The organism is bacterium, assembly GCA_023150945.1.
In the GTDB taxonomy this organism is placed as follows: domain Bacteria; phylum Zhuqueibacterota; class Zhuqueibacteria; order Zhuqueibacterales; family Zhuqueibacteraceae; genus Coneutiohabitans.
The window spans coordinates 115,343-173,013 of sequence record JAKLJX010000009.1 but is presented as its reverse complement, the minus strand read 5'-3'; the positions used below and the strand labels follow the sequence as shown (position 1 = coordinate 173,013).

Sequence of the window (57,671 nt, the reverse complement as noted above, 5' to 3'; positions counted from 1 at the left end):
ACTGGTCTTCAGAAAACGGCTCGACCGCGAGCGCGCAGGTTCAGATCTTCAATGATACCTTCCGCGCGCTGAAGCAGCGCGCTGCCATGGACAGTCTGGGCAACCTGGATTGCTGCGGCTATTTGATGGCTGCGACGTGGTGGTGTGCGTTCGATTGGTATCGCATGACCGAAGGTTACCAGAGCATGGGCGTGCTGCGCATGGATCGCGTCACCGAAAAGCAGGTGGCCCCGGTGTTGCGCGCCGCCTACTTGCCCTATTTCAAAACCGGCGGCTTTGCCACCGCGGTGGCGGAGAGAGGCACCGCGGGAGGCCTGCTGCCGCAGCAATTGCAGTTGGAGCAGAACTACCCGAACCCCTTCAATCCGAGCACGAGAATCCGATTTACGCTGGCCCACAAGCGACATGCCAGGCTCCGAGTGCTGGATGTGCTGGGCCGGGAAGTGGCTGTGGTGCTGGATGAAGTGAAGAACGCCGGCGCCCACGAAGTGATCTTTTCCGCAGGCCCGGCCGGCCCGAATTTGCCCAGCGGCGTCTATTTTTGTGAATTGGCTGCCGGCGGTGAGGTGGCGGTGAGGAAGATGATCTTAATGCGGTAGCAACGCTGGGATTGTGAAAGTGTATGCGCAGCAAGTGTCATGTTGAGACGAGGCTGCGAAGATTCGGTGGCAGCGCCGGGTACTTCGCGCGAGCGAATGCGGCAAGGCTGGGAATCAATCGTGTTTGTGATGGCAGCAAATAACCAAGAGGGACAGCGACATGGCTGGGATCAAGACAAAGCTCGGGTTGTTTCTCGCAGGCGCTGGGCTGCTGCTTTGCGCCAGCGGCATGGTCCAGGCACAAACCACCGGCAAAATTGCCGGCAAGGTGCTGGATCAGGAAACCGGCAGTGGTCTGCCCGGCGCGAGCGTGCAGTTGGAAGGCACGACGCGCGGCGCCGCCACCGATGCCAACGGTGATTTTTTCATTCTCAATGTGTCGCCCGGCACCTATGTGGTGCGGGTGCAAATGATGGGTTACGAGCCGGTGCGCGTTACCGAAGTGCGCGTGTCCGTCAATCGCACCGCCACCATCGACGTGAAGCTCACGCCCACGGTGTTGACTTCCGGCGAAGAAGTGGTGGTGACTGCCGAGCGGCTGGCCGTGAAGAAAGACCAGACCAGCTCGATTCGCAACGTGTCCTCCGATCAAATCGAAAACCTGCCGGTGGAAAGCGTGGCCGCGGTGATCAGCTTGCAGCCGGGCGTGGTGGCCGGCCATTTTCGCGGCGGCCGCATCACCGAGGTTTCCTACTTGATCGACGGCTTGCAGGTCGATGAAAGCTTTGGCGGCGAGGGCAAAACCGTGGATCTGGAGCCGGAAGCGATTCAGGATTTGGAAGTCATCACCGGCACCTTCAATGCCGAATACGGCCGCGCGATGAGCGGCGTCGTCAATGCGGTGACCAAAGAGGGCAGTGAGAGCTATCACGGCGCGATTTCCGCCGACCTGGGCAACTACTATACGCCCCACAAAGACATCTTCATCGGCCTGCGCGATGATGAATTCGATCGCAATCAGGACTACAAATTCCAGCTCAGCGGACCGGTGCCCCTGCTGAGCCGGAAACTGACTTTCTTCTCGAACTATCGCTACCAAAATTACGGCAACCATCTCAACGGCCTCCGCCGTTTCCAGGTTTCGGATTTCAGCAATTTCCAGGCGGACAGCCGCTCGGATTGGATCTCCGAGCACACCGGCGACAGTTCCTATGTTTCGATGAACGGCGCGAAGAACATTTCGTTCACCGGCAAGCTGACCTCGAATCTGTTTCGTTCGTTCAAAACGTCGCTGCTGTACACCTACAATGACGACGAGTGGCACAATTACGATCATGGCTTCAAGTACAATCCCGACGGCATGGCCACCGCCTACCGCCGCACCCACATGTACTCGCTGCAGTTCAACCATCTCTTTTCCCGCAGCGCTTTCTATGAGGTGAAGCTGCAGTACGTGGACTACTACAACGGCTGGTACGTCTACCAGAGTCCATTTGACTCGCGCTACGTCAACGACCGGTTCTTTTACAATGATGGCCCGGGCTTCTATACCGGCGGCCAGCAAAAGGGCCACGTCGACCGGACGATGAAGGACTTCAACGCGAAGTTTGACCTGGCCTGGCAGGCGCACAAGAATCACAGCCTAAAAGGCGGCGTGTTGTACACGCATCATGATCTCGACAACCGTGATGTGCAAATCCGCAACCTTTACGCCGGCACCGATCAGGAGTTCAATCTCTACCAGCCCGTGGTCTTTCCGGATTCCAGCATCTACTCCGACATCTACCGGGTGAAGCCGCGCGAGTTTTCAGCTTATCTGCAGGATAAGATGGAATTCGACGAAATGGTGATCAACCTCGGCCTGCGCTACGACTACTTCGATCCCAACACCGGTTATCCCTCGCAGCGCCGCAACCCCGCCAACCAACTGCGCTTCCCCGATAATCCGGAAAAGATGTCGATGTATCCCAAGGCCAAGGCGCAAACGCAAATCAGCCCGCGCTTGGGTTTGTCTTATCAGTTGAGTGACGTGGCGCTGCTGCACTTCAGCTACGGCCATTTCTTCCAAATGCCGCCGATGTACGCCTTGTATGAAAATCACTCCTTCCAGGTGGCGCCCACCGATTATGAAACCACGATGGGCAACGCTGAAGTCAAGGCGGAGAAAACGGTGCAATACGAAATCGGCCTGTGGCAGCAGCTCGCCACCGGCATGGGCGTGGACGTGGCGCTGTTCTATCGCGATATTTACGACCTGCTGAGCGCGCGCATCATCAGCACCTTCAACCAGATCGAGTACGGCCTGTATTCGAACAAGGACTACGGCAATGCCCGCGGCCTGGAAGTGAAGTATGACTTCGTCTCCGGCAAGGTCTTCACCAATGTCAATTACACGCTGCAATTCACCCGCGGCAACGCCGACAATCCGCGTTTCACCTTCGATCGCGCGGGTGACAGCCGCGATCCGATCCCGACGCTCATCCCGATGAGCTGGGATCAGCGCCACACCCTCAATGCCAGCGTGGGCTATAACGCCGCGAAGTATGGCGCGACCATCACCGGCTACTACAATTCCGGCACGCCCTACTCGCTGGCGCCGCTGGCGGACAACCGGCTCGCGCTCATCAATCTCTATCCCAACAATGCCAAGCAACCGGCCCAGTACAATGTCGATCTCACCGGCTACTACAATGTGCAACTGACCGGCGGCTTCAGCGTGCGGTTCACGCTGTCCGTGTTCAATCTGTTGGACCGGCTCAATGAAGTGAGTGTCAACCCCCAGACCGGCCGCGCCTACACCGCGATCATCATGCCCTCGGATTTGGCCAGCCACCGCAGTGATTTCAACGAATATATTGATCGCGTGCAAAACCCCTCGATGTACTCGGCGCCGCGCTACGTGAAGCTCGGAATGGGACTCTCATTCTAACGTCAGAAGGCAAGGCAAGATATGAAAAGAACAACTGGATCATGGCTGGTGCTGCTGCTGCTGCCGGTGCTTTGGGCCGCTTCCTTGTGGGCGCAGGGCCGGCCTTATGAAGGCCCGGAAGACCCGCCCGGCGACATTGCTGCGGAGCGCGAAGGCTTCATGACCGGGAATCGCGTTTTCCTCTACTTCCGCAACACCACCGAGCTTTCCGACTGGCCCCGGCCGGATGTCTCGCGCTGGCCCAACAATGCCAACGGCGTCAAGATGCTCGACGGCGTGGCCCTGCTCATCGGTGCGCGCGTGTACATCAAAAACGATACCATTCCCGTCACCGATCCCATTGAAATCAGCATCCGGCGCGACTTGGACACGCTCTACTTCCTGCAAACCAGCTATCGCGAGGAGATGGACCGCGATCCCACCGGCACCATCGAGTGGGGCCTCTATCCCGTGTTCGGATACTTCAACGAGCTGAATGAATATCCCGCGATGAGCAACCGCGCCGATTCCTGGCCGCGCAACGGCTGGCCCGCCACCGGCTACAGCAAAAAATGGCCGGGCGAGTGGAATGGCCGTTTCGGCCGCGGCGTGATCTATGCGGATTTGGAGACCTACTTCGTGGCCAATGACGCGCAAGACCAGGAATACCTGGGCCCGGAGGATCGCGTCAAATACTATCCCCGGCCGGGGAGAATCATCGGTGACAATTATCCGGCCGTCACCATTCAAAAAGGCAAACCCTGGGGCGGCCTGGGTCTGCGCGTGGAACAACGCGGCTTTCAGTGGAACAATCCGCAATCGCGCGATGCCATCTTCTGGGAATACACCATCGCCAATGTTTCCGACTACGATCTGCCCGAAGTCGCGTTCGGCTACTGGGTGGATAATGCCATCGGCGGCGAACGCGATGACGAACTCGGCTATTTCGACAAGCTGATCGACATGGCCTATTCGTGGGACGTGGACGGCACCGGCCGCGGCGGCTTGATAACCGGTACCATGGGTTTCGCCTACCTCGAAAGTCCGGGCCTGGCCTATGACAACGTCGATAACGACGATGACGGCCTCACCGATGAAAAGCGGGACAACGTTGCCCTGCAAATCATCGGGCCGACCGACGGCATCACCGACTTGAACAAGTTCCTCACCACCTACAAGCTGAAATTGGAAGACCTGAAGCCGCATTGGGATGCCGATGAAGATCAAGACTGGCAAGATGGCGAAGACCGCAACGGCGACGGCATCTATCAACTCAGCGAGTTCTCCGGCGACGACGTTGGACTCGACGGCGTCGGCCCCAACGAGCTGAACTACGCCGGCCCGGATGAGGGCGAGTGCAATCACAAGCCCGATTTCGTGGAGGGCGTGGGTTGCGAGCCGAATTTCGCGGTCACCGACGTCACCGAATCCGACATGGTCGGCCTCACCGCGTTCCGCCTGTTTCCGGTGCCCAGCCATTCCTCGGAGTTTCGCTGGTTCCGCGGCGATCGTTCGATGTGGGAATTGATCGGCCAGGATTCGCTGGTGAGCTATTTCGGCAGTATCTCCAATTTGATCGAAGTCTTTGCTTCCGGCCCCTTTCCGCTCTACAAGGGCCGCACCGAGCGCATCTCGATGTCCGAGCTGCATTCCTATGATCCGCTCAACGGCTTGAATTCCGACACGCACACTGCGCCGGCTTTGTTCGAGCAGAAGCGCATCGTGCAGGTGATCTACGAAAAGGATTACCGTTTCGCGCAGCCGCCGCTCTCGCCGACGCTGACGGCCACGCCCGGCGACGGCTACGTGATCCTGACCTGGGACAACGCCGCCGACACCAAAACGCGTGACCCCTTCCTGGCCAACGTCAATGACTTCGAGGGCTACAAGCTGTTTCGCGCCACCGACAAGAAATTCTCGGACTCGGAAGTCATCACCGACGGCTTCGGCACGCCCATTCTCAAGAAGCCCATTTTTCAATGCGATTTGATCAACGGCAAGCTGGGCTTCACCAACTTCGGGCTGGTCAACGGCATCGGCTACAACCTCGGTTTTGACACCGGCATCACGCACTTCTTCATCGACCGCACGGTGCAAAACGGCCGAACCTACTACTACGCGCTGGTGGCTTATGATTACGGTGCGCCCAACATCGGCCCCGGCATTGCCCCCTCGGAAAACACCACGATCATCGAGCTGGACGAGAGTGAAGAGGTGCGGGCTTTTGGCAAGAACGTGCAGATCGTGACGCCGCGGCCGCCGGCCGCCGGCTATGTGCCGCCCGCCATTGCTGACTTCGCGGATTACACCGCCTTCGGCTCTTCGCCCATTATTCCGGAAATCCTCGCGACCGGGGATTTGAAAATCGGCCACACCTACAAAGTCAAGTTCGGCGTGGACACACTGCAAACCGTGACCGATTATCCCAATGCCTACACCTACACCAACAACGGCATCTTCATCTATGATGTGACTGCCAACAACGCGCTGGTCTATCAGGAGACGCCGCAGCAATTCGCCTTTGAAAACCTGGTGTATGATGACTCCAGCGCCTACTGGCATTTCAACACGCTCGGCGCTTTGACCACCGACGTTTTCGATGGCATGCGGCTGACGCTGCAGCAGCCGGTGGAAATCGCCAGTTTCGACCCGCTCAACTCGGGCTGGCTCAAGGGCACTTCCAGCGTTCGTATTGTGCCCACCTCCATCGAGTCCAGTCTGTTGGCGTGGGACTATGAGATCGTTTTCACCAGCAACCCGGAGGCCTACCGGACGCGCGCGGCCTCGCGCACCATGCGCGACGAGAATCACGTGCGCATCGACCGCAACGCGTTGCTGCTCGACCAACCGTTCAGCTTCTACGTGCTCAACAAGTCCTTCAAAGATGCCGCCGGCAATTACGAGCTGATGGACTTGGTGGTGCAGGATCGCAACAGCAACGGCCAGTTCGACATTCTGCTCGACCGCATTCTGGCCGGTCCCGTCACTGCGACCGGCCGCTGGGTGGGCACGGCGTTCATCATGGATTTCCCCTCTTTGACCGACGTTTCACAATTGCCGCGGCCCGACGATGTGTACCGGGTCACGTTCAAACGGCCGTTCGCCACCACGGATTCCCTGCTGTTCCGGGTCAAGGAAGCGGAAACGCTGGATCGCGCCGCGGTGCGCAGCACGATGGACGACATTCGCGTCGTACCCAATCCTTACGTCATGACCAATGAAATGGAGCCGGCGGTGGCAAACGAGTATTTGAATCAGCGCCGGCGCCTGCTTTTTACTCATCTGCCGGCGCAATGCACGATCAAGATCTTCACCATCAGCGGCATTCTGGTGAATGAGATCCGCGTGCAGAATTCGGCGGACAACGGCGCGGTGCATTGGGATTTGAAATCGCGCGAAGGGCTGGACATTGCCGCGGGCATGTACCTCTACCACGTCAAGGCGGATGCCACCGGCGATGAGAAGATCGGCAAATTCGCGGTAATCAAGTGACCACGGCATGAGTCATTCACCAACTTTCGACCCTGCAAGAGGCTTCTCATGGGAGATAGAAAACGATTGAATTCCTGCTTACTCGCGGCCATGCTCATGCTCGGCTTGGCGGCGGAGGCGGCGTTGGCCCAGCGGCCTTATCGTGTCGGCACGACCGCCGCCAGTTTTCTCGAGCTTGGTTACGCCAGTGCCGGCAATGCCATGGGTGATGCGGCCGTGAGTGTCGCACGAGACCTTTCGGCGATCTATTGGAATCCGGCCGGCCTCGGCTTCATGGAGCAGAGTGAAGCCCAGTTCTTGCGGCAGCCGTGGATCGCGGACATTGCCAGCACCTTTGCCGGCGTGGGCCTGGTACTGCCCGAGTTTGGCACGCTCTCCGTCGGCTTCTTTCACGTGAATTACGGCGATGAGGAAGTCACCAATTTGCGTCAGCAGGAGGGCACCGGCGAGCTGTACACCGCCAACGACTTCGCGCTGGCGCTGGCGTATTCGCGCCGGCTGACCCACTGGTTCTCATTCGGCGCCAGCGCCAAATACATCTCCTCGCAAATCTGGCATAGCAACGCCAGTGCCATGGCCGTGGATATGGGCGTGATGCTCAACACGCATTTCTTCTCGGTCACCGGCGAGCGCGAGAACGGCTTGAGCATCGGCATGAGCATTTCGAATTACGGCTCGCGCATGCGCTACGGCGGCACGGATCTGCTCAACCCCATCGACATTTTACCCGACGAAGACGGCAATTACCGTGACACGCCCGGCCAGTTTCGCGTGGAGCAATGGGAACTGCCCTTGATCTTCCGGCTGGGCATGTCGCTGCAGCCGGTGGTCGGTGAACGGGCGCGGGTGACGCTTGCCGCCGACGCGCTGCATCCCAACAACAACAGCGAGTCCGTCAACCTCGGCGCGGAATATCAGTATCGTCTGCCCTCCACCGGCACGTTTTACCTGCGCGGCGGCTACAAGGCCCTGTTCATGGACGAATCCATCTTCGGTCTGACGCTGGGCGGCGGCGTGGAACTGCGCATGATGCACAACCTCGCGGTCAAAGTTGATTACGCCTTTCGCGAGGCCGACATCCTGGGCAACACCCACTCATATTCCTTCGGCGTGAAGTTTTGATACACTTGCAGCTTCTGACTTTTCGCGTTGAGCACGCCATGGCCCTCAGAACTTTCGTGCGTTTCGCCGCCTGCGTCTGCCTGGCCGCCGGGCTTTTCTCCTGCGGCAAGCAGACTGCCAATCCTGATTCCGAAAAGCCCGCGCCCTGGGAGGTCGCGGGCTGGCAGCTTGTTTGGCAGGATGAATTCGACGGCGCAAGCATCGACTTGTCGAAATGGGAACATGAAGTCAATGCCCAGGGCGGCGGCAACAACGAGCTGCAATACTACACCGCCCGGCCGGAGAATTCTTTCGTGCGGGACGGCACGCTCGTCATTCGTGCGCTGCAGGAAAACTACACCGGCCCGGAGGGCACGCGGCAATACACTTCCGCGCGCATGCGTACGCGCAACAAGGGCGACTGGAAATACGGCCGCTTCGATATTCGCGCCAAGCTGCCACGCGGCCAGGGCATGTGGCCGGCCATTTGGATGCTTCCCACCGACTGGGTCTATGGCGGCTGGGCCGCCAGCGGTGAGATCGACATCATGGAGTTGCTCGGCCAGGACACCAAAACCGTCTATGGCACGCTGCACTATGGCGGCGCCTGGCCGGCCAATGTCCACACCGGAACTTCTTTCAAGCTGGCGCAGGGTGATTTCTCTGCGGAGTTTCACACCTTTCGCCTGGAATGGGAGCCGAATGAATTCCGCTGGTATGTCGATGACAAGCTCTATCAAACGCAAACCAAATGGCACACCCAGGGCCAGGCCTACCCCGCGCCCTTCGACCAGCGCTTTCACCTGCTCTTGAATGTGGCGGTGGGCGGCAACTGGCCCGGCAATCCCGATACCACTACGATTTTCCCGCAAACCATGATGGTGGATTATGTGCGGGTGTATCGCCGACTGGACTGATGAGGCCTTGACGAATGAGATTTCCCGCACTGCTGTGCAGTCTCGCCTTGCTGCTTATGGTCGCCGGTTGTTCAAAAGATTCCAGCAATCCCACTGCCCCAGAGAAAGAGCCGTTTCCCGATGCCTTCACCCTGAACACGCGTTTGGGCCGGGGCATGAATCTCGGCAATGCCCTGGAGGCGCCGAATGAAGGCGAATGGGGCGTGACGCTGCGCAGCGAGTATTTCGATTGGATCAAAAGCGCGGGCTTCAATTCCATTCGGCTGCCGGTGCGCTGGTCGGCGCATACCGCCAGTGCCGCGCCCTACACCATCGAGGCCAGCTTTCTGCGGCGGGTGGACTGGGCGGTGAGCCAGGCGCTCGCCAACGACCTGCCGGTGGTGCTCAATATTCATCACTTCGAAGAGCTGATGCAGAATCCGGCGGCGGAGAAGGCGCGCTTTCTGGCGATTTGGGAACAACTGGCAACGCATTATCGCGATCACTCGCCGGCGCTGGTTTTTGAAGTGCTCAATGAGCCTATGGCCAATCTCTCCGCGGCCTTGTGGAATGAATATCTGCAAGAGGCGATCGGCGTCATCCGCAAAACCAATCCCACCCGCACGCTCATGGTGGGGCCGGCCAACTGGTACAGCATAAGCTCGCTCAACAGTCTGTTGTTGCCGGAGCAAGACGAGTACCTCATCGTTTCCGTGCATTACTACAATCCGTTTGCCTTCACCCACCAGGGCGCGGAATGGGTGTCCGGCAGTGACGCCTGGCTCGGCACGCAATGGCTGGGCACGGCCGCCGAGCAACAACCGATTGCCCGCGATTTCGCGCAAGCAGCGGCCTGGGCCTCTGCCAACAAGCGGCCGTTGAACCTCGGCGAATTTGGCGCTTACAGCAAGGCCGATATGTCCTCGCGCGCGCGCTGGACGGCATTCGTCGCGCGCCTGGCGGAAACCAACGGCATAAGCTGGCATTACTGGGAATTCATCGCCGGATTCGGCGCGTACGACGCTGCCAATAACCAGTGGCACGAGCCCCTGCTCAGAGCCCTCATTCCCAAACCCGAGCCGCTGCCGTGACGTCTTCCGGTTGAGTGGTTACCCTCGCCTGCGCCGCTGCTATCATCACCAAGGGCACGAGAGTCCAAAAGTCATTTCATCAAGCTTTTGTTGGTGCATTTGAGTCTTCGTGGTGTTCCAAACCTGACAGCGTGTTGCTGCGCGCAGGGCTTTGGATTTCAGCTTGTGCGAAATTTGGCGCAGACCATTGGCATGCAGACCGCCGGCAGACAGCATGTCGAAGCGGCATCTACGAGCTGAGGGCTGGCGCCTGCGGTGTGACACTTTCTGTGGAAGCTCTGATATGCGCACAAAATTTTTCCTGCTCATCCTTCTGCTCGCCTTCGGCACGGTGGAGTGCCAAGCCCAGTTCGTGCAGGCGCGCGGCAAGGAAATCGTCGATCCCGCCGGCCAGCCGCTGCTGCTGCGCGGCCTGGGCTTGGGCGGCTGGCTCGTGCCTGAAGGTTACATGCTGCACGTGCCCGGCTACGGCTCGCCCACTTCGATCCGCACGCTTATCGAGCAATTGCTGGGGCCGGCTGATACCGCCGAATTCTACCGCCGCTATCAGGCCAACTATGTCAACGAGCAGGATATCCGCCTGATTGCAAGCTGGGGCTGCAACAGCATCCGTTTGCCCTTCACTTATCAACTGCTTTCGCCCAAAGATCAGCCGGACGTCTTTTTGGAAGAAGGCTTTCAGGTGCTCGATTCGCTCATCACCTGGTGCAAGCGCGCCGGCCTCTACGTGATTCTCGACCTGCACTGCGCGCCGGGCGGCCAGAATTCCCTCAACATCAGCGACAGCGACGGCACCGCCAGGTTGTGGACCGAACCGGCGAATCAGGATCGCACCGTGGCCATTTGGCGGCAAATCGCGGCGCGCTATGCCAACGAGCCGTGGGTCGCCGGCTATGATTTGCTCAACGAGCCGGTGATGCCCTCGGGCTTCACCAACCTCGATTTGCGCAATCTCTACCGCCGCATTGCGGTGGCGATCCGCGAAGTGGATGCCAACCATCTGCTCTTTATCGAGGGCGGCAATTTTGCGACGGATTTCACCGACCTCGCGCCGCCGCTGTTCTACGGCAGCAACGTGGCCTACAGCTTTCACAAATACTGGAATGAAACCACGCGGCCGACCATTCAATCCTATCTGAATTTGCGCGACAACTGGAATGTGCCGTTGTGGATGGGTGAAGCGGGTGAGAATTCCAATCCGTGGTTTTATGAGACCATCAAGCTGCTGGAGGAGAACAACGTCGGCTGGTGCTGGTGGACGCACAAGAAAATTCAAACCACCACCAGTCCGCTCTCCGCTCCGTTTGCTCCGGGTTATCAAACCGTGCTCGATTACTGGAACGGCAGGGCGGGAAAGCCCAGCCTGGATTTGGCGCGCGCGGCGCTGTTCGGCATGGCCGCGAATTTGGCGCTGGAGAATTGCGTGCCCCGGCCGGATGTTTTGCGGGCGCTTTTTGATCGCGAGTTCAACAGCCGCCTCAAGCCCTACGCCTCCCACCGCCTGCCCGGCAAGATTTCCTGCGCCGAGTTTGATTTTGGCAACGCCGGCCTGGCTTATCAGGATCAAGACTTCAAAAAGACGCGCTGGGATGTTGATCAACCCTGGAACAGCGGCAGGGAATTCCGCAACGACGGCGTCGATCTCGAAGCCAGCAAAGACGCCCAGGGCGCGACCTACGGCATTGGCTGGATTGCCGACGGGGAGTGGGTGAAGTACTCCGTCACGGTGCAGCAAGCCGGCATTTACGAGGTGAATCTTCGTATCGCCGGCCCGAACGGCGGCGGCCTGCTCAAGCTGCTGCGTAACGGCCAGGAGCTTGTTCCCGCCACCGCGGTGCCGCGCACGTCCGGCTGGTACGATTGGGCGACACTGCGCGTGCCGAATGTCTCGCTGCCGGCGGGGGAGCAGGTGTTGACGCTGTTCTTTGTGCGGGCCGGTTTCAATATCAATCAAATGGAATTTGTGTTGAAAACGCCTGCAGCGGTGCAAGAGGCGCCGGGCGGCGCCCTCATTGAGGATTTGCACTTGCTGCAAAACTATCCCAATCCGTTGCGATTTGCCGGCAATCAAGCCGGCGTTGCCGCCGGCGGAACAGCAACCACCATCGCGTTCTCGCTGCCCGCGGATGCGCAAGTGAGTCTGAACATCTACAATCTCAGCGGCCAGGAGGTGAGCACGCTCAGCCGCGGGTTGTTGCGCGCCGGCCGGCACACGGTGGTGTGGAATGGCCGTGATCGCAGCGGCAACGCCGTGCCCGCCGGCCTCTATGTCTATGCTTTGCAGGCGGAGACACACAGCCTGTCACGCAAATTGCTCGTGCTGCCTTAGGCCACGGGGAGACCTTTGGAAATCAGCTTCACATCGGATTCGAGGCAACCCGCCATGTTGCGACGATCGTTCCTTGCCCTGCTGTTCCTCAGTCTGTTGCTGCCGCATTGTGGGAAGAAAGAGACGAAAGCGCCGCCGGCTGAAACGTTGATCGCCCGCATCGGCGAGAGGACGATTTCGCTCAATGAATTCATTCGCCGGATGGAATACACGCCGCGGCCGCCGTATTGCCGCGGCGATGACTATCTGCACCGGAAAATCGCGCTCAATTCCCTGATTGCCGAAAAACTCCTGGCGCTGGAAGCCGGCGAGCAGAATGCGCTGACCCGCACGGAGGAATTTCAACTCTATCTGCAGGGCCGCAAAGAACAGGCGATGCGGCAGTGGCAATACTATGAAGAAGCGTACCAACCGGTCCAACTCGACACTGCGGAAGTGAAGGCGGCTTACGAGGCCGCCGGCAGAAAATACCGCATCGCTCACTTCACTCTCAAGGACAGCAGCCTCGCCAGGCAAGTTCGCCAACAGGTGCAGGAGCAGGGCAGGGCATTTGAAGAAGTGCATCTCGGAACCGGCGCTTTGGAAAGCATACCGCAACGCGAGGTGGAATGGAACTCGCCGGAACACCCGGCGATACATGCGGCGCTCTATGCCAAAACGCGCGCGCAAAGCGAGGTGATCGGCCCGATCGCCGCAGGCGACGGCGCTTATGTGCTCATGAAAGTGCTCGGCTGGACCGAAACGCTGCCGCTCACCGATACCCAGCAGCAGCGCCAATGGCAGCAAGTGTCGGAGCGGCTCAAGGAGCAAAAGGCCGAGGCGCGTTATGATCAATTGATCGCGCGGGTCATGCGCGGCAAGCGGCTGGATTTCGCGCCGCAGACATTTCGGCGATTGGTCGGCATTGTCGCGCCGTACTATTTGAAATCCAACGCGGCAAAAAGCGCGGCGTTGCAGCAACAACTGTGGGGCGCGCCGGAGAACAGCGAGCTGCTGCAGCAAATGAGCGCCAAGCTCGATGCCCTGCTCGCTGAGCCGCTCTTTCAAATCGACGGCCAGCTCTGGACCGTGCGCGACTTCGAGCGGGAAGTCAAGCTGCACCCGCTCGTGTTTCGCAAAACCTCGTTTGCGGCCGGCGAGTTCGCCGAACAGTTGCGCCTGGCCATCGTGGACATGGTGCGCGACCGCTATCTCACCCAGGAAGCCTACAAAAAAGGCTACGATCGCGTTCCCGAAGTGCAGCGCTACACCGGCATGTGGGAGGACAATCTCCTGTTCTTGTATCAACAGAATGAATATCTCAAGGCGCACGGCAGGCAGGAGGCGTTCAAGCAGGATTTCATGAAAGTCATCGCGACCGATCTCAATCCCTACGTTGATCAGTTGCAGCGCAAGTACCACGCCCTCATCGAGATCAACACGGACGCCCTCGAAAAGACGCCGGCGACCCGCATTGACATGGTGGTGACGCAAAGAGGCGTGCCCTTCCCGGTGGTGGTGCCGAGTTTTCCGCTCATCACCACCGATCATCAATTGGACTATGGCCGCAAGATGCATTGAAGCGACCGGCGCTCAGGCCGGCAGCAGGGCAAGAAATTCGCTTGCATTGCGCCGCAAATTTGTTCACCTTCCGTCGGTTTTTGTGCGTCGCTGGAAGTAAAACTCCGCACAGGTCGTGCATCATCGCTCACTCTCGCTGTTGCTGCCTGAATCATGCGTCCGCTGCACGAGTCGAGTCTCATCCTTGTCGCTGCCCTCTGCCTGGCATTTCGCTTTGCCTTCGCCCAAAATCCACCGGCCGGCACGCGCGCGCCGGCCCCTGCCCCTGCAGATTCCACTGTTCTCACCGTCGCCGTTTTGGATTTCCAGAACAACAGCGGCTTGTTCAATCTCGACCTATTGGAAAAGAATGTACCGGAGATGTTGCAGACCGAGCTCTCGCGTCCCGGCTCCGGCCTCCTGGTGGTGGAACGCCAAAAACTGGAAATGATCCTGCAAGAACAGGCTTTGGGCCAAACCGGCGTCATTGATCAACCAACCGCGCAGGCAGTGGGACAACTGGCGGGCGCACAATATCTGTTGACCGGCGAGATCAGTATGGCCGGTGCGCGCTTGCGCATTGATTGCCACATTCTCAAAGTTGCTACCGGCCAGGTGCGCGGAGAGAAGGTCGTGGGCAGCGATCGTCGTGCCAGCGCGGAGATGGTGCGTTTGCTCGCCTCCAACATTTTGCACAATTTGACCGGCGCAGGACAATACCGCGAGAGCGTGCGGCTGAAGCGTTATCCCGCCGCGTGGTTGGCGCTGGCTGCCGGCCTGACTGCGGCTGCCACGGGCGTCACTCACGGCATTTCGCGCGCGGCTTATCAGAAATACCAGGCTGCCACGACGCTGGCTGATTTGGAAAAGCATTACAACCGCGCCGGCGATTATCGCAAAGCCCGCAACGCCACAGCAGTGGTCACGGGCGCGCTGGCGCTGGCGAGTGTGCATTTCTGGTTGAAGAACCATGCGGACCACAACCGCATTTTCGCGGCGGCGCCAGCGGCAGAGGAGCAGCACACACCCCGGCTTGCTTTGCTGGCCGGCAACGCCACCATCCGTCTCGCCGTTGCCTTTCACTTTTAGAGAGAAGAGGAAGATCATCGTGCAAAGCTCGCGCTTCCGGCCGTGGGGACTTCTCTTCCTGCTCGTTGCTTGCGGCGAACTCGAGCGTGACAATCCGCTTGACCCGCGCAATCCCGCCAGCGAACGGCCGCGCGTGTTGGTGCTCGAAGCCTTTGTCAATGATGCCACACCCTTCAGTCCCTTTGCCCTGACTGCGCTGGACAGCCTGCGGCCGGCATTCTCGCCAGCTCAGGTCATCCTGGTGGAACATCATCTGCCCAGCGCAACGTTCAGCGACGCTTACGCGCTGCCGGAGAGTGCGGACCGCTATCGCACGCTCGCCGCCGCGGATTATGCCGTGCCCGATGTCTTCTTGAACGGCGCAGCGATGCGCTTGCAGGGCGCCTCCAGCGCGGCCACGGCCGCGCAGCGTTATCGCACGGCGCTGCAGAATCAGCTTGGCAAAGTCGCCCTTTTTACCATCGAAGCGGAGCAAACGATCGCTGCCGCGGGCATCGCGATTGACGTCGCGGTTGCCCGCCTCGGCAACAGTTCCTTCGGGCCCTTTGCGCTCAGCGCCTTGGTCTGGGAAGATTTGGCTGCCGCCGGGCATCATCAGGTCGTTCGCAAAGTCTTCTCTCCCCAAACCATCAGCGGCATTGCGGCGGGCGAGATCAAAACGGTGCGGTTCACCGCTGCGCTGCCGGGCGTGCGTGACGCGGGCCGCGTACAGGCCGCCGTGTTCATCGAATACGGCTCCCCTTCGAACAAGGAAATTTTGCAGGCGGCGCTGGCCGAGTGAGATGATATGAAGACGAGAATCCTCTCTCTGCTGAAAGCCGGAGCACTGGTTTGGCTGGCGCTCGGCGCTTTCCCGGGATGTGAAGAGCTGGGCAAGCTGATCGACAGCAATCAACCGCCCGTGATCGATCGGATTGTGGCCCTGCGCCCATCGCTTGCTCCGGCGGACACCACGACGATCAAAGTCGAAGCGCATGATCCGGAAGGCGGCCCGCTTGCCATAAGCTGGAGCGCTGCGGCCGGCATTCTCTCTGCCACCTCCGGCGGCAACACACGCTGGACCGCACCAGCCGCGGCGGGATCCTATCGCATCGCCGTGAAGGTCCGCGATGACAAAGAGGAAGAAGCGGAAGCCTCGGTGACGGTGACGGTGGTTGCGGTCGAGCGGCCGTTGGTCAAAATCGTCAGCCCGTTGCCCGAGGCTTTCATTCCCGGACTCGGCACGGTGGTGATCGAGGCGCAGGCCAGCCATCCCAACGGCATCGAACGCGTGGAGTTTCGCGTGGGCAACACACTGTTGGGCGTGGACAATTCGCCGCCCTATCAGCAGCTTTGGCGGGTGGAAGGCCTCTCCGGGCCGGCTGAGATATCTGCCAGCGCCTTCCGTGCGCTCACGCCGGGAGCACCGGGCGTAGATTCGGTGCAAGTGAGCATCGAAGGCGCCACGCGGCTGTAGCAGGAGGGAAGCGGTGGCAGAACAGCATCTTTTTCGCGGGAGTTGTCAGCAGGCAATGTGGCACGCAATGATTGAAGGCAGCATCATGGCAATGATTGAGGCATCGCGTCTCGCGCTGTGTTTGCAGGAGAACGAAAATGAGATATCGGGTCCATCGGCTTGAGGTTCGAGAAGAGAAGGCTCGAGAAGAATTGGAAGAGTTTTTGAATCGCCTGACCGGAGAGGTTCAGGCCATCGTGCCATATGTCAGCCCGATCTTTCGACTCATGGGCGCAACGGCGAAAACGAAATTTCTCCTCATCGTGGAAAAAGTCAGATAGGCTCGCCCAGCACAATCCAGTTTTGTGGTGTTTGGGCTTGCCGGCGGCCTGGGCCCGCCGCCGCTTCGCCCTCCTCTCCTGCTTGATTGGCCGCCGGCCTGCATGATTTCGTCCGGCGCGCACGGCGGCAGGGAATGCGAGCAAACTCACCTGTTTCTGCCAGCCCTCATCAGGCTGCGCCTCACCCACGGGCAATAGATCTCAGAACACCAGTACCGGCTCATCCACCGGAAAGAACGGCAAGCCGCGTTTGCGTGAGATCGGCGGCAGCGCGAACGTCTGCGCGCGCTTGTATCCGACCTCGGCGCCGCGCATGGCCGTCAGGCCGCTGTAGTATTGAAGATAGTCGAAACTGGCGACTTCGCCGCGGAAGAGGGCATGCTCGCGCAGGGCCGCCATCCATTGATCGTATACCTCGCTGATGTCGATCCACAAATCGGGCTGATAGTCGTATGGGTCTTCCCAATTCTCCGCGTAATACAGCGCGGTGATGCAATGCGGCGGCAGCGCACGCACGATTCCCGGCAGCGCCGCCCAAAACACGCCTTCCATCGCATTGACGTGGCAATTGCGGTGATCGCGATGAAAGCTGCCGTGCCAATGCGTAATGACGATATCGGGTTTGAGCTGGCGGACTGCATCGCAGATTTTTAATTTCACCTCATTATTGACCGGCAGCTCGCCATCGGCATAATCGAAAACCATTACCTCCGCGCCCATTTTCTCTGCCGAGCGCCGGGTCTCGGCAAGGCGTTGTTGTTTGTATTCCAGGTGATTCATTTTGGGATTGCCTTTTTCTCCCGGCGTCAAATGCAGAAACGTGGCGCGGTGGCCGGCGCGCGTGTATTTGCACACCACGCCGCCCGCCGTAACCTCGGCATCACCAATATGCGCGCCAATGACGAGGAGATGCAGTTTTTTTTCTGTTGTCATCCGTGATCTCCTAAAATCAAAAATTCTTTGTCGCCAGCGAATAGATCAAGGCCAAGGCATGAAGTATCCGTAGGCCTTAATCCGTCCGTTGGGATTTTTTTTTCGACACAACCTACGATTATAGCGGAAACTCAGAAGTCCTTTTTCAGGATCGCAAATTTCCTCGTTTCACTGAGTCCGAAGCGCCGGTAAAAGCGCGCGGCGCCTTCGTCGGCCCAATTGAACCAGACCGTGCGACCATCGGCTTGCCGGATTCGCACCACTGCTTCGCAAAACAATTTGGCGCCAATCTTCATCCCACGGATATCTTCCCGCACACCGAACGGGCCGAAGTGCTCGCCTTCCCACTGGCAATAGCCGACAACCTCCTGGTTCAGCACTGCGATGAGAATCTCTGCGAGGCGGCCGGTGCCGAGTTTGTATCGCGCCGCGGCATTCCAATCGCCTTTGAAATGTTCGGAGAGGAATGCCAAAAATGGCGGCACTCTTTCGGGCGTCAATTCCTCAATCACAACCTCTTGTCCGGCGGAATAAGCTTCCCGCCGATATTTCTCCTCATCGAAGTCAACGATCGATCCGGACATCGACACCGGTTCGTGATCGGCAACGTAGCCGTGCCGCTTGAAGAACGCCAGCGCCGGCGCATAAGCCTGCTGATCCACCCCGGGAAAAACATAGCCCGGCGCCGAGCCGGTATTGCCGCACACCCAAACCCGGCGGCGTTTGTTCTGCTGGAGAAAGCGCTCTGCCTTGTGCAGAAGCGCCGTGCCGATGCCCCGGCGTTGATGATCGGCGTCCACAAAAAGCACGGAAATCCAGCCGTCATGCTCTTCGAAGCCGAGTCTGTCGTTGGGAACGCGGCGGATAATGGCGCGAATGAAACCGATGATCTGATCATCTTTGACCGCCACGTAACAGCCTTCGCCGCTGACCGGATCATAATTCACCTCAACCAAGAAGGTGTTGAGGAAACGCCCAAGATTGATGGGATCACGCGGCAGGCATTTGTTCCACAGGGCAACGATGCTGCGAAGGTCGTGACCCTGCATGGTGCGGATGGAAAATGAGGGGCTCATGATTCATATCTCCGTTCAAGACCTCTCGCGAAATTGGCGTTTGTAGTCGCCTCTTCAGGGGCCGGAAGTTTGGCCGCGCAGCAGCGCCTGAAGGCACCACTACAAACCGAGCAATTCATCAATGCGCTTGCAGCGGTAGCCTTTCTTGTGCAGCGCGGCCAGCAATTCGTCCAGGCGCAGATAGAATTTGTCGAGACGCCGGGGGTCCGTGCCAATGTGAATCAACAAGATGAAGCCGTTCAAGCCCGCAGAGTCTTTCTTCTCGTATGCCCAAATACTCTCCATAATTTTTTCACTGGAGAGGTAGCGCGCTGCCATCTCCGGATACGTGTAATCCGCATTTGAGCGCGTACCGGGAGTGAAGTTCACCAAAGTCACTCCCCATTCATTTGCCCATGTGCTGACTTTTTCGTTGTACCATTCATAAGGTGGAAGAAAATATCTGGCGCGCGCTTTGGTGATGCCGAATTTCTCCATCTCGCGATAGTTTGCCGCGAGATCGGCTTCGAACTCTGCTCGAGTGACCAGCAGGCTGTCACGATTTTCCCAGGGGCAATAAAGCAGATGCGCATCCGAATGTGCGCCGAGATAGTGCCCGTCCGCCACCAAATCCTTGACGAGTTGCTGGAAAGCAGGATTGCGGTAGAAATTGCCGGTCAAAAAGAAAGAGCCTTTGACGTGATGCCGCGCCAATGTTTGGCGAATATGTTCGCCGCCGTCGGCAAAACTGTCGCCGGTGAAAACAAGCGCCAACTCTTTTTGCGTGCGATCACCGCGAATGATGCCGCCGCGGTCGTACGTGAAAGCCTTTTCTTGCCCAACAAGGCAGGAACTGATGAGCAGAACAATGCAGCACCAGGTTGGAACTGCATGCGGACGAATGCGCATTGATTTCACCTCTCCCGTAACACTTCGCTGCGCGAAGTTACCAAGTCATCACCGGAGCCGCAGAGACGCCGAGCACGCGGAGAAAGGCCTTTTTGGATTTACATCTCTGCGATCTCGGCGTCTTATGTTTCTTCAATTCCACCTTTTCTCAAAAGCCGCAAAAGCAGCAAGGTGACCGTCAGGATCACAAAAAAGAGAATGAACGCCATCGCCGAGGCGCGGCCCATGCGCAGATATTCGAAGGCGGTTTGATAGATGTGCAGCGCCACAACAATTGTGCTCTCCAGCGGCGCCGAGCCGGCGGAGCCGCCCGCGATGGTCGCCCCACGCGTCATCACAAAAACCAAATCGAACACCTGCCACGCGGAAATCATGCCGGTGATCGACAGGAACGCGATGGTGGGCTTGAGCAACGGCAGGGTGACGTGGCGAAATTGCTGCCAGTGATTCGCGCCATCGATGCGGGCCTGGTCGAAATACATCGCCGGGATGTTCTTCAAACCGGCTTCGAACACGATGATCATGCCGCCCAGGTTGGCCCAAATGGCGACGAGCATGATCGCGGGCAGAGCTTGTTCCGCGCTACTCAGCCACGATTGCGCCGGCAAATGCAGTAGTCGCAGTCCGCTGTTGATCAGGCCGTAGGCCGGCTCATAGAGATATTTCCAGACGATGCCGATGGCCACCGGCGTGATGACCATGGGAACAAAGAAGAGGAAACGCCAGAGCGGCGCCGATTTCATGCGGTTGATCGCCAGCGCCACCAGCAGAGCGAGCAGCATGCCGAGCGCCACCGTTCCCAGCGCAAAGATCACGGTGTTGCGCAACGCTGCGCGAAAGAGATCATCGAGCGTGAGCAGGTAGGTGAAATGGCTCAGGCCCACGGCCAGCGCGGAACCCGGCGGGGTCAACATATTCCAGCGATGAAAGGCGAGATACGCGGAAAAGCCGATGGGAAAAATCAGAACCATGGCGTAGAAGATCAGCGCCGGCGAGAGAAAAGAGTAAGCCGTGAGCGTCTGTCGAGTTTTTCGGTTCATCGTTGGGTCTGCTTGCTTCCGTGCGGGGCGCTGCTGCAATTACGCTTTTTTGATTTCAGTAACGGGCCACAAGAGGCCGCGGCGATAGAGAATGCTATTCTTTCAACCCCGTCAAGGTAATGCCTTGGACGTAATAGCGCTGCAACAACAGAAAGAGAATCACGGCCGGAACAGTGCCCAGCACGATGCCCGCAAAGATCAAATGCAAATTGATCGAAGGATTGAAGGCGACTTGCAGCATTTGCAAGCCGACCGGCACCGTGGTCAACTCGGGCGCGGAAGTGGTGATGACCAGCGGCCAAAGAAAACTATTCCACTGGCCGACAAAAGTGAAAATAGCCAGCGTGGCCAGAGCCGGTTTGGCATGCGGCAACGCGACTTGCCAGTAGATGCGAAATTCCGAACAGCCGTCGATGCGTGCCGCGGACAGGAGATCGTCAGGCACGCTCATGAAAAATTGCCGCAGCAGAAAAATTCCCCAGGCGCTCACGACAAAAGGAAAAATGAGCGACAGGTGTGAATGCAAAAATCCCGAGCCGCCCAAACCCGCGAAGTCATTGCCGCCGGCGAACGGCACACGCAGCATGAGGTAGTACATCGGAATGATGAAGAGAATCGAGGGAATCATCATCGTTGCCAGGATGCCCTTGAAGATCAGGTCTCTGCCGGGAAACTTGAATTTGCCCAGGGCATAGCCGGCTAGCGAGCTGGTGAGCAGGACGATGAGGCTGACGCTGCCGGCAACCAGCAGGCTGTTGACATAGTAGCTCAGCATCGGAATCTCCGCAAACACGCGCAGGTAGTTGTGCCATTGCGGAACGCCGGGCAGCCACACCGGCGGCCGCGCGATGATTTCCGGCGTCGTCTTCAGCGAGGAGACGAACAGCCACAGCATCGGCGTCAAGATCAACAAGGCGCCGAGGCTGAGAGCGACGTGTTTCATGAATCTTCCGAAGCCAGTCATAACGCTTTCGTTCTTGAGTTTGGTGCGAAGTGGAATTGCTTCTCACCGCATTTCAGTTATCCTACTGCAACAAGATCATTTTCTTCTGGTCGACAAACTCTCCTGCCCGCATGCGGTAGAAATAGACGCCGGAGGCCACCGGCGCGCCGGCCTCGTTGCGCGCGTCCCAGGCAATTCGATGTCGCCCCGGTTGCTGTTGCGCCTCGACGAGATTGCGTACGCGTTTGCCCATGGCATCGAAGATCGCGAGTTGAACCTGGGCAGTTTGAGGAATATGGTATTCAATCGTTGTTGCGGGATTGAAGGGATTGGGGTAATTCTGCAACAGTTCAAAATCTGCAGGTACATCGCCAGCAGCAAGCTCATCCACAGAGGAGATTTCTTGAAAGAGCGCAACCTTGATCGCATCGGCGCGCAACACATCTCCGGCCGTGCTTGCGCCGGTGTCGCTGACTTTCACTTCGATCACCGCACCAGCCGGCAATTGATAGCGGCCCAGCAAAATCCAATCACCGCTGCCCTCATTCTGATCGAGGTAGACCGAGTCCATTGGCGCGTTGGGAGTTTTGATCTCATAAAGTGCGTAATTGGAGGCGTTGACAGTAGTCGGGACGATTTCAAAGACATCATAGAATCCCGATTTCTTGACCGTCGTGGTGAAACGCGCGCTGGCAAACGGCCTTTGCGAGAGAAAAGCATAGCGGCTGGTCTGGCCGTATGCTTGCGCAACGCTGTAGCGCCAATCACCGGTTTCATGGTATTGCGCAGCCTCTTCGTTGTCCACGATGACAAAATAGGGCTGAACCTCGGCGGCGACCGGAATCGTCAATTGCGGCCGCACGGGATCGTCGCTGGTGAGCAACAGCGTGTCGAGGTTACCGCCCAAATCAGAGGAATGAAAGCGCATGGCAAAGGACTGGCTCGCCATTGCGGGAATCACCGCCGGAAATTCCGCAAAGACAAATGATCTCTGTTGAATGGAAGAGATGCCATGCACGGTAAGATCGCCAACGCCGCGATTGGTGGCGGTGATTTCGAATGCGACCGTGTCTTCTGCGCTGACCGGGCCCAGATCCACGAAATTCGGCGTCACGTGCACATCACGATCTCGAACCAGCGCCGAAATCTTCACCACATCGGCAGCGATCGTCCGAGCAGATTGGGCGTCGCCGACGGCTTTCATTTCAATTTCCAGTACGCCGGCGCCATTCAGAAAAATGGTGCGGAGATAGAGCCATTGGCCCGAAGGCAGCGGCTCGGAGAATCGTACGATGCCGATTTCCTGCGCTTGCTGGCGAACGGTGAATTCGATATTGGCAGCAGGATTTTGCACCGGCGGGACTTGCACGAAGAGATTGTATCGGCACGGCTGCGCCAGCGCGGCGCTCCACTTTACGGCCGCCGAATCACGCGGCGCCACGGTAGCGACGCGGCTGTCAATTCCCCACGCTGCGATGCTGGTGGTTGTCCAATTGCCGCGCAGCTCCGCAAAACCGTCGTCGCGATTATCAACGTAAATGTCATCCGGCAAGAAGTTGATGAAGCGCGTCGTTTGATTGCCCATGGTGTCGCACAGCGCGACGCCGGCTTTTGCCAAAGTGCTGCGCGCAAACGACGCGGTGGTTCGCCATGTGTTTGTCCCCACTGCTTCACAGGGAACGACGAGATATCTCTCATAGGTGTCCTTCACTGCGACGAAGGGCGTGCGTTGAAAAATAGGTTCATCGCTAGCAATGGTGAATCCCACCTGATCGCCGTCTGCTTCCTCGTGAAAGGCCACCTGCGGAGCAACAGCGTCCTGGGATTTGCGCCAGCGTTGCATGGCTTCAATCGCGGTGCAATAGCGGAATTTGACATCGGGATAGCGCTGCGCTGCCTGATGCGCCAGGCTGTTGATGATCTCGAGGTTTTGCAAAAAATCCGTTTCCGGCAGATGCGCCCACAAACAAACGACTTGATCTATACCACGCCCGGCCTTCGCAAATATCGAATCGAGCAGGCCGTGATTTTGCACGGCCGTGAAGTAATCGGAACGCACATTCCAGCCCGGGCCGTTGCCGGGAAGCTGGTAATTTTCAGGCGAGGGGCGAAAAGGCACAAACTCCGCAGACGCTTGCGACCAGTCGAACGTATTGTCGAGCGGCTCAGTGGTATCTCTGCGCACGTTGGGATAATCATTGTGCAAACTGTACGGCAGCAACTCGTCGAGCCGGTGCTGCCAGTCATTGTCCATGTAATGCCAGCCGCTGCGAAAGGAAACCGGAAAGACATTTTCTTCGAGCAGGTATTGCGCCAGCGTGAAGTCGAAATCGTCGCGGCATTCGTTGAAGCCCAACGCTTGATTCCACCAATACGTGCCGTCGCCATCATAATCGGTCCAGGCGAAGGTATGATAATGCAGCGACAGTTCATCGCCGTTTTGCAGGACATTTTCACCGTGATACTTTTTCATCAAGTACAGCGTCATGGTGTTGGGCACCGGCACGTTGGTGTTGGTGGCATGGCGAAAGATGTTGCCGGCCATCATCCACCAGGTGAGTTTCATCGGCTGGCCGTAGGAATCCACAAATCGGGCGCGCAACGCGGGATTCATCACTTGATAAGCATTGCGGGCGGGATCAGTGAAAAGACTGAGATTGTAGGTGCAATGATAGCGGTTGGTATTCATGCCCTCCCAAATCGCGGTGTCTGAGCCGAGCACGAGATAGACTTCGCCGGATTGAGATGAACTGTGAACGGGGAACAGGAAGAACAGCGGCAGGCAAGCACGCAAGACAGCATGATAACTTCGCATCGTCTTTCTCTCATCTGTGATGATCAAACGGCCAGTGCGCCGTTACTGTGATTTGTTCTTGTGGCTCATTTGACTTGTCGTCCCGCCGTCATCCCGCAGGGACCTGTTGAATACCTGGGGACGATCTTCTGTTCTTTGCAGGACGATTCAACCTCAGTCATTTCCGCGCGTGACAAACTCCCGCAGGATGTAATCGATCTTTTTCGCGGCGTAGTTCAGCGCCTCCGGCGCGCCACGTTTGCCGTGCCAGGCATCGACAATCGCATTCATCAGAATCATTTTGATCTCCTGGCCCTGATCGAGGTTCGGCTCGGTGATCGAGTTCTCCAATTCTTTCACAAATGCCGAAGTATACAAATCGTTCAGCTCGTCTTGATGATTCGCAATGTCGATCTTGCGGCCGGGCAGCGCCTTCAGCGTTGTGCAGAAGAAATCTCCCAGGCGCGTGGTTTGTTTGCCGGCTTGCAGTTCCGCGGTCAGCCACATCAAAAGATCCCACGCTTCCTTTTTGTGCCGGCTGCGACTGTCAACGCACAGGAACCAGGTGTAGAGCAGGGTGGCCGGCGCGCTGCCCAAGCGGGGAATCGGCGCGGTGCCGACGGTTTCCTCATACGCGCGGCCCAGCAGCAACTCGAGTTCGCTTTCGTACCACGTGGCCATGATCATCATCGCCACGCGCTGATTGGGAAATTCCCACACGCTGCCGCGCGTATCCGTGCCTTTTTCGTGGAACAGGCGCAATTCCGCCTGCAATGCTGCAACGCCCTGCGGCCCGTTGAAAGCGCATTGTTTGCCATCGGCGGTGAGAAAACGGCCACCGTTGCTGTAAAGCAGCGCGAGAAAGGGATGCACCACCGCCGAATCCCATCCCACCAAAAACGCATAGCCGTAGCGCAAAATGTTGCCTTCGCTGTCAAACGTGGTCGCGCGCTTGGCAATGTCGATCAACTCCTCCCAGGTTGCCGGCGGCCTGGCTGCGCCGTGTTCATCCACCGCGCCGATTTCTTTGAGAATTTTTTTGTTGTAAACCAGACAGTAGTTGTCCAACTCGCCGGGAATGCCCCAAATTTCGCCGTTGATGGTGACGCCTTTGATCGCGGCCGCGATGTAGTTTTGCGTGACGTCATTGACAACTTCCGCCGGCGGCGGATCGAGCACGCCGGAATTGACCAACTGCACGCCCCAGAGTGAATAGACGTTGTAGATATCCGGCGCTTCGCCGGAGAGATGTGAGATTTGCACTTTTTTGAAGTAATCTTCAAACGGAACATTCTGATGCTCGATCTCGAGCTCGGGATGAAGCTGCAGGTATTCCGCCAGATAGCGGTTGATCGCCGCGCGCTGGTAGTCGGTCCAATGCGTGGCCAGGAGGAGTTTGGTTTTTTCGGAGGTGGCGGCCGAGTTTCGGCAGCCCGCGCTTGACGCCGCCAGGCCAAATGCGATTCCGAACAGGAAGGCGAGGTCGGCGCGGCGGAAGAGTGCGATGATTTTTGAGTGGCTGGTTCCTGGCATGTCGTCTCCACATGGCGTGCGTGCAACGCAGCGAGGCAAATCCTGCGGGAATGGTGCTGCTATTGCGGCCGGAAAATCCGCTGCAGAATCAAGGCGGTGCTGCCCATGGCCACGCTGTAAATGCCGAAGGGCGAGAATTGCACCGGCACGTTGCGATTGCAGTCGGCGATGACCAGGCGCGCAATGCGATGTTGGATGATCTTGCTGATGAATTTTTCCGCGCCGCAGATATCGCCGCCGATGACGACAGTGTGCGGGTCGAACAGATCGATCAATTGCACCAGCCGCGTGCCGATTTCTTTGGCAATCTCGCGCAGCACATAAATCGCGGCCTCCTCGCCCTGCGCCGCCGCGGTGACCACTTCGGCCACCGGAATGCTGGCCAGCTCCAGCGCTTGCAGGCGCTGCAGGATGCCGGCCTTGCGGCCGAATTTGTCTTCTGCCTGGGTGAGCAGGCGCCGGCGTTTGACCGCGGGCAGAAAAGCAGCCATCTCGCCGGCGCAGCCGTGCGCGCCGTCGAACAGCTCGTGGTTGATGATGAGGCCGGCGCCAATGCCGCGGGCATCTTGATTGATGGTGACGTAGAGAATGTGCGGCACCAAGTGCTCGGTGCGGCTCAGCCACTTGATGCCCAGTGCGCCGGCGTTGGCATCATTGCCGATCTCGATGGGAAAGCGAAAATGCCGCTGCACCAAATCGCGCAGCGGCAGCGCCTTGACGCCGAAAGCATAGGAATAGTGAATCACGCCGCGCTGGCTGTCGATCAAGCCGGGAATGCTCACCCCCACGCCCAGCACGTGTTCCGGCGCAATTCTTTGCTCCGCCAACACCTGCGTGATAATGCGGCACAATTCTGCTTCCAGGTGATTGTCATGCCGGCGAAGATGAACGGGGTAGATCTGCTGAAAACGGACTGTGGTGCTGAAGTCCAGCAGCACCAAGCGAATCTCTTTGGGAATGAACTCAATGCCGATGACCTGGCCGTAAGCGGGGGCGAGGTCCCACAACAGCGGCGGCTTGCCGCCCTGCACCGTCGAGTCACCGTAGCCGATTTCCTGAATCACACCTTGCGCCTTGAGCGCGCGCAGGGTGTAGGAGATGGTGGACATTTGCAGCTTGGTGGCGCGTTGGATTTCACTGGCGGAAATGCCGGGATGCATGCGCACCAAATTCAACACATGCTGTTGATTCAGGTCTTTGACGAGACTTGTGCTGCCGCTCTTGAACAATGACCCTCTCCATTCTTGGCAGTGCTTCCCTGGCAGTGCAATGGGAGGCCGGGAGAGCCGCGTGTACGGTGTCGCCTCGCGGCCTGGGAGTGTGCTGCTGTAATGTCAGTCACGCAGAATCGCGTGAAGTGCTCGGCGCTGTGCCCACCTCCTCGCAGGATCCCTGCCCGGAGGACAGCCGTGGGAGACATGTTGTGCAAGGCAACAAGGCCACAGGGCGTTCAAAGTTAGAATAAAATTCTGAAAGTTTGTGGCAGAATAACCTGACGGCAAAGAGATTCAAAATAGCTCTGCCGATGAATCATCCTGCCAAAGTTTTTGCGGCGATGCCCGGCGACTTCGGTGCATTTCGGTGGCAAGACTCCATCGCCGATGGTCACCACAGTCGCCGAATTTCACCGAACAGTTATTTGCAGGCTTCACAGAAGCTGTGATTTGCAGCTTGTCTGCAAATCAGAGTTGAACGTGAGGTCGAATTCTGTTGCACAGACAACCAGCGCCAAGGGGCGAAATGTAGCAGCGAAGGGCAACGCCCTGGAAAAGCCGTAATCAGGAGAAATCACCAAGCCCCACCCCAGGGCGCCAGAAAACCACGCCAGGAATACCGCCTCTCCAGGGCTAAATGCGACAAATCCCATCGGTTCCCAGGGCGCTGCCCGTGGGCTATTCCATGCAACCCCGTCGGGGTCAAGCTGGCCTCTTGTCACGATGAGAGTATGCAAACCATAAGGCGCTCAAAGTCAACGCATAATTCTGAAAAATTCTTGACTATAAAGCAGCCGCTTACACCGCGGAGCCGCGGAAGGCGCAGCGTTTCAAAATCAAGAGAGTCCTCCTCGGCGGTGAGCTTTTGAGGTGAATGGCATGGTAGTGTACTCAAATCTTCACAAGATCCCTTCAGGATGACAACTGGATGACACCTGGATGACACCTGGATGAGAGTGGTGGTGGATACCTCGTGCCAGGCAACAGTGTACGAATCGGGTTTGTTGCTGCGCGCGGACCTCGGATTTCAGCTTGTCTGAAACGTGGCCTGGTGCCTCAGCGTGCGCGATCGTTGGCAAAATGTGCCATGAAAAACGAGGCATTGGCGGTGCCGTCCATGATCGGCTCGTTGGTGGAGTAGTCCCAACGATCATCATGATAAACCACCAGGTCGGATTGAAACGCGGCATAGGGATCTTCACGCGACAGGCGAATGCCTTTCAGGCTCTTGAAGATGCTGGCATACACCGGCCCGTCATTCAAACCGCCGGTGAGTTCCCGGCCGGTTTTGTCGGCGATCACGCTGTGGGGAAATTGCGGTGTGTTTCCGCCTTCTTGGGGAATGCCGACGAACGCGCTGATGCCCCAGGGATTGCGGCCGAGCAGCCAGTCGCGATTTTCCAGAATGAATTGCTGATACTGCCGGTCACCGGTCATTTTCTCATAAGCCAGGCCATGCGCAATGAAATCCGTCACCAGATTGAATGAGCACCAAATGAACGGCACACCCATGCGATAGGGATTTTCCTGGGCGCGCCGCAAAACGCCCTCGAGGCCGTGGCGATAAAAACCCGCAAGCGTATCTTGCAAGGCTTTGTCCACCAGCGGGTACAAGGCATAATGCCCGAGATTGACGTAGGGATAATATTCGTAGTGATTGGCGGTATCCGCGCCCATCCACGAGGTGGTGTTGATCAAGCGCGCGAAACTCTTCGCGTCTTCGAGATAGGAAGCCACGCGCGTCACTTTGAACATTTCCGCGGCGCCCCATTCCATGTCATCCGCCCAGGTGTTTTCGTAGTAGCGATAGGGCGCGCGGCAGGGCACACCCTCGCAGGAACCGGGCTGGCGTTTGCCCATCGTATAAACTTCCCTCCCGGCTTTGAGGCATTGTCCCGCAAATGCGGCATCGTTCAAGTCGTTTTGCCAAATGTCGGCAGCCATGGCCATGGCAGCGGCATAACGGCCGGCAAGATTGGCAATGCCGGTGGAGGTGTTTTGATATTGCCCCAATCCCTGCGGTTTGCCGGTGGCATAGTAAGTCACGCGATAGCTGCCCGGCCCCCAGCCGTAATCCGAAGTGTCCTCATACGGCAGGTCCCAACCCATGTGATCGCGATCGTCCGCGACTTGATGAAAGAGCTGATCGGGCGCCGGGTGCATTTTCAACATCCAATCCAAACCCCATTTGGCCTCGTCGAGGATGTCGGGAATGCCGTTGGCTCGTGCGTGGCCGAGGGCATCATATTCGTCTTTGAATTTGCTTTTGTTCTCGCGATAGGAAAAGAGCAGGCGGCACACGGCGTTGCCGGAGGTGAGCAGATAGCGCAGGTAGTCGCCGGCATCGTGCCAACCGCCGCTCACGTCAATGAACGTGCTGTCGGGCATCGGGCCGTACATGGTGCGGCCGTCTTTCTGGTGGCATACTTCGTCGAGAAAGGGATTGTAGCCGCAGCGCTGCTGGCGCATGTAGGCGAGCAACAGCTCATGGTGCTGGTTGTAGGCCTCGGGGCCGAGATGGAAGGGCAGTGATTCAAAGGCAGTGCCGCTGAGCCGCACTTTGTACCGGCCGGCTTTCCGCAAGGCGGTGAAATCCAGGCGGTAGTGAAAGGCGAAATTGCCGTACGCGCCGGCGTTCTCGCCGACCGTTTGCGGCCCCCACACGCGCTTGCCGGTGGCTGCATCGATGATCTCGAAGCGGCTGCGCGCCAGCGATTGCTGCGCAAATGCAATCGCGATCTTGTCATCTTCCGGCAGGTAGCCGATTTGATTGGCGCGGAGATAAACGGTTTTCTCTGCGGCCACTGCGCTGAACGCAGCGGCGGCAAGCAGCGCGATACTGGGCAGGAATAACACCAGCAGTTTGTTGTTTTTCATCCTCGCTCGCTTTCATCAATAGGTGACACCGAAGGAAAACAAATGCACGCCGCCGAAGATGCCGAAATCTTGATAGGCATAATCCAGGCGGAAATCGGTGTTGCTCATGCTGGTGTTCACGCCCAGGCCGGCGGTCAATCCTCTCTCATCATAATTGTCGGCATAGCCCGCACGCAGGCGAAACATCCTGCGGGTTTGGTATTCCGCACCGACTTTGATCTTCTCTTTGAAATCGCGCGGATGCCGCGATTCGAACCCGATCACCAGGGAGTTGTTCTTGTCCTCCGGCCGGAAGACTGACCAGGGATCGACCGTCAGGCTGAAGCTGACGGCAAAGGGCAGCGGGAATTTTTCCTCTTCGTAGCGCACCTCGCGCGAGATGTTTTGGATGACCGCGCCGAAGCGCACGCCATGATAGAGAAAGTCGTAAATCGCGCCGATATCCAGCGCCGCCTCGCCTTGCGCGTAGGAACGTTGTGCGATCGCGAGACCGGGATCGTTGACATCCTTGCCGGCGGTGGCGATCCAGGCGTCGCCCAAATCCTGGCGGGCATATTTGAGATGAACACCATAGGAGAAGCGGTCGCTGACCTTTTGCGAAAAGGTGAGGCCGAGCGCCCAGGCATTGGGGGAAAAGGTGCCGGTGTCCTCGAAGCCCTGGTCGTTGTTGGCGCGCCGGGTGCCGTAGAAATCGCCGTAATCCATGGTGATCAGATCAAGCGCAAAGAAGCCGACGCCGTTCCAATGGTAGGCGCCCACCGCCGAGGTGTGATTGATGTCGGCAATGCCGTTGGTGTGATTGACGTTGAAATCCAGCCGGCCCGCGAACCAGCTCAACGCGCCGGGATTCCAGAACACGGCGTTGGCGTTGCGAAACATGGCCACGCCCAGGCCGCCGCGGCCCACCGCCTCCGCGGAGACGGGATTCTCCAAAAAGCGGAATCCGACCTGGCCCTTCTTGACGATTTGACTCGAAGCCGGCACAGCGCCGAGCCCGAGCAACAGGGTGGCGAGTAAAACTGTTTTGCCGAGTCTCATGGCTTGCTCCTATCCAAGGGAGGGTGGGCTGTGCACCCACGGCAACCTCGCGGGTAAAAGACAAGAAAGTCTTCGTTTGCTCGAATTTTCGCGCAGCGGACCAGCAAGTCCGCGCTGCCGTTTTATCGCACCAGCACGAATTTCACGAATTGATCAGGCAGAGACTTGCCGTTTACATCTTCGGCATTGGTCACCGCGAGAATGTAGATGCCGCTGCTGACGTTTTGGTTGGCATCGGTACGCTGATTCCAGATTTCCTGGTCCGTGCCGATGTGATCGATCGTAGCGATGCTGTCGCCGCCCTCGGTGAACACCGTGAGCTTGCACTTGTAGGGCAGCCGGGCGAAGACGATGCGATCGGGATTGCCCGGAAAGCCCAGCCCGCCGGCCCTGATGGTCGCGGGATTGGGCACCACGCGCACTTTGTCGGATTCCGCCAGCCCGGCTTTGAAGGGAATTGCCGGCAGCTCGGAACGATTGGCGTAGCGTGAGCTTTCCAGCTTTTGGCCGGGAAACAGGCCGTCTTGGTTTTGCGTGCCGTTGTCCAGCGCGGTCACGGCGTAGTAGTAGCTCACGCCGCGCGTAACGCCGGCATCGACAAAGCTGGTTTCGCCGCGGTTGGTGGTTTGGCGGATCAACTGCCAGCGTTCGCCGCTGGCTTTGTCGAGCGGATCATTGACGAACGCTGCGCCTTTCTTGCGATACACCCGCCAGGCATACCAATCATCCTGGCCGGTGTCCGGATCTTTGAAGTAAGCAGGATCAGGATAGGACCACGACACGATGACGCGGTCGGCATCACTGGTCACGGTCACGTCCGGGGGCGGCGGCGGATCGGGAATGTCCAAGCCACGATTCCAGGCCCAATAGGCGCGATCGAGCGTTTTGAACAGCGAATCGCGGCCGGTGAGAATCCATTGGTTTTTTTGTTGGTCGGTAATCCGCTTCTGAAACCAGGCTTTGCCGATGCTGTCGGCGGCTTCCCAGGAGAGGGAGCCCACGCCGAGGGCATAGACAACAGTAAAGGAATCCGTGCGCGCCGTGGCGGCGTCTTTGGTGAGCTCGTAAGGGCCGACGGTGATGAAGCGCATCGGGCCTTTGCGCGGGGTGGTGGACCAGCCTTGGGTGATGATGTCGCGCGGAAAGCGGCCGCGGCTGTCGCGGCCGAGATAAGTGTCGCGCAAGCCGAAGTCACGGCGGCCCCAGAGATCCGCCACGATTTCCGCATGCGGCATGGCATAGGGCTGGCTGGCGTCATCGCTCAAGTCGCTGGCGGATTTGGAGGCGTAGAGCAACGTGAAGCCGGGAATCTGCGGGGACATGAGATGGCCGTTGGTGCGGTTGGGATCGCCGCTGTCGTCCACACTGCCGTTGGGATAGGCCGAGGCGCCGGTGAACTTCGAATCCCAATAATAGGCCACAAACAGCGAGTCGCGCGGCTGTCCGTTCACCAGCTCGGAGGGGCGCGCAAACCAACTGTCGAGATCATCCTCGCCTTCGAAGGAGAAACTGCGCAGCACTTCATACTCGCCGGCCTTGGAGGGGCCGAAGCTGAAAGAGACCGGCCACCACAAGCGGACGGTTTGATCGGGAAAGAAATCTTTCGAGGTGGGATTCTCGATGGGCCGCCGCGTCTCGCCGGTGAATTTGTAAGTGCCCTTCCAGATGATGTAATCCTGATGATTGGGATTGCTGAAGGCATAAAGCTCGACGTGGCAGCGCATGCCCCAATAGGGCAGAATGTCCTCCCACACCGCGGCGATGTCGCTCTTCAGTTTTGGGTCAGTCTGCCAGCGGTACTCGCGGTATTGCGGCACGCCATCGACGGTGACGTAAGGCGGCCGGTAGCGCCGGATTTCCTGCGAGAAGTCATTGATGCCCGTACTCACGAAGGGCGTGGGGATGATTTTGCGCGTTCCCAGATGATCGATCACGCCGTAATCATCCAGGCACACGGGGTTGAAGATTTGATAGAGCATCTGCGCATGCCACGCGTCCGCGGGCGCGTAGAAAATTTCGGTTTTTTCCGGACCAGTGCCGGTGAGCATCCAACTGTACTGCGTGGTGAACTGGCCTTCGCCATTGAGCTTTTTCATCTCGAGCTTGATGGCGTTGACGTCGATGAGCAGCGGCGGGCCGTTGTAGTTCTTTTGCGCTCGCAGCAAACCGAGCGGCCAAATGATGATCAAACCAAGCACGGCAACCAAGGCTCTTGTTTTGAGATGCATAGCCTGTTCTCCTCTGCGCTCGTTGAGTTCAATTTGCGATAAGTTTTCTATCGCAGCAGAAGTAGTTTCTGACTTGCTTTCCATTGCCCAGCTCTGATCTGGCATATGTAAACGCCCGAAGCTGCGAGCGTTTTTCTATTCGTCAAGCCGTTCCAAGCGATTCGATATCGCCCGGGTTTGCGCGTCTCATCCAGCAACGATTTGACCTCCCGGCCGAGCGCATCATAGATTTTAATTGTGACTCGTTCGGTGCCGGGCAAATCGAAGGTAATGATAGTGCTCGGGTTGAATGGATTGGGATAGCTCGGATAAAGTGCAAACCTACGGGGCAGTGCGGGCTGTGTTGCTGTTTCCGATTCAAGGTTCACGCTCGTGGCGAAGTCGCCGATCGCGAAGGCAGGTTCCAGCGTCCAAATCGACGCATTGCCGCTTTGATCTCGTATTTCAATCCGAATGTCGATTGCCGCCGAATCGAGGCCGGCAAGATTCGCGAAATCAGCCTTGAAGAATTTTCCTGCCGGGAAGCCGATGATACTCAATGCCAGGAGCTGCTGGAGTAGCGGTTGAACACCCGCGTTACTTGAATCCTCCAGAGTGTGGTGGATCGCCATTTCGTGCCAATCGGTTGTTCCGAATTCTCTATACCAGAGGCGAGTCGAGTCGGTGGGGATGGCCTTGTAAAGCATGATATCCTGCTGATCCCTCCGGCTCGTAACAAAATCGGCAGCAGAATAAACCAGTGATGCCACCTTGCCTGGTTGGAGCTTGGAGGTAGCCTTGCCTTCACTGTCTAAAACGCGCAATGAAGTGAATAGCGGCGGGTTGGCATCTTTTTGGGAAAGGTCAAACTTGGAGATCAAGCTCGCTGTGCCACGCAGGTTTTCGACATAGTAGTTTCTATTGCTGACTTCGAGGCGATACGGGCCTGGGGGGACATTGATGGGGCTGAATTTGCTAAGCGTATCGGAGGCGACCAGAATATTTCGGCTGTTGAAGATCGTGTAGGTTGATCGATAAATGTCCGAGAATCTTCTTTCGTTTAGCGGCCCATAGAACTTCGGAAACGCAGCAATGTTTGACTGGCCATAGAAATTGTTGTTGAGAAAGCCATCAGTGTGGATGGGGGACATGCCGTAGGTCATCTCACCCTGGTTGGGTGAGAAATAGACTGCTGCCCAAGGATCGATACCCATGTAGTTTCCCAAGCTGTCGCCCTGAAACACCAGCGGATCCGTTTCTATCCACATGCCTGAGAAGAGATTGCCGGCAACACGCTTTTGATCATAAGCACTGAGCATCACGGTTGTGCCATAGTCTTCATGAGCATCTGGCGTGAGGTACAGATTGCCGGTCCATTCATCCTGGCCAAAAGTATGCTCGCCGGCTGCACCGCCGAAATAGGCGTACCCACCGCGACGGAAGATTCTCGTCAGATACAAGACATACAGTGTTGGATCCAGCGTCCTTGGTGGGAACTTGATGTTGAGACGTTGTAGAGTGAAATCACTCGGTGAATTCGAGAATACCATATCGCGATCAGCCCCAATCAGCGGCGGGAACTGAACAACATGAATGTTCTCGAGCGGCTGTGAATCGCGTTGGAACTGCCCTGTTACAATTACAAAGCGGTTGGAAAAGTCCGAGACAAAGAGATGATCAGTTTTGATACTGCCATATGTAAAGGCATTGGCTGAGGAATCTGGAAAGGTGACACAATAGTTGACCCTATAATCTGCCGCGGGAAGGGCAAAAAGCAACCGCCCCATTGGATCAACACCTTGAAAGTCAATGCGATGTTTGGCTTCAGCCGAATTCACCTCCACATTCATGAATCCTGAAATGGCAAGGTTTTCTTGGATGACAATCTTCACACTATCGGGCAGGCCAAATACGGCAACCAAATCGTAGATTCCTGGGGCTGTGAAGATTTCGGGAGATCTATTTGGATTGTACGTCAAGAGATGGCTAATGTCTTTACTGGCGAGAACGAGATAGTCAAAGGGCTCGTCGAACGTGAACAAGATCTTGGATGACTTTACAAACGCCCACGGCAAACGCAGGGTGTCAGTTGAGCCATTGACAAAGACGGTCCCAGCATAGGCCAGTGGCTCGCGTTGGAGGTAAGGCACCCGGTCGTTTTCAACCATGAGTGTGAGAACGACCTGCTGCGAATCTCCGGAAGGTATTCGGAAACGCGAGGACGAAGCTTCCAGCAAAATGCCAGGGCGCAGGCCAGTCACGGATACGGCGAACTCTTGATCTTCTGGCGATTGATTGAAAATGGTGATTGTATCCGACACCGTCCAATTATCGTACCCAACATCATCAAGCCCGAAACTAAGGTGAGGAGGCACGGCAAAAACCTTTGCTCTCGCTGCCGCCAGCGCGTCGATGCGGCCGGCTCCTTGCGCCATGACATGAGCGCGAACGTCAACTGCTGTGGTCATGAGCGCAGATTTGGCCTTGTCCGGGTGCCAATCTGGATGAATCTTTTTCAGCAAGGCACAGACACCGGCAACATGAGGAGTAGCCACCGAAGTACCGTTGACTGCCTTGGTGCCGCCGCCCGTGGTTGTCGTATTGACATCAACGCCTGGCGCAACGACATCCGGTTTGATGGCATGAGTCACCAATGTGGGACCCTTGGAACTGAACGCTGCGATTTGATCAGTTTTGGTAGTCGCGCCTACTGTAATCGCCAATCGAGCAGTGCCTGGACTGGCGATGGTGTTGTATTCGTAGCTATTGCCGGCGGCAACACAGAAGACAACTCCAAGTTTGACGGCATTATCTACGGCAGTAGAAATGGCATCATCGGGATTGCCGCGCCCGCCCAGGCTCATGTTGACGACATCGACCTTGTCAGAAAAATCGTCATCATCGTTGGGATCGAGGGCACGCTCGATTCCAGCTATGACATCTGATTCCGTACCAAGCCCATCGGCGTTAAGCACTTTGAATGCCATCAGCCAGGCTCCGGGCGCCACACCCTTCAGCATGTCACTGTTGGCGGCCACGATGCCAGCAACCGCGGTCCCATGGCCATTGTCATCCATCGGATCGCCGTCGTCATTGACCAAATCATAACCACCGATGATTTTGTGGCCTGGTCCAAAGCCACCGCCGAGCGCCGAATGATGGTAATCGATCCCGGTATCCAGAATTCCGACCACGATGCTGTCGCCTTGCGTGCCAAATTCCTGCCAAACAGAATCCGCGCGGATGAGCGGAACGGTATCTTCCAGAAACGCCTGCATTTGCTTGTCGAGGTGGATTTTCTTCACATAATTCAATTTCAGCAACTCTGGTATGGCCGCTCGTGGAACTATCACACTGACGCCTGTGAGGGCCTTGTAGAACTTTCGTTGTATTCGGGGTTGGCTCAAGTTCACGGAGATCCGCCGCAGCAGGCCGCTATGGATTGTCCGCAATTCCTGGGAGAAACGCACGAAAAGAGATTCAAAATCTGTCGCCGATGATTCCGCCGTGGACCGTTGCTTCTTTTGCAGAAACAGGGGGGTGGTTTTGAACTCGACAATCACACTAATCATTTCCGTCAAATCGATATCATGCACCTGAATCTCATTCTCTCGTGTGGAAGTAGTGAAATAGACATGCCCTTCCTTCTTCTCAAGCATATGGACTTTTTCATGCACACGAGAGTCGAGTGTGTTGCCATTCAACCAGAGAAACTTTTCTGGCACGGTTTGTCCAGAAGCGCGAGTCAGGTTCAGAATAACGAGGAGAATTACAGCCAATCTGACGGAAAAGATCTTCATGATGCCTCCTCTGTGAATTGCTGACCTCACATGTTGATCCTCACCCCCAGCAACACGCGCCGGGGATTCAAGAACAGCGGCGCGGTGAACCAGCCCACGTTGAGGTGGGGCTTGTCCCATTCGCCCAGCTTGTCGTTGCCTTGCTGCGAGCCGCTCTCGAAGGGCAGATGCAGGGATTCCTTGTAGCGGTCATACTGGGCGGTGGTCATGTTTTCCCAGGTCAAGCGTTTTTGATCAAGCAGGTTCTGTACGGTGAGCACCAACTCCATGCTGGTCGCCGCAAAGCGGAATTGCTTGGAGGCGCGCAGATCGACGTTGGAATAATCCACCACCTCGATCCGCTTCTGCTGGGCCTCCGGCTCCAGCGGATTGAGAATCACCCGGCCGCCGCTGCGCCATTCCACGAAGAAATTCAGATAAATGTCGCTCAGCGGTTTGATCCCCCAGAAATCGGGTCCCCAGCGGGCCGGGCTGTGCAGGTTCAAATTGCCCTGCGCCCGCGGCAGCGGATCAGTGGTGAAGATGTTGGCCTCGCGGATTTCCTGGTTGGCACGCAGGCGGTTCTCATACACATAGGCCAGACCGGTTCTGCCGGTGGTCTGCAGCATGTACTCGTAATTGCCCCACAGCGTGATGAACCGGCCGAAGCGGCGCTCCAGCCGCAGCTCCAGGCCACGGATGTCGCGATAGTAGTCCGGCACGTAGGTTTGCACGCTCTGCTCTTCCCAGTAATCGACATAGGAACGGGAGAGCGGCTCGTTCTTCACGTCTTTGTAATAGAAGGTGACATTGAACAGGAAATTTTGCCAAAAGCTCTGCTCGTAGCCGAACTCATACGCCACGGTGCGCGCCATTTCCAAACCGGGCGAGGGCACGTTGGTGGCGCCCGGCATCACCGCCTGGTTGTAAAGAAAGTGAACATTGGGGCGTTGGTAGAAATGGCCGTAGTTGAAGTAGAGCTTGCTCTGCGTGGTCACCGGAAACGACACGCCCAGGCGCGGCGCCAGTTTGAGCTGGGTCTTGTTCTCGCCCAGCGGCCAGCCCGTCGGCTGGCTCAACATTTCGCGGAATTTCACCCAGCGTTCCCACGAGCCGAATTTGCCCGGCAAGTATTGATAGACGAGATTATAAAAGTTGGCATAGTCTTCATCGAGCGGATGCTGCACGAGGTAGCTGCGCTTTTGGGGATTGAAGTAGTCGGCGCGCACGCCGAGGTTGGCGACCATGCCCTTGAATTCCAACTTGTCCTGCACATACGCGCCGATCTCCAGCGGCTTGGCGGTGAAATACTGCCAGAGGTCGGGCGTCCAGCTTTTTTCCGATTGCAGCCAGGTGCCGGAGTTGACCGAGAGGTAATTGTATTTCACGTTGAAGCCGGCCTCGACTTGATGATGCCGGCCGAGTTGGGCGGTGAGGTCGCCGCGCAGATTCGCCACCCAGGAGTGCGAGGTGTCCGCGGATTGCAGCCCGCCATACACCCAGAAGAGATTGGTGATGTCGGTGAGCCAGTTGGTGGAGCCGTTGGGCGTGCCGCCGTTGGGCACGTTCAACACGCGGTAATCGCCCAGCCTGAAGTGGGCATCGGCGCTGCTGGTGTCGAGCACGAACGGCGTCAACTCATGGTCGGTATAGCTGAATTGCAGGTCGACGCTGTAAAAAGCCTTGGGGGAAAACGTGTGAGTGAACTTGACGCCGCCGATGATATAGCGTTGATCATAGAACTGCAGCCGGCTCTTGTTGAACATTTGAATGAAGCCGTCCGAGCCGCCCAGCAGCCGCGCCTGCTGCCGCACCGAGACTTCCGTGCTGCTGAGAAAATTGAAGCGGCTGGAGTTGTCGATCAGTGTGCCGCCGAAGGTCGAGGGCCGGCCGGCGGTGAGGGTATTGATGTTGGCGTACATGCTGTTCAAGGACAGTTTCATGTTGGATTTGATCTGCGTGGTGATCTTGAACTGTCCGTTCCAATCGCGATAGTTGTCGCGCGGGCCGAGCGGAAAGGCAAACTGGGTATTCTCGTATTTGAAGCCGGCGAGAAAAACCGATTTGCCGAGCACGGAACCCACCCACGGCAGTCCGCCGCCGGGTATCGGGCCGGTGACGGTGCCTTCGACGTACACGTCGGCGTTCTCGCCGAATTTGTATTGCGGATGTTGCCGCTTCCACAATTCCAGTTTTTGTTCCGCCGTCATGGCCGCGTTGCGCGCCAGGCCGATGGCTTCATAATTGTTGCGACCCTCGAATCTGTTTTTCCAGCCGCGAAAATAGCGCAGCTCCTCCGGCACGGTGGTGTCGCCGACCGTGCCGCGCCAGGCATAGCCGTTGGCGGTGGTGTCGGCAAAGACGCGATAGATCCAGGAATCATTGCTCCAGGGATTGGTGCCGTAGAACTTCTGCTGGTTGGCGGCCGCCGCATCCATCTTCAAAGAGAGGCGGTAGCGGTCGCGCTGCCCCTCTTTGGTGACGACGTTCACCAGGCCCGAGCGCAGGCCGCCGTATTTGGCCTCGAAGCCGCCAGTGAGCACTTGCAGCTCTTCCACCGCGGTGGAATTGAGCGAGAGATAGGAGTTTTCCGAGCGCGGATCGCGCACCGAGATGCCGTCGACCCAGACATCGGTTTCGCGAATGCCGCCGCCGCGAATGCTGAGGCCCTGGCCTTCATTGGTGGCCACCAATTCCACGCCTTTGATCTTGTTCACGAACTCGTCCACCCGCAGCACGGGCGTCTCCGCGATGCGCGCCGAGAGAATGGTTTCCTGCGTGCCGGCCACGTCGGGTTTGATGACTTCGCGCTCGGCCACCACCACGACTTCCTCGGATTCCAGCGTGGTGGCTTTGAGGGCGAAATCCAGCGTCACCGTGCGGTCGATGCTGACGCGCACCTGGGTGCGCGTGAAGGCGGTATAGCCGATCATGCTCGCCTTGAGGCTGTAAGTGCCGGGGCGGACATTCAAGATGACGAAATAGCCGCTGGCATCGCTGGCCGCCCCGCGCAGGTCAGTGAGCCTGGCTTCTTTGCCGTCCAGCCAGATGCTCTCGATGACGACGCTGGCGCCCGGCAGGGGTTCACCGGTTTCAACATCGGTGATGCGTCCGGTGATCTTGCCGGTGTCCGCCTGCGCGACGAGCGGCGCAAACAGCAGAAGGAATGCCGAGTAGAAAAGGACAGTCAATGCAGCTTTCAGCTTTTGACAGGCAGGCATGGGGATACCCTCCTCTTCAATTGTATGTCGTACCGCGGGGCTGAGGCTGTGCTCAGGTGTGGGGTGAGACCGAATCACGTGCCATTGCCTCGTCCTGTCGGGCAATGGGAAAGCCATTCAATCGTGTGGCGTCTGAAGATACAACCAAACTGATTCGTGTAAGTTTTGAGGGAACTGGGAAGAGTATAGCGTTTTTTTCCGCTTTGTCAACACCTTTTTGGCGGGGGAATTTTGTGTCCGGGTGCGGCGGGCGCGTGAGGAAATCAACTGGAAAATTGCTGGGCGCAAACGCACTGTCTGGCTGTGCTGGCCAGGCCGCCCGCCCGCTGGCGGTTCTCTTGAGCGCTTCGATTTCGACAGCGGCGGGGAAGAGGCCGGGTAAGATCGGATGCCTGTATTTTCAACTTTGATACGTACTGAAGCGCCGCGGCGGAGGGCAGAGTCTTCCCATTTTTCCGCTCATCGCGCAGCGCCGCGCAGAATGGTGCCGAACACGCCCACGGCGATTGCCTGTTCCGGGCCCGTCATAGCCACGCCGGTGAGCGTGCGAAAGCCGGCGCGCGGCTGGCGAATCCAAGTCAAGCCGGCGTCGGTGGTGCGCAGGATCATGCCGGCTTCACCCACCGCGACCCCGTTGCTGCCATCAGCAAAGGAAACGCCCTGCAAAACATTTTTGCTGCCGCTCGGAATGAAACGCCAGGTCAACCCGGCATCGGTGCTGCGCAGGATGACGGCATCCTCGCCAAAGTTGTCTCTGCCCACCGCCAATGCGATTTGAGCGCCGGCAAAAGCAACGGCATTGAGGTCGTTGAAAATTCCACTCGCCTGCGCCTGCCAGGTCAACCCGCCGTCGGCCGTGCGCAAGATCGTGCCGTTCTTTCCCACCGCGACGCCGAGGTTGGCATTCGCGAATGCCACGCTGGTAAGATCACTGGTGGTGGCGCTCGACTGCTTGCTCCAGGTTGCGCCGCCATTGGTGGTGCGCAGGATGATCGCATCGCTGTTGAATGAAGGCGCACTGCCCACGACCATGGCGTTTTGTGCGTTGATTAGAACAACGTCATTCAGCTCGGCGAAGGTGCCGCTGTTTTGCGCGTTCCACGTGGCGCCGCCATTGTTGGTGACCAGGATGGTTCCGGCATTGCCGACTGCCATCGCATTGTTGGCATCCGCCAAAGCCACACTGTAAAGCGGCACGCGCGCCGCTGCGTTACCCTGTTCCTGCCAGAGCGCGCCGGCGTTGCTGGTGCGCAGAATCAACCCGCGGTTGACGGAAAAGTCACCGCCCACCACGATGCCGGTGTTGGCCTCGGTAAACGCAACCGCGCGCAGCGTGATGGTGAAGCCGTGGGAACGCGGCGTCCAGGTTTGGCCCGCGTCCGCGGTTTGGAGAATTGTACCAAAATCTCCCACAACAAAACCGGCATTGGCATCGCTGAAAGCAACGCCAAGGAGGCTGTCGCTGCTGCCGCTCGCTTGCGCTGCCCAAGTCGCGCCGCTGTTGCTGGTGCGCACGATCGTGCCGTTCGCGCCCACTGCGGTGCCCGCGCGCTCATCATTGAAGAAAACGCTGAACAGTGCCGCGGTCGCGCTGGAGGATTGCCGGCTCCAGGTGATCCCGCCATCAGTCGTGCGCAGCACCACGGCCGTGCCGGAGAAATCAAGATCGCCGACGGCAAACCCGCTCTGGCTGCCGGTGAAAACCACGTCATGGAGCGTGCTCGCGGTGTTGCTGGTGCGTTTGGTCCACGTCGCGCCGCCGTCGGTGGTGCTGAGAATCGTTCCCTGTTGTCCCACTGCAAGACCGAGGGTGGTATTGTGAAAGAACACGGCATGCAGGCGGCTGGTCACGCGGCTCGGTTGACTTTTCCAAGACGTGCCGCCATCCCGGCTGCGTAGAATCACGCCGCTGTCGCCCAGGGCGATTGCGGTACTGGCATCTATCACGAAAACGTCTGTGAGATCGCCAAAGGCAGGATTGGGCCGGCTTTCCCAGGTGAGGCCGCCATCTGCCGTGCGCAGCAATGTGCGGGCTTTCCCCACTGCGACGCCGAAGTTGTTGCCGAAGAAATGCACCGCGAGCAAATCGCCGATCACGCCGCTGGCGAGATGCTGCACCCGCCAGCTCACACCGCCATCAGTGGTTTTCATGATTGTGCCGGCGCCCGCCACGGCGATTGCGGTGTTCCGGTCAAACACATGCAAGCCGTGCACCGCGTTTCCCTGCGGCAGGGGATTCTGCCAAGCCCAACGCAATGGCTCCGGCGCATTGATTTCCGGCGTCACGACTTTGTCCTCGCCGCAATGCCAGCTCGCCAGCGCCGCCAGCAGCAGCGTGAGTGGAATCGCTCTTGTTTTCATCTCCCAAGGCTCCCATGATTTGGTGAGGGACTCAGGGCGCGCCCACCAGTTGAAACGCCGCCCAATAGCGGGCGTGATCAAAGCCGGCCTGCCGCACCTCCTGCTGGGCGCGCTGCAACGCTCGGGCTTTGCCCGGCCGATCCGGATCATCCAGCCAATGCGTGTAAAAGGCCTTCATCAAGATTTGTGTTGCGGTGTCCGAGACATTCCACAAGCTGACCAGCACGCTGGCCGCGCCCTTGGCGAGAAAAGCGCGCTGCAGGCCCACGACGCCCTCCGCCTGTTTCAGATTGCCCAGGCCGGTTTGGCACGCGCTGAGTACGATCAACTCCGCAGTCAGCTCACTCTTTTCGTTCATAATTTCGCCCACGGTCAACAAACCCTCATTGTTCTTATCCGGCGCCAATGCCAGAAAGGATTCGCGCACCTGCGCTTCCGACGCAAAGGCGTAGCCGTGCGTGGCGAAATGCGCGAGCGCGGCCGCGGGGAGTTTTTCCCGCACGGCGGATTCGGTTGCTTGTGCACCGAGCAGGGCGTGAACCTTCAGTTTGTGCGCCAGCCACCAGCCTTCCTGCTCGGCGCCGGGCAGCGGCGCCAGGCGAAGCGATTCGCCATTGGCCGTGGGCAACTGCGGCATCTTGGGATTTGCCGCAATCAACGCCGAGGCAAAGCGCGCCGGCCGGCTGGCCGGGTCACGCAAGCTTTGTTTCTTTTCCAACGCCGCCAGCAAAGCCAACGAAGGCACATAGCGCAACGCCTGTTGCATTCCCAGGCAATTGCCCAGAGAATCAACCGGCAAAGCGGCAAAAGGCAAAAAGCCAAGGCTGCCATGCGGAATAATCACTAGCTCGCTCGCCTCCGGCAAGCGCGCCAGCAGCGGGGCAGGAGGGAGAAGCAATTTTGCCAGCTTGCCTGCAGCATTGGCCTCGGATGGGCCGGTCGCTGCGGGGCGCAATCCGCGTTCGAGTGCCGGCACCACGCGGCCGCCGGCCTCCGCACCCAACTGCCAACGCATTGCGTCGACGAGTTGCGCCAGCGAATCGCGCGAAACTGCGACTCGCTGCAAATGGCTTTCGCCGGACGGCAGTACGAACCAAACCACCAGCGTGTCCGCGGTCACGAGATAGGAAAGCAATCCCGCACCGGTTTGCTGCATCTGCTGCACATACTGCTTGCCTTCGGCAATCAGGTTGGCGCTGCCGGCCGGTTGAATTGTGGTGCTGGGAAGCAAATCCAGCAGCGACTGGGCGCGGCCGCGCTCCGCCGCTGCCAGCGCGGCGGCGTGCGCGTTCGCGCGGCCCCATGACTTTGCCAGAGCGAGGCAAGCCAGCGCCCAATGTTCGAACAAATGCACGTCTTGTTCGGCAAAGCTGAGGCGATTGTCATCCGCGCCCGCCAGCCTCCGCACGGCCGCCCGCGCCTGCGCCGCCGAGTCATAGCATGCAATCGCCCGCTCGAGATTCTGCTGCGGCCCGGCTTCATGAAACAAACGGCCGAGATTGTACCACGTCACGCCGGCGCGGCTGCGATCACCCACCTCACGCAACCTTGCCAGCGCACGATGATAGTGCTCCCGCGCCAGCTCGTGATCCCCGCGTTGTTGATAAACCCGCCCCATGTCATTGAGCGCCCAAGCTTCGCCGGAGCGGTCGCCGGCTGCTTCCTTGAGATGCAATCCGCGCGACAAGTACGCCAGCGCTGAATCCGGCTGGCCTTGCGCCAGCCAAATTCTGCCGAGATTGATCAGGGTCATGCCTTGATCCGAAGGCCGGCAATGCTGCTGCCAGGCGGCATTCGCCCGGCGATAATACACCTGTGCGGAATCGAGCTGCTGCAGCAAATCGAAAGAGTAGCCCATGTTGTTGAGCGTGACTGCCTCGCCGAAGCGGTCGCCTGCGGCGCGGCGATGTCCAAGCGCGGCGCGAAAATAGACCAGGGCGGAATCTGAGCGACCGAGCGTTTGCAACACGCGGCCGAGATTGTTGCACGCCACGCCGGCCAGCCCGTGTTCCTGCGGCGGCAAGCTTGCCAAGGCGCGCTGCAAATAGGAAAGCGCAACACCGGGATTCCCCAACGCATGCAGCGCTGCGCCGAGATTGATGAATACCACCGGCGGTGACGCCGACTCATTGGCTGCGCGCTGCAACGCCAGCGCCCGGCGGTAGTAGAATCCCGCGGAATCGAGGCGGCCCAGGCTTTGAAAAATTTCGGCGCAAAAATTCAGGGTCTCGAACTGGCGTTCGCGGTGCTGCAGCGCCTGGCTGAGCGCCAGCGCCTCACGCAGGCAGAGCAGGGCAGAATCAGCCAGGCCGAGTTGGTGATAGCCCTTGGCCATGTTGTAAAGCCGGATGGATTTCGTCAGCCGGCCTTCTTGTTTTCCCAATCGTGCCGCCGCTTGCTGATAAAGCGACAGCGCGAGTCTCACGTTGTCGCAATCGCCGCGGCGATAGGCTGCTTGCGCGCTGTCCAGCAACCTTTGCGCGGCTTGCCGCGTTGCTTCCTGCCCCGCAGTGGAACGATCGGCCGGTGATTGCGCGAGGCTGTCTTGCAGCAATCCCACTGCAAGCAGGGCAAGCAAGCAGAAGCCAAGCGGCCGGCCAGCGCGGGACATGCTGCAGCAAGGCCTGTTTTCCGGCAGGGGAGTTGGCATGGATTGATCAACTGATGTGCTGTCACGTTGGAGCGTATCTCCGCCTCAGTGGTATTCCACCATGCGGAAATTATCATACAGCAAGGCCACGGGATGCTCGTTCTTGCCGCCTACTTCCTCCACCAGCAGCCGGAGCGTGACCGTTTGCCCTTTGAAACCGGTGAGATCAAAGCTGTGCGAACGCCAGTCCGTGCACAGCGGATAGTTGGCAGTGACGCCGGCAAGCGTTTGCGACCCGCCGCCTTCCGGCAGCGGCATGGCATTGCCTGCCACTGCGCCGCTGCCGCCGGGTTGTAGCAGGTCACGCTCCAGGCGCAACACCGTCGCGAGCTTCCGGTTGTTTTGATCGAGCAGCAGCACCTGGGCAACATCGTTGTGCGCCGGGCCGGTGTTGTAGTCGCCGGACAGAAAGGCATAGTCGAATTTCAAGCGGAGCTTGCCCGCTGTCGAGGGAATGAAGATGCCGGTTTTCTGAATGCCGCTTTTGTGCACACTCGCCAGATCACCATTGAAGGAGAAGAAATTTTGGGTGGCAATGAAACCGAAGAAGAGGGAAGGATTGCCGTCCGGCGCGGGAATCGCTTCGGGGTTGAAGGGCGCCGTGAGTTTGCCAAAACGATCGATATTGCCGCCGGCGCTGCACTGGCCGCGCAGTAAACATGAGTCTTCCGAGAGAAAGCCGGGAATGTAGAACCAGGTCTCATCAAAGGCGAGATCCGGAATGCTGGATTGCACACCGGCATCGTTGAAGCCGCCGCCCGGCACCGGCGTGATCGCCAGCTCGATTTCGCCGGGCGCGGTGGCAGTGGGTCCGGTACATTGCAGCAAGCCCGCGGCCAGCAGCACAATGAAAATGAACCCAAGCCGGCGGCCGGAGGTGAAATCGAACTTCGGCATCGTGACCCTCCCGTTCTGGTTTTTTTGAAATGCGCTGCTTGCTTCCGCTTCACCGCTTGATCTTGAACACGCGCTGACTGGTCGCCCAACTGCCGAGATCGACGGCAGAGGGTTTCGCGCCGCGGGATTGTCCCAGCGTTGCCTGTGCCAGCAACTGGCCGAGCGGATCCGCCGGCAGTTCCTGCACATCCCGCACCGCCGCTTGCGTGAGCACGTGAAAATCCACCGGGCTGGCAGTGGCAAACACTTTGATGACATCGGTGATGGTGGCGCGATTCTCCGGCACGAAGGTGTCGAAACGCTGCGTCACGCTGGCGCCGGCTTTGAGCAATTCACTCGCGCCTTCGGGATAAGGGTAGATCACCGCAATGCTGCCGTCCGTGGAAAGATCGAGAATCGAAATGTACAAATCGCGGCTGGCTTGATTCGTCACCGTGACTTCGAAGGATTCGCCGGCGGCCAGTACGGCCTCGGCTTTGTCGATGGCGGCAAACGGATCACGCGTTATCCCTTCCTGCACGGCACGAATGGCGAGATCGATCTTGACCGTGGCGGCCGGATTGTCCAGCGAAAGAACATTGAACCATTTCGCCCACTGTTTGACTTGATGCACCACGCGGGCCGTGGCCCCGGATTCGCGCACAGGCACCCGCGGTGAGATTTCCGTGGTGTCAGCACCTTCCGTGGCAATGGCATCGCCGATTTGCCGCAGCAACAAGTGATAGCTGCGCGGCGCGGGCGAGGTTTCCACAAAGCTCAAGCCGTCCAACTCGGTTTTGATCGCTTGCAGCGCCGGTGATTGCGCCAGCCCCTGGTAATACACTCGCAGCTTTTGATCGGGATAGCGGCGCTCACGCTCGACCGCGCGCGCAAACGCCGGAATCTGCCGGCCGGAGATGATTTTGGCCGCGGCGCTGAACGGTGAGACGCTGGTCACTTCGGCTTTGGCGAGCGGCTGCTCCGGCGCGGCAAATTTCTTGGCACCGGGTTGATAGATTTCGAATATCGAGCCGGCCGTCACGCTCTGCACGTCACCGGCCGCCAGCTTGACTTGATTGCTGCCGGCCGGTGAAGCCAGCACATAAGGCTGCGCCAGGCCGGTGGAATCGCTGAAGACGTATTGATCCAGTTTCGTGCCTTCCAACTGCGGCAATTGGTTGGGATAAAGCGCGTTGACGTTGCCTTTCACGCGATCCATCACATCGCGGTAGGTGGCGCCCGGCCGGCTGTGGCGCAGCTCACGCACGAGAAAATAAGTGAGCGCGCCGCGTTCCTTGCCTTCGGCAAGATGCTCGAAGGAAGTCTGCTTGGAAAGGCAGCCGGCGATCAGGACGTAATTCAGGGTCTGCAGGCGCAGATCGCTGCCCTCGGCTTCCGCGCCGCGCGTGCTCACGGCATAGGCAGGCACGCTGGCGGGCGGCTGGCGGTCATCAGGAGGAATGTTGCGGGTCAGCGCGCCGCGCGTGGCCGTGCCGGAATGGCAACTGTCGAAGATGAAGGTCACGTTCTTCGTTTTTTGCGAAAGCCTCTGCAGCAGGCCGTTGAGTTCATCATCGCTGAGATCGAACACCCGGCCCTGCGGGTCACGGGAGTCATGCGGCACCAGGGTTTCGTCCCAGCCGTCCGGTTCGTCGCCGGAGATATCCTTCATTTGTGAGCCGTGGCCGCTAAAGTGAAACACCACGATGTCGTCGCGCTCGGCGTGGGCGATGAGGTGGTTTTGCAGCGCCGCGACAATGCCGGCATGCGTCGCTTGCTCGTTGGTCAACACCAGAACGTTTTGCTCGGGAAATTCATATTTGCCGAGCAGCAGCGCTTTCATGTCCATCACATCATTCACACAACCGGAGAGACTGGAGATGCGGTCGCTGTGGCGATATTTGTCGATGCCCACCAGTAACGCCCATTTCGCCGGGGGCCGGGTGGGCTCGGGGTAGACTTGCGGCGCGGCGGCCACCGCCGGCGGGTTGCCTCCTGGTTGAGATTCACTTTGTTTCGAACAAAACGTGCTGAACGAAATCATGGCCAGCAGAGCCGGCAGCGTGGTCGTGAGCGGCAGGCGCATGACACTCTCCTTGAGTCAAACGGAATCGAGCTGATGAATTTACTCTTCCACCACCATCCGGTATTGCAGGGGATGGTAGTTCTGCAGGCTGGCCCAGGTGCGCACTTTGCGAATCACCCGGCCGGCACCACCGTTGGCTTCATAAACGATCGGCCGGCCGTCGGCATGGTAGCCGGCGAACAGCACGATGTGATCGCCGGGCTTGTTCAGTGCATCGCCGGGTTTCATGTCGGTAAACCAATTGTACTTGGCCCGGCCGGCGATTTCGCGAATGTTGCGGGTGGAATAATCATGTCTGGTGGGCTGCCCCCAGCAATAGGAAACATAACCGGAGCAGTCGATGCCGGCGGTGCAGGCGGTGATGCCGTGGCGGCTGTGTGAGCCGGCGGCCTTGCCTTCCTGCAGCTTGCGGTCAAAGGTTTCGGGATCATCCATGCCGCCCCAGTCATAGGCAACCCCGGTTACGGTTTGATTCGGCTGCCAGTCCGATTCGTACGGCACCGCGGTGACGCAGGGCGCCACGCGATTGGCTGCGCGGCACACCCAGGTGTGTTGCGCCAGCCGTTCGGCAGTGGCCATGATCTCGGCGCGCGTCAGTCGCGGCAGCGCTGCCACTTTTTCCGGGGAAACGTCTTGCCGCGCCGGCACATTCAGCAGCGCCAGCCAAAACCAAACGATGAGATCAAGCATGCGCCTCTCCTCTGGCAAGAAATGTTGAAGATTGCATTGCCGGATATTCTCACAAGATCCCCTTTGGATGACAACGGTGGGGGCAACGCTTTGCAAGGCGATCGTGCACTAATTCGTGTCCCAAATGTTGATCAACACCTCATTCTGCCGCGGCAGGAGTTGATAGACCACGCCGTTGCGCACGCGGAATTCCTCCTCGGGCGTCACGTAATAGTCCAGCGGGAGGTCGGTGATTTCAACCAGCCAGGTGCCGTCGGCGGCATAGCGGCGAATGCGCTTTTGCACGGCCACGGCTTCACTGGCGCCGCTGGTGATTTCCAACGCGACATAGGTGTCGCCCCGCGCTTCCTGTTCGAGACTCTGCAACGAAACCATCTGTGCGCCGCCGGCGCCGTCGAAGGCGATGACGAGCGTATCTGCTCCGCCGCCGAGCGCAGCGGCGCGGACGATGAGGCCGCGCTGGCTGTTGAGCAGCCGGGCCTGAGCTTGCGCCTGAGCAGACAGACTGCGCAGCGAATCTGTCACCAGGCGAGATTGCCCGTTTTGATCAAGCGCATAATAGTTGCCGGAGGTGGCCTCGCTCACTTCCAGCTCGTCATTCGGCAAGCGCGCCAGCGTCGCCGCGGCAAAGCCCGTCCGCAACTCGCGCAGAAAGTTGCCGAGGCTGTCATAGAACACCAGCCGCCGTTCGAGCGGATCCGTGATCACCAAGCCGCCGCCGGCCAGCACTTCGAAACCGGTTGGGCCTTGCGGCAATTCATCAGCAGCACCGGCGGTAAGCGTGAGCACACCGGGATTCTCGCGCAAGGCGGCGCGCGAAGTATCCGCGGTGAGCACGCGCACCGGAATGCGCACCACGCGGGTGAGGGTGACCCGGCGCTGCGGCTGCGCGCCGGCCGGCGGCCGTTGCGGGCAGGCCTGCAGCATGACACCGAGCACGAGAAAACCGATCAGCCATTTGAAGTGACGCATGCCCGATTCCTCCATTGGCAACAGGACTGACATGATGAGTGGCGTTTGCAAAAGTGAAAGGAGAATGTCATGCTGGAAGCAGCTTTTTCAAATTGAGCACTGCGCTGGATTGAAAAAGGATTCCGGCTGCATGGCATCAAACCAAGGATCGCGTTCCAGTTCGAATTGCCCAGGTCAAGCTCAATAACATCACCAGCCGGAAGATGCTTGCATTCAGTCAACTGCCGCGATCCGACCCAATACTTCGGAGTTTTGCTGTGCTCGCGGCGAGTTTATTCCACCATGCCGAGCAGCGTGAATGCCGCCCAATACTTGGGTTCCGGATGGCGCTGCCGCGTGTGCTGCATGGCCTGCTGCAGCGCCAAGCCTTTGTTGCCGTGGCGCAGATATTCGCGATAGAATGCGATCATCAGTTCCTTCGTGGCTTCATCATCGACGCGCCACAAGCTCACCAACAGCGAACGTGCGCCGGCGGCGAGCAAGGCGCGGCTCAATCCGATCATGCCCTCACTCAACAATTTTCCCAGACCGGTTTGACAGGCGCTCAGCGTCACGAGATCCGCTTTGAAATTGAAGCGCGCCGGATTGATGATGGTGCGCGCGCTGAGTAGGCCGGGATAGGAGGGAACCAGCTCCGGGTGTTGTGCCTCCGCCGCCGGCAGGTTTTCCAGCGTGATCGCGAGACGGTCGTCGTCGCGCAAGGCGAGCCGGGCGTTCGCCGAGTCGAAGGCCATCTCCCCGGCTTCCAACTGGCTCAACACGATGAATGAACTGAGCGGATCATCGGCACAAGCAAAGCCGTGCGTGGCGAAATGGAACAGCGTGTAATCCGCGTGCCACGCTTCCAGCCGCAGCCGGTCGGCCTGGCTGCCGGTGAAGAGGCGGCTGCGTTTATTGCCCAGCAGCTTCGCGATGGCTTCCGCCTCCTGCTGCGCGCCAGGCAGCGGCTGCATGCGCAGGACGAAACCGCAGGCCTCGGCGGCCGCGGGCAAACGCGGATTGCCCACCACCCAGGCGCGCACGTTGTGTTGATCGGCAGGCCGCGGCTGGCCGGCGAGAATCTGCCAGCTTGCAAACGAAGCGGCGTAACTCAGAACGTGCTGGTCGCTGAAATAGCGGCCGTGTTCATCGCGTAAGGCGGCGAAGGGCAGCGACCACAAAGCGCGGTGCGGCACGATGACTAGCGCGGCGTGCGTCTCCGCCGGCAGAAATTCGCGCATCGGCGCGATCAGCAGGCGATGGAGTTGCTGCGCGATGACGCGCTCTTCGCGCGGACGCGGCGTGTTTTGCGCGGACGCGGAAGGCACCACCTGGCGCTCGAAGCTGAGGCCGCGCGCGGCTTGCACCGCGAGTGCTTGCGCATATTCCTGCACCAGCGCGGCAAGTGAATCGGCATGAACCGGCGCGATCGCGCCGCGAATCTCGCCGTTCGCGCGCCGCACCAAGATCACGGTTTGTTCGGCCATCACATAGTATTCCAAAAACGTGAGCGCCGGGCGGGCAGGGGAATCGGCGGCGGCGCTGTCAGATTCTTGCGCACGCGCGGGCACGCCGGCGGCCATTTTTTGCAGCTCCGGCGGCAATTCCTGCAGCGGAAAATCTTCGGCTTCTCCAACGGCCGGCGACGCGACGCCCACTGCCATTTGCACCATCATGCTTTGATTGGGCCATGCCGCCGGTTCGCCCGAACGCAACACATACGCCGCAGGCAACCGGCCCGCCGGCCGCGGCGGCACGTGCAATCGTGCGCGCTGCAGCGATTGCAGCGCGCGGCCGCGCACGCGCTCGATCGCCGCCCGCGCCAATCCCCAATCGCCCCGCTGCTGCGCCCACTGGCAGGCCGCGCGGGCATAGTCCTCAAACATCTTGTCCTGATTTTCGAGAAAACTGGTTTTGCCTTGATCGGTCGCAAAATTGCCGCCGATTTGCTCGACGATGGTGAGATAACGATCGTAGTGCTGCAGCGCCGGTTCCAGCTCAGCGAGATGGTGCAGGCAAATGGCCAGGCCGCCGTGCGCTTGCCACTCGGTTTCCTGATCCTGCACCGATTGGTTCGCGGCCAGCGCTGCGCGATAGCGATCGCGCGCTTTCTCGAACTCGCCCGCCAGCGCATGGGTGGCGGCGAGCGCAGTGAGCGCGCGGCAATAGCCGCGTTCATCCTGGGCGGCGCGATAGAGCGGCAGGGTTTGCTCGAAATGGGCGAGCGCGGCGGCATAACGCTGCTGTTCGCGCAGATTCACGGCGAGCGCGAGCATGGCGCGGCGCAGCGCGAGCGGGGCAGGCGAGGCAACGGCGGCGAGTACGGAATCCAGCCGGCTGTCGGCAAGCTCGAGATGTCCGCTCTTGATGGCGCTCCAGGCGAGATTGGTGAGCAGTTGCTGCGGCCGTTCCGGTAAGCGGTGCTGCCGCGCCAGCCGCAGCGCCTCGAAGTAGCGCGCCTCGGCAAGATCGTACTGGCTCTGCTGCAAATACATGTTGCCGATGTTGATGATGGACAGCACCATCAGCTCTGCTTTGGCCCGCGCTTTCGGCAGCCGCAGCAGCGCTGCAAGATCGTCCACTTCGCCGCGCTGGAGATCCGCGCTCACCGGCAGTCCGGTGTTGCCGGCAAAGCCCTTTTCCCCGGCGCGCAGCCGCGCCAGGGTTTCATCCACTGCCACGGTGTCGCGGCCGGTGCGCTCACGGCTGAGCGCCTGCGCCGCCGCTTCATATTGCCCCAACGCATCCTGATAGCGTCCGGCGCCTTCGTGCACTTCACCGAGGAGATTGTGCACTGCCGCGGCGGCGAGATAGTCGTTCTGCCGTTGGGCGAGATGGAGCGCCTCCTGATAGGCCGCGCGCGCGCGGTCGGGCTCGTGATTCGTCAAGGCAGCTTTGCCTTGTTGCGCCAAAGCCAGCAGGCGCTGTCGGGTGGAATCGAGTTCCGGCATGGATTGCGAAGGGAATGAGGCGGTGTTGCTGAACAGCATGAGAACGAGCGCAACTGAACAACTCAGCGACTGGAGGCAACGCAAGAAACACTGCATGTTTGGCCTGCTGGTAATGACGGTCAGCGCAACCGTGACGTGCCGCGCGAGCGCAACCGGCGGCGGATGCGCGCTTCGGCAACAAACTCGCGATCGGGTTTTCTGAGTATAATAAATTTGCACCTTATTGCAAGTCCAATTATCCCGGTTGCGCCGCCAGTGAATGGCAGTCCCGGATCCTCACTGGGATTCACAGACACCAAGCCGATCAGCTTTTCTCGGCAAGTTTGTGAATGGAGAGTGGCCGTCCCTCCGCCCGATCTGCGCCGCAAGAATCATCGCCGAAACGGCAAAGATTTCCCCGCCAAACCCACTATTGTTTGTCCAACTGGAATTGGCTTAATTGTCACAGGGCAGCGCGCCGGGTGGTGCTGCCAATCGGTGCGCACCGGCATGTGCCTGAGAGTGAACGATGAGTGCCGCGGAGCAGGCAGAAGGGATCGGATCATGACCACGAAGCAGAGCAGCCGCAGATTCTCCTCGCTGGCAGTGGCAAGTGCCGCCGAGCTGATGTTTGGCCGGGCGCCGCAGCCGGTGACTTGCGGCCACGGTTTGGCCGTGGGTGCCGGTGAAGTTTATCCCGAAATCAATTTCACCCTGCCCACGATGCTGCTGGAAGAGAGCACCTGGCCGGCCGTGCTCGAGCAATATCGCGAGATCGGCGAAATGATCGTCCGCGCCAGCCGGCGGCTGCATCTTCCCGGTTTGATGGTGGAATTCGAGCTGTTGCCGCAGATGACGGAGCATCCCGCCTGGGGGGCGGAAATCACGCGGCTGTTGTCCGATTTTCTCTCTGAGGCGCATGAGCGCTTTGGGTTGCGTTCGGCGCTGCGCGTGACGCCCACGGATCTGCGCGATCTCTCGCGGCCGCCGGTGCTGCGTTCGGGTGAGGCTTGGGAGTGCATGCGCGCCAGTTTTGCGAGCTGCGCGGCAGCGGGCGCTCACGTGCTTTCCATCGAATCCATCGGCGGCAAGGAAGTGCATGACGAGGCCATGATGTACGGCGATGTCGCCGGTGTGATCTTCGCGCTGGGGGTGCTGGCTCCGCGCGACATGGCTTTTCTCTGGCAGGAAATCACCGCGGTGTGTGACGGTCATGGCCTGCTCGCGGGCGGCGACTCGGCGTGCGGCTTCGCCAACACCGCGATGCAGCTCGCCGGCCAGGGCATGCTGCCGGAAGTCTTCGCGGCCGTGATTCGCGCGGCCAGCGCCGTGCGCAGCCTGGTGGCCTTCGAATGCGGCGCCCGCGGGCCCTCGAAGGATTGCGCCTACGAAGGCCCGGTGTTGAAGGCGATCACCGGCGCGCCCATCGCGATGGAGGGCAAGTCCGCCTGCTGCGCGCATTTCAGTCCGGTCGGCAACGTGGCCGCCGCCATGTGTGATTTGTGGAGCAATGAGTCGGTGCAGAACATTCGCCTGCTCTCGGGCAATGCGCCGGAGGCTTTTTTGGAATTGCTGGCTTACGACTGCCGGCTGTGCAACCAGGCGCTGGCCAGCGGCCACGAGTTGGTCTATCGCAATTTACTCGAGCAATCCGATGTTGCACTCAGCCCGCAGGCGCTCGTGCTCTCGGCGGAATCGACCTGGCAAATTGCCGCGGCCATCGTCAAAGCGCCGGATGCCTACCAGCGCACCGTGGCGGCTGCCCGCACCGCCAGTGATCTCATCCGCGCGGCTGTCCGCGGCCAGAGGCTCAAACTGAGCGCCGCCGAAGCAAGCTGGTTGGACCGGATCGCTCACGCCCTGGATGCCCTGCCGGAACACGAAGACAACCTGATCGGCGTGATGATGGACAAATACGGCCACCTGCTGCATCGTGCAAGTTACGCATTGTAGAAAGGCGAGCATGAATTCCGACAACAAGCTGTTTCTCGCCATGGCCGGCAACATCGGTGCCGGCAAAACCACTGCCGCCAAACTCATCAGCCAGCATTTCGATTTCGAGCTGTTCGATGAACCGGTGATCGACAATCGCTTTCTGAAGGACTACTATGCCGACATGCGGCGCTGGTCGTTCACTTTGCAGCTTGAATTCCTCATCCGCCGCGTCGAGCATCATGAGCTGATTCGAACCGTGCCCAAAAGCTGCATTCAAGACCGCACGCTTTATGAAGATCCGGAAATTTTCGCCAAGTATCTGCACGGCCTGGGCTGCATGGACAATCGCGAGTTGGATCTGTATTTCGAATACTTCAACCGGCTGCATCGGGATTTGCAGCATCCCCATCTGATCCTGATGTTATGCGTCGAACGCGTGTCAACCCTGCTGCAGCGCATTCGCCGCCGCGGCCGCATCGAAGAACGCGGAATTGATGAAACCTTTCTGCAGGGATTGAATGCCTACTACTCGACCTTTCCGCTGGTGTGTGAGAAGAAATACGGCATTCCCATTCATCAAATCGCGGTCGACAAGATCGACATTCGCTCGCCGGCCGGCAGGAAGACCTTTCTGCAGGAAGTGGAGGCCGGACTTCGCACTGCGGGGTTGTTGTGAACAGCGCGGCAGCCTCGGGGCAACGCTGCGACGGCTCTACAGATTTCAAGTCAACCAGCCTATTTTGCCCTGGCTTCCGTGACCCAACTCAACACCTGGCGCACGTTGTCGCGGATCGTGTTGTAGTCGCCGGCTTTGACCAAATCCTTGCGAATGAGATTGCTGCCCATGCCCAGGCACGCGGTGCCGGCTTTGATCCATTCCTGCACGCTTGCTTGCGTGGCTTCGACGCCGCCGGTGGGCATGATGCGCGTCCACGGCATCGGCCCGAGTACCGCTTTGACAAATTCCGGGCCGCCCACCTGCGCCCCGGGAAAAATCTTGACGATTTCCACGCCCCATTCCTCTGCCGCTGAAATCTCACTAACGCTGCCGCACCCCGGTGAATAAGCGGTCTTGCGCCGGTTGCACAGCCTTGCCACTTCGGGATTGAACACCGGCCCCACGACGAAGTTGGCGCCGCTCGCGATAAACAGCCCGGCGGTCGGCGCATCGACAATCGAGCCGACTCCCAAAATCAATTCCGGAAGCTGCGCGGCTGCGTAAGCGGACAATTGCGCAAACACCGGCAACGCGGCCTCGCCGCGGTTGGTGAATTCCAGCAGCCGCGCGCCGCCGGCATAACAGGCCGCCGCGATTTTTTGCGCCACCTCGGGCTGCGCTTCATAGAACACCGGCACCAAGCCGCTGTCGAGCATGGTGCGCAAAACGGTCATGCGATCAAAGCGTGCCATGATTCCATCCGTTTTTGATCATGATTCTGTTCGTGTGAGAACCGGCGCCTTGCTGCACGAACTGCGGCAATCGCCTGTTTGAGTTGGTGCAATATATGTCCACGATTGAGATTGTCAAAGCGATAATTGGCGACTCCCCGCTGGCAGCGCTCGCGCAGCAGAGAGGCGGCCTGCTGATCATTTCCGCCTTTGCCGCGTGTTGGAAAATCCGTCACGCCGCGCGAGAATCGCAGATTTGAGAAATATCGCCCCGGCTATCGCATTCCTGAGAGATTTGCTTTTGCGCCGCTTTTTTCGCTGCTCTAACCCATTGATTCTCGCTGACCGTTTTCCCCGGCGTGTGGCCTGACAGTTGCTGTTGTAACTCTAGATTGTTCCGGACTTTTTCGGCTGGAGCCGCATTGCCAAATGGCTGGGTTGCACTCAAATCGAGGAGGAGCAGATGAATTACCCCGTTTGGGATGTGTCCTTCGGAGCCGGGCTGCTCATTGCCCTGATCTCCGTGCTGCATGTTTTCATATCGCATTTTGCCGTGGGCGGCGGCTTATTTCTGGTGTTGACCGAGAAAAAAGCCTATCGTGAAAACGACACCGCGCTGCTGGAGTGGCTCAAACGTCACACCAAGTTCTTCGTGCTCGTGACCGTGGTCTTGGGAGCGGTCACCGGCGTGGGCATTTGGTTCACCATTGCTCTGGTGCATCCTTCCGGCACCAGCACGCTAATTCACTCCTACGTGTGGGGCTGGGCCATTGAATGGGTTTTCTTCTTCCTGGAAATCACCGCGGCGTTGCTTTATCTCTACGGCTGGAGCAAGCTCGACCGGCGCACGCATTTGTGGTTTGGGTGGATCTACTTCATTGCCGCTTTCGCCAGCATGGTGATCATCAACGGCATTCTGACTTTCATGCTGACCTCGGGCCGGTGGATCGAAAATCGTGAATTCTGGGTGGGCTTCTTCAATCCGACCTACTTCCCCTCGTTGTTCTTGCGCTTTGCCTTCGCGCTGGCGCTGGCGGGCATCTACGCGCTGCTGACTGCCAGCGTGCAGAAGGATGCCGCTTTGAAGGCGAAGATCGTGAAGTGGAGCGCCTGGTGGATCGTGCCCGCTTTCGTGGTTTTGCCCCTGTTCGCGTATTGGTACGTGCGCAACATTGCGCCGGAAGTCTGGTCGAGTTCGCAGGGCTTGATGCCGACCGCCACGTTCTACGCCGATCTCATCCTGATTTTTTCCGTGGTGACCTTCGTGCTTTCCCTGCTCACGCTGGTCAAACCCGCGAAACTGCATATTGTTTTCAGCCTGCTGGTGATGGCATCAGCCTTCACCACCATGTGGGCCTTCGAGTTCATCCGCGAAGCGATCCGCAAGCCTTACATTATCGCGAACTACATGTACGCGAATTCAATCTATAAAACACCCATGCCGGGCGACGGCGGCTTCAACGTGCCGCAGCTCAATGAAACCGGCGTGCTGCACACCGC

At 58.9% G+C, this 57,671-nt stretch carries 36 protein-coding genes (2 of these 36 running past the window's edge); 15 read left to right on the top strand and 21 right to left on the bottom strand.

The features are described from left to right. From L6R21_13790 to L6R21_13735, 12 genes are all read left to right on the top strand, one after another. Positions 1–599: the 3' portion of a beta galactosidase jelly roll domain-containing protein gene (locus L6R21_13790; GenBank protein ID MCK6560264.1), read on the top strand. 1,750 nt of this gene lie to the left of the window's left edge; 599 of the gene's 2,349 nt are visible here — the last part of the coding sequence; its start codon lies beyond the left edge, outside the window; its stop codon occupies positions 597–599. Positions 600–759: 160 nt separating this feature from the next. After that, positions 760–3,468, top strand: a complete 2,709-nt coding sequence (locus L6R21_13785) for a TonB-dependent receptor (GenBank protein MCK6560263.1) — start codon at positions 760–762, stop codon at positions 3,466–3,468. A gap of 21 nt (positions 3,469–3,489) precedes the next feature. Next, on the top strand, positions 3,490–6,939 hold the full coding sequence (locus L6R21_13780) for a hypothetical protein (GenBank protein ID MCK6560262.1): 3,450 nt from the start codon (positions 3,490–3,492) through the stop codon (positions 6,937–6,939). A 48-nt stretch (positions 6,940–6,987) separates the two neighbouring features. Next, positions 6,988–8,061 (top strand): PorV/PorQ family protein, encoded by a 1,074-nt coding sequence (locus L6R21_13775; GenBank protein ID MCK6560261.1) that lies wholly within the window; start codon positions 6,988–6,990, stop codon positions 8,059–8,061. 38 nt (positions 8,062–8,099) lie between these two features. After that, positions 8,100–8,957 (top strand): glycoside hydrolase family 16 protein, encoded by an 858-nt coding sequence (locus L6R21_13770; GenBank protein MCK6560260.1) that lies wholly within the window; start codon positions 8,100–8,102, stop codon positions 8,955–8,957. Positions 8,958–8,971: 14 nt separating this feature from the next. Further along, the gene (locus tag L6R21_13765) at positions 8,972–10,027 is read left to right on the top strand and encodes a glycoside hydrolase family 5 protein (GenBank protein ID MCK6560259.1); all 1,056 of its coding nucleotides are present in this window, start codon (positions 8,972–8,974) and stop codon (positions 10,025–10,027) included. 283 nt (positions 10,028–10,310) lie between these two features. Further along, positions 10,311–12,356: a cellulase family glycosylhydrolase gene (locus L6R21_13760; protein ID MCK6560258.1), complete on the top strand. Its 2,046-nt coding sequence runs from the start codon at positions 10,311–10,313 to the stop codon at positions 12,354–12,356. Positions 12,357–12,410: 54 nt separating this feature from the next. Further along, complete coding sequence (locus tag L6R21_13755; GenBank protein MCK6560257.1) at positions 12,411–13,916, top strand: hypothetical protein; 1,506 nt, start codon at positions 12,411–12,413, stop codon at positions 13,914–13,916. Between the two features lie 153 nt (positions 13,917–14,069). Then, positions 14,070–14,984, top strand: coding sequence for a CsgG/HfaB family protein (locus L6R21_13750; protein MCK6560256.1), 915 nt, complete (start codon positions 14,070–14,072; stop codon positions 14,982–14,984). Between the two features lie 19 nt (positions 14,985–15,003). Further along, entirely contained in the window at positions 15,004–15,765 is a 762-nt protein-coding gene (locus L6R21_13745; GenBank protein ID MCK6560255.1) for a hypothetical protein, read from the top strand. Between the two features lie 6 nt (positions 15,766–15,771). Further along, a complete protein-coding gene (locus L6R21_13740) occupies positions 15,772–16,440 on the top strand; it encodes an Ig-like domain-containing protein (protein MCK6560254.1) in 669 nt (222 codons plus the stop codon). Positions 16,441–16,577: 137 nt separating this feature from the next. Beyond that, positions 16,578–16,760, top strand: a complete 183-nt coding sequence (locus tag L6R21_13735; protein MCK6560253.1) for a hypothetical protein — start codon at positions 16,578–16,580, stop codon at positions 16,758–16,760. 201 nt (positions 16,761–16,961) lie between these two features. Here the strand turns inward: L6R21_13735 and L6R21_13730 are convergent, their stop codons facing one another. From L6R21_13730 to L6R21_13635, 20 genes are all read right to left on the bottom strand, one after another. Then, positions 16,962–17,693 carry a PIG-L family deacetylase gene (locus tag L6R21_13730; protein ID MCK6560252.1) on the bottom strand — a complete coding sequence of 244 codons (732 nt, stop codon included), beginning with the start codon at positions 17,691–17,693 and terminating at the stop codon, positions 16,962–16,964. A 131-nt stretch (positions 17,694–17,824) separates the two neighbouring features. Next, positions 17,825–18,769 (bottom strand): GNAT family N-acetyltransferase, encoded by a 945-nt coding sequence (locus L6R21_13725; protein MCK6560251.1) that lies wholly within the window; start codon positions 18,767–18,769, stop codon positions 17,825–17,827. 99 nt (positions 18,770–18,868) lie between these two features. Then, positions 18,869–19,657 carry a polysaccharide deacetylase family protein gene (locus L6R21_13720; GenBank protein MCK6560250.1) on the bottom strand — a complete coding sequence of 263 codons (789 nt, stop codon included), beginning with the start codon at positions 19,655–19,657 and terminating at the stop codon, positions 18,869–18,871. Between the two features lie 122 nt (positions 19,658–19,779). Beyond that, on the bottom strand, positions 19,780–20,697 hold the full coding sequence (locus L6R21_13715; protein MCK6560249.1) for a sugar ABC transporter permease: 918 nt from the start codon (positions 20,695–20,697) through the stop codon (positions 19,780–19,782). A gap of 94 nt (positions 20,698–20,791) precedes the next feature. Next, entirely contained in the window at positions 20,792–21,640 is an 849-nt protein-coding gene (locus L6R21_13710) for a carbohydrate ABC transporter permease (protein ID MCK6560248.1), read from the bottom strand. 82 nt (positions 21,641–21,722) lie between these two features. Continuing rightward, positions 21,723–24,455: a T9SS type A sorting domain-containing protein gene (locus L6R21_13705; GenBank protein ID MCK6560247.1), complete on the bottom strand. Its 2,733-nt coding sequence runs from the start codon at positions 24,453–24,455 to the stop codon at positions 21,723–21,725. Between the two features lie 153 nt (positions 24,456–24,608). Next, positions 24,609–25,967 carry an extracellular solute-binding protein gene (locus L6R21_13700; protein MCK6560246.1) on the bottom strand — a complete coding sequence of 453 codons (1,359 nt, stop codon included), beginning with the start codon at positions 25,965–25,967 and terminating at the stop codon, positions 24,609–24,611. Between the two features lie 59 nt (positions 25,968–26,026). Then, entirely contained in the window at positions 26,027–27,196 is a 1,170-nt protein-coding gene (locus L6R21_13695) for an ROK family protein (protein ID MCK6560245.1), read from the bottom strand. Between the two features lie 1,041 nt (positions 27,197–28,237). After that, positions 28,238–30,058, bottom strand: coding sequence for a glycoside hydrolase family 9 protein (locus tag L6R21_13690; protein MCK6560244.1), 1,821 nt, complete (start codon positions 30,056–30,058; stop codon positions 28,238–28,240). A gap of 15 nt (positions 30,059–30,073) precedes the next feature. Then, positions 30,074–31,096, bottom strand: a complete 1,023-nt coding sequence (locus L6R21_13685) for a PorV/PorQ family protein (protein ID MCK6560243.1) — start codon at positions 31,094–31,096, stop codon at positions 30,074–30,076. Between the two features lie 122 nt (positions 31,097–31,218). Next, a complete protein-coding gene (locus tag L6R21_13680) occupies positions 31,219–33,324 on the bottom strand; it encodes a hypothetical protein (protein ID MCK6560242.1) in 2,106 nt (701 codons plus the stop codon). Between the two features lie 47 nt (positions 33,325–33,371). Further along, the gene (locus tag L6R21_13675; GenBank protein ID MCK6560241.1) at positions 33,372–37,103 is read right to left on the bottom strand and encodes a S8 family serine peptidase; all 3,732 of its coding nucleotides are present in this window, start codon (positions 37,101–37,103) and stop codon (positions 33,372–33,374) included. Positions 37,104–37,129: 26 nt separating this feature from the next. Next, positions 37,130–40,303: a TonB-dependent receptor gene (locus L6R21_13670; GenBank protein MCK6560240.1), complete on the bottom strand. Its 3,174-nt coding sequence runs from the start codon at positions 40,301–40,303 to the stop codon at positions 37,130–37,132. Between the two features lie 459 nt (positions 40,304–40,762). Beyond that, positions 40,763–42,664 (bottom strand): YCF48-related protein, encoded by a 1,902-nt coding sequence (locus L6R21_13665; protein MCK6560239.1) that lies wholly within the window; start codon positions 42,662–42,664, stop codon positions 40,763–40,765. 31 nt (positions 42,665–42,695) lie between these two features. Next, positions 42,696–45,242 carry a CHAT domain-containing protein gene (locus L6R21_13660; GenBank protein MCK6560238.1) on the bottom strand — a complete coding sequence of 849 codons (2,547 nt, stop codon included), beginning with the start codon at positions 45,240–45,242 and terminating at the stop codon, positions 42,696–42,698. A gap of 117 nt (positions 45,243–45,359) precedes the next feature. Continuing rightward, entirely contained in the window at positions 45,360–46,211 is an 852-nt protein-coding gene (locus L6R21_13655) for a hypothetical protein (protein MCK6560237.1), read from the bottom strand. A 49-nt stretch (positions 46,212–46,260) separates the two neighbouring features. After that, on the bottom strand, positions 46,261–48,276 hold the full coding sequence (locus L6R21_13650) for a caspase family protein (protein ID MCK6560236.1): 2,016 nt from the start codon (positions 48,274–48,276) through the stop codon (positions 46,261–46,263). Between the two features lie 39 nt (positions 48,277–48,315). After that, the gene (locus L6R21_13645) at positions 48,316–48,966 is read right to left on the bottom strand and encodes a hypothetical protein (protein MCK6560235.1); all 651 of its coding nucleotides are present in this window, start codon (positions 48,964–48,966) and stop codon (positions 48,316–48,318) included. 108 nt (positions 48,967–49,074) lie between these two features. Further along, positions 49,075–49,938, bottom strand: a complete 864-nt coding sequence (locus L6R21_13640) for a hypothetical protein (GenBank protein ID MCK6560234.1) — start codon at positions 49,936–49,938, stop codon at positions 49,075–49,077. 272 nt (positions 49,939–50,210) lie between these two features. Continuing rightward, complete coding sequence (locus tag L6R21_13635) at positions 50,211–52,868, bottom strand: CHAT domain-containing protein (GenBank protein MCK6560233.1); 2,658 nt, start codon at positions 52,866–52,868, stop codon at positions 50,211–50,213. 543 nt (positions 52,869–53,411) lie between these two features. On the opposite strand from L6R21_13635, the gene L6R21_13630 reads away from it, so the two are divergent. Beyond that, positions 53,412–54,800, top strand: coding sequence for a methanol--corrinoid methyltransferase (locus L6R21_13630; protein ID MCK6560232.1), 1,389 nt, complete (start codon positions 53,412–53,414; stop codon positions 54,798–54,800). A 10-nt stretch (positions 54,801–54,810) separates the two neighbouring features. Further along, on the top strand, positions 54,811–55,458 hold the full coding sequence (locus L6R21_13625; protein MCK6560231.1) for a deoxynucleoside kinase: 648 nt from the start codon (positions 54,811–54,813) through the stop codon (positions 55,456–55,458). Between the two features lie 59 nt (positions 55,459–55,517). On the opposite strand, the gene L6R21_13620 is transcribed toward L6R21_13625, so the two are convergent. After that, positions 55,518–56,192: a bifunctional 4-hydroxy-2-oxoglutarate aldolase/2-dehydro-3-deoxy-phosphogluconate aldolase gene (locus tag L6R21_13620; GenBank protein ID MCK6560230.1), complete on the bottom strand. Its 675-nt coding sequence runs from the start codon at positions 56,190–56,192 to the stop codon at positions 55,518–55,520. A 442-nt stretch (positions 56,193–56,634) separates the two neighbouring features. Here L6R21_13620 and L6R21_13615 point away from each other — a divergent pair, with 442 nt between their 5' ends. Continuing rightward, positions 56,635–57,671, top strand: the 5' portion of a protein-coding gene (locus tag L6R21_13615; protein ID MCK6560229.1) for a c-type cytochrome. Its footprint extends 493 nt past the window's final position; 1,037 of the gene's 1,530 nt are visible here — the first part of the coding sequence; it begins with the start codon at positions 56,635–56,637; the stop codon falls past the right edge of the window.

What these genes read in the sequence shown, in the direction of transcription:
- L6R21_13770 (MCK6560260.1), top strand. Translation starts at nt 8,100, where the DNA reads ATGGCCCTCAGAACTTTCGTGCGTTTCGCCGCCTGCGTCTGCCTGGCC.
- L6R21_13785 (MCK6560263.1), top strand. Translation starts at nt 760, where the DNA reads ATGGCTGGGATCAAGACAAAGCTCGGGTTGTTTCTCGCAGGCGCTGGG.
- L6R21_13725 (MCK6560251.1), bottom strand. Translation starts at nt 18,769, where the DNA reads ATGAGCCCCTCATTTTCCATCCGCACCATGCAGGGTCACGACCTTCGC.
- L6R21_13715 (MCK6560249.1), bottom strand. Translation starts at nt 20,697, where the DNA reads ATGAACCGAAAAACTCGACAGACGCTCACGGCTTACTCTTTTCTCTCG.
- L6R21_13780 (MCK6560262.1), top strand. Translation starts at nt 3,490, where the DNA reads ATGAAAAGAACAACTGGATCATGGCTGGTGCTGCTGCTGCTGCCGGTG.
- L6R21_13755 (MCK6560257.1), top strand. Translation starts at nt 12,411, where the DNA reads ATGTTGCGACGATCGTTCCTTGCCCTGCTGTTCCTCAGTCTGTTGCTG.
- L6R21_13735 (MCK6560253.1), top strand. Translation starts at nt 16,578, where the DNA reads ATGAGATATCGGGTCCATCGGCTTGAGGTTCGAGAAGAGAAGGCTCGA.
- L6R21_13760 (MCK6560258.1), top strand. Translation starts at nt 10,311, where the DNA reads ATGCGCACAAAATTTTTCCTGCTCATCCTTCTGCTCGCCTTCGGCACG.
- L6R21_13765 (MCK6560259.1), top strand. Translation starts at nt 8,972, where the DNA reads ATGAGATTTCCCGCACTGCTGTGCAGTCTCGCCTTGCTGCTTATGGTC.
- L6R21_13675 (MCK6560241.1), bottom strand. Translation starts at nt 37,103, where the DNA reads ATGAAGATCTTTTCCGTCAGATTGGCTGTAATTCTCCTCGTTATTCTG.
- L6R21_13635 (MCK6560233.1), bottom strand. Translation starts at nt 52,868, where the DNA reads ATGCCGGAACTCGATTCCACCCGACAGCGCCTGCTGGCTTTGGCGCAA.
- L6R21_13650 (MCK6560236.1), bottom strand. Translation starts at nt 48,276, where the DNA reads ATGCGCCTGCCGCTCACGACCACGCTGCCGGCTCTGCTGGCCATGATT.
- L6R21_13690 (MCK6560244.1), bottom strand. Translation starts at nt 30,058, where the DNA reads ATGAAAAACAACAAACTGCTGGTGTTATTCCTGCCCAGTATCGCGCTG.
- L6R21_13685 (MCK6560243.1), bottom strand. Translation starts at nt 31,096, where the DNA reads ATGAGACTCGGCAAAACAGTTTTACTCGCCACCCTGTTGCTCGGGCTC.
- L6R21_13680 (MCK6560242.1), bottom strand. Translation starts at nt 33,324, where the DNA reads ATGCATCTCAAAACAAGAGCCTTGGTTGCCGTGCTTGGTTTGATCATC.
- L6R21_13740 (MCK6560254.1), top strand. Translation starts at nt 15,772, where the DNA reads ATGAAGACGAGAATCCTCTCTCTGCTGAAAGCCGGAGCACTGGTTTGG.
- L6R21_13775 (MCK6560261.1), top strand. Translation starts at nt 6,988, where the DNA reads ATGGGAGATAGAAAACGATTGAATTCCTGCTTACTCGCGGCCATGCTC.
- L6R21_13620 (MCK6560230.1), bottom strand. Translation starts at nt 56,192, where the DNA reads ATGGCACGCTTTGATCGCATGACCGTTTTGCGCACCATGCTCGACAGC.
- L6R21_13710 (MCK6560248.1), bottom strand. Translation starts at nt 21,640, where the DNA reads ATGAAACACGTCGCTCTCAGCCTCGGCGCCTTGTTGATCTTGACGCCG.
- L6R21_13630 (MCK6560232.1), top strand. Translation starts at nt 53,412, where the DNA reads ATGACCACGAAGCAGAGCAGCCGCAGATTCTCCTCGCTGGCAGTGGCA.
- L6R21_13700 (MCK6560246.1), bottom strand. Translation starts at nt 25,967, where the DNA reads ATGCCAGGAACCAGCCACTCAAAAATCATCGCACTCTTCCGCCGCGCC.
- L6R21_13670 (MCK6560240.1), bottom strand. Translation starts at nt 40,303, where the DNA reads ATGCCTGCCTGTCAAAAGCTGAAAGCTGCATTGACTGTCCTTTTCTAC.
- L6R21_13655 (MCK6560237.1), bottom strand. Translation starts at nt 46,211, where the DNA reads ATGCCGAAGTTCGATTTCACCTCCGGCCGCCGGCTTGGGTTCATTTTC.
- L6R21_13645 (MCK6560235.1), bottom strand. Translation starts at nt 48,966, where the DNA reads ATGCTTGATCTCATCGTTTGGTTTTGGCTGGCGCTGCTGAATGTGCCG.
- L6R21_13625 (MCK6560231.1), top strand. Translation starts at nt 54,811, where the DNA reads ATGAATTCCGACAACAAGCTGTTTCTCGCCATGGCCGGCAACATCGGT.
- L6R21_13720 (MCK6560250.1), bottom strand. Translation starts at nt 19,657, where the DNA reads ATGCGCATTCGTCCGCATGCAGTTCCAACCTGGTGCTGCATTGTTCTG.
- L6R21_13730 (MCK6560252.1), bottom strand. Translation starts at nt 17,693, where the DNA reads ATGACAACAGAAAAAAAACTGCATCTCCTCGTCATTGGCGCGCATATT.
- L6R21_13665 (MCK6560239.1), bottom strand. Translation starts at nt 42,664, where the DNA reads ATGAAAACAAGAGCGATTCCACTCACGCTGCTGCTGGCGGCGCTGGCG.
- L6R21_13640 (MCK6560234.1), bottom strand. Translation starts at nt 49,938, where the DNA reads ATGCGTCACTTCAAATGGCTGATCGGTTTTCTCGTGCTCGGTGTCATG.
- L6R21_13750 (MCK6560256.1), top strand. Translation starts at nt 14,070, where the DNA reads ATGCGTCCGCTGCACGAGTCGAGTCTCATCCTTGTCGCTGCCCTCTGC.
- L6R21_13705 (MCK6560247.1), bottom strand. Translation starts at nt 24,455, where the DNA reads ATGCGAAGTTATCATGCTGTCTTGCGTGCTTGCCTGCCGCTGTTCTTC.